General features: G+C 72.6%; 56 protein-coding genes (2 of these 56 running past the window's edge). 11 read left to right on the top strand and 45 right to left on the bottom strand.

The features are described from left to right. Positions 1 to 111: the end of a lipopolysaccharide biosynthesis protein gene (locus tag ACZ5UI_RS03975; protein ID WP_464194447.1), read on the top strand. 1,131 nt of this gene lie to the left of the window's left edge; only the last 111 of its 1,242 coding nucleotides appear in the window; the start codon falls outside the window, past its left edge; it ends in the stop codon at positions 109 to 111. Here the strand turns inward: ACZ5UI_RS03975 and ACZ5UI_RS03970 are convergent. The 12 genes from ACZ5UI_RS03970 to priA form a co-directional block, all read right to left on the bottom strand. Next, positions 94 to 2,637, bottom strand: a complete 2,544-nt coding sequence (locus tag ACZ5UI_RS03970) for an ABC transporter permease (protein ID WP_464194445.1) — start codon at positions 2,635 to 2,637, stop codon at positions 94 to 96. The genes ACZ5UI_RS03975 and ACZ5UI_RS03970 overlap by 18 nt on opposite strands. Next, positions 2,637 to 3,344 (bottom strand): ABC transporter ATP-binding protein, encoded by a 708-nt coding sequence (locus ACZ5UI_RS03965; RefSeq protein WP_464194442.1) that lies wholly within the window; start codon positions 3,342 to 3,344, stop codon positions 2,637 to 2,639. The genes ACZ5UI_RS03970 and ACZ5UI_RS03965 overlap by 1 nt, the downstream gene beginning before the upstream one ends. Positions 3,345 to 3,396: 52 nt before the next feature. After that, a complete protein-coding gene (locus ACZ5UI_RS03960; protein WP_464194440.1) occupies positions 3,397 to 4,041 on the bottom strand; it encodes a response regulator transcription factor in 645 nt (214 codons plus the stop codon). Next, complete coding sequence (locus ACZ5UI_RS03955; RefSeq protein ID WP_464194438.1) at positions 4,026 to 5,774, bottom strand: sensor histidine kinase; 1,749 nt, start codon at positions 5,772 to 5,774, stop codon at positions 4,026 to 4,028. Before ACZ5UI_RS03955 ends, ACZ5UI_RS03960 begins: the two co-directional genes overlap by 16 nt. After that, entirely contained in the window at positions 5,771 to 6,133 is a 363-nt protein-coding gene (locus ACZ5UI_RS03950) for a response regulator (RefSeq protein ID WP_464194436.1), read from the bottom strand. The genes ACZ5UI_RS03955 and ACZ5UI_RS03950 overlap by 4 nt, the downstream gene beginning before the upstream one ends. Positions 6,134 to 6,184: 51 nt before the next feature. Next, positions 6,185 to 6,835 carry a ribulose-phosphate 3-epimerase gene (gene rpe, locus ACZ5UI_RS03945; RefSeq protein ID WP_464194434.1) on the bottom strand — a complete coding sequence of 217 codons (651 nt, stop codon included), beginning with the start codon at positions 6,833 to 6,835 and terminating at the stop codon, positions 6,185 to 6,187. Beyond that, positions 6,832 to 7,044 carry a YfgJ family double zinc ribbon protein gene (locus tag ACZ5UI_RS03940; RefSeq protein WP_464194432.1) on the bottom strand — a complete coding sequence of 71 codons (213 nt, stop codon included), beginning with the start codon at positions 7,042 to 7,044 and terminating at the stop codon, positions 6,832 to 6,834. The genes rpe and ACZ5UI_RS03940 overlap by 4 nt, the downstream gene beginning before the upstream one ends. A 5-nt stretch (positions 7,045 to 7,049) precedes the next feature. Next, the gene (gene rsmB / locus ACZ5UI_RS03935; RefSeq protein ID WP_464194430.1) at positions 7,050 to 8,303 is read right to left on the bottom strand and encodes a 16S rRNA (cytosine(967)-C(5))-methyltransferase RsmB; all 1,254 of its coding nucleotides are present in this window, start codon (positions 8,301 to 8,303) and stop codon (positions 7,050 to 7,052) included. Beyond that, complete coding sequence (locus tag ACZ5UI_RS03930) at positions 8,296 to 8,754, bottom strand: hypothetical protein (RefSeq protein ID WP_464194428.1); 459 nt, start codon at positions 8,752 to 8,754, stop codon at positions 8,296 to 8,298. Before ACZ5UI_RS03930 ends, rsmB begins: the two co-directional genes overlap by 8 nt. Before the next feature lie 151 nt (positions 8,755 to 8,905). Continuing rightward, entirely contained in the window at positions 8,906 to 9,766 is an 861-nt protein-coding gene (locus ACZ5UI_RS03925; RefSeq protein ID WP_464194426.1) for a methionyl-tRNA formyltransferase, read from the bottom strand. Continuing rightward, a complete protein-coding gene (gene def / locus ACZ5UI_RS03920) occupies positions 9,763 to 10,338 on the bottom strand; it encodes a peptide deformylase (RefSeq protein ID WP_464194424.1) in 576 nt (191 codons plus the stop codon). Before def ends, ACZ5UI_RS03925 begins: the two co-directional genes overlap by 4 nt. A gap of 10 nt (positions 10,339 to 10,348) precedes the next feature. Next, the gene (gene priA, locus ACZ5UI_RS03915) at positions 10,349 to 12,364 is read right to left on the bottom strand and encodes a replication restart helicase PriA (RefSeq protein ID WP_464194422.1); all 2,016 of its coding nucleotides are present in this window, start codon (positions 12,362 to 12,364) and stop codon (positions 10,349 to 10,351) included. A 22-nt stretch (positions 12,365 to 12,386) separates the two neighbouring features. Between priA and ACZ5UI_RS03910 the strand changes: the two genes are divergently transcribed. After that, a complete protein-coding gene (locus tag ACZ5UI_RS03910; protein WP_464194420.1) occupies positions 12,387 to 12,785 on the top strand; it encodes a hypothetical protein in 399 nt (132 codons plus the stop codon). Here the strand turns inward: ACZ5UI_RS03910 and metK are convergent. The 7 genes from metK to aroF are packed head-to-tail and all read right to left on the bottom strand — an operon-like array spanning position 12,768 to position 20,715. Then, a complete protein-coding gene (gene metK, locus ACZ5UI_RS03905; RefSeq protein WP_464194418.1) occupies positions 12,768 to 13,970 on the bottom strand; it encodes a methionine adenosyltransferase in 1,203 nt (400 codons plus the stop codon). The genes ACZ5UI_RS03910 and metK overlap by 18 nt on opposite strands. After that, positions 13,967 to 15,502, bottom strand: coding sequence for a DUF3352 domain-containing protein (locus tag ACZ5UI_RS03900; protein WP_464194416.1), 1,536 nt, complete (start codon positions 15,500 to 15,502; stop codon positions 13,967 to 13,969). The genes metK and ACZ5UI_RS03900 overlap by 4 nt, the downstream gene beginning before the upstream one ends. After that, the gene (gene der / locus ACZ5UI_RS03895) at positions 15,483 to 16,799 is read right to left on the bottom strand and encodes a ribosome biogenesis GTPase Der (protein ID WP_464194414.1); all 1,317 of its coding nucleotides are present in this window, start codon (positions 16,797 to 16,799) and stop codon (positions 15,483 to 15,485) included. The genes ACZ5UI_RS03900 and der overlap by 20 nt, the downstream gene beginning before the upstream one ends. Further along, on the bottom strand, positions 16,796 to 17,377 hold the full coding sequence (locus ACZ5UI_RS03890; protein WP_464194412.1) for a (d)CMP kinase: 582 nt from the start codon (positions 17,375 to 17,377) through the stop codon (positions 16,796 to 16,798). The genes der and ACZ5UI_RS03890 overlap by 4 nt, the downstream gene beginning before the upstream one ends. Beyond that, on the bottom strand, positions 17,374 to 18,669 hold the full coding sequence (aroA, locus tag ACZ5UI_RS03885; protein WP_464194410.1) for a 3-phosphoshikimate 1-carboxyvinyltransferase: 1,296 nt from the start codon (positions 18,667 to 18,669) through the stop codon (positions 17,374 to 17,376). Before aroA ends, ACZ5UI_RS03890 begins: the two co-directional genes overlap by 4 nt. Further along, positions 18,659 to 19,690: a prephenate dehydrogenase/arogenate dehydrogenase family protein gene (locus ACZ5UI_RS03880; RefSeq protein WP_464194408.1), complete on the bottom strand. Its 1,032-nt coding sequence runs from the start codon at positions 19,688 to 19,690 to the stop codon at positions 18,659 to 18,661. Before ACZ5UI_RS03880 ends, aroA begins: the two co-directional genes overlap by 11 nt. After that, on the bottom strand, positions 19,687 to 20,715 hold the full coding sequence (gene aroF, locus ACZ5UI_RS03875; protein ID WP_464194406.1) for a 3-deoxy-7-phosphoheptulonate synthase: 1,029 nt from the start codon (positions 20,713 to 20,715) through the stop codon (positions 19,687 to 19,689). The genes ACZ5UI_RS03880 and aroF overlap by 4 nt, the downstream gene beginning before the upstream one ends. Positions 20,716 to 20,895: 180 nt before the next feature. Between aroF and ACZ5UI_RS03870 the strand changes: the two genes are divergently transcribed. Next, entirely contained in the window at positions 20,896 to 22,785 is a 1,890-nt protein-coding gene (locus tag ACZ5UI_RS03870) for a potassium transporter Kup (protein ID WP_464194404.1), read from the top strand. A gap of 16 nt (positions 22,786 to 22,801) precedes the next feature. Here the strand turns inward: ACZ5UI_RS03870 and ACZ5UI_RS03865 are convergent, their stop codons facing one another. The 4 genes from ACZ5UI_RS03865 to aroH all read right to left on the bottom strand — a co-directional run bounded on the left by ACZ5UI_RS03865 (position 22,802) and on the right by aroH (position 25,402). Continuing rightward, on the bottom strand, positions 22,802 to 23,392 hold the full coding sequence (locus ACZ5UI_RS03865; protein ID WP_464194402.1) for a hypothetical protein: 591 nt from the start codon (positions 23,390 to 23,392) through the stop codon (positions 22,802 to 22,804). Then, a complete protein-coding gene (locus tag ACZ5UI_RS03860) occupies positions 23,389 to 23,892 on the bottom strand; it encodes an RNA polymerase sigma factor (protein ID WP_464194400.1) in 504 nt (167 codons plus the stop codon). Before ACZ5UI_RS03860 ends, ACZ5UI_RS03865 begins: the two co-directional genes overlap by 4 nt. A gap of 71 nt (positions 23,893 to 23,963) precedes the next feature. Continuing rightward, on the bottom strand, positions 23,964 to 25,040 hold the full coding sequence (hisC, locus tag ACZ5UI_RS03855; RefSeq protein ID WP_464194398.1) for a histidinol-phosphate transaminase: 1,077 nt from the start codon (positions 25,038 to 25,040) through the stop codon (positions 23,964 to 23,966). Beyond that, positions 25,037 to 25,402, bottom strand: a complete 366-nt coding sequence (aroH, locus tag ACZ5UI_RS03850; protein WP_464194396.1) for a chorismate mutase — start codon at positions 25,400 to 25,402, stop codon at positions 25,037 to 25,039. The genes hisC and aroH overlap by 4 nt, the downstream gene beginning before the upstream one ends. A gap of 28 nt (positions 25,403 to 25,430) precedes the next feature. On the opposite strand from aroH, the gene ACZ5UI_RS03845 reads away from it, so the two are divergent. Beyond that, positions 25,431 to 26,819, top strand: coding sequence for a pyridoxal phosphate-dependent decarboxylase family protein (locus ACZ5UI_RS03845; RefSeq protein ID WP_464194394.1), 1,389 nt, complete (start codon positions 25,431 to 25,433; stop codon positions 26,817 to 26,819). On the opposite strand, the gene ACZ5UI_RS03840 is transcribed toward ACZ5UI_RS03845, so the two are convergent. Beyond that, complete coding sequence (locus ACZ5UI_RS03840) at positions 26,734 to 27,495, bottom strand: pseudouridine synthase (protein WP_464194392.1); 762 nt, start codon at positions 27,493 to 27,495, stop codon at positions 26,734 to 26,736. The genes ACZ5UI_RS03845 and ACZ5UI_RS03840 overlap by 86 nt on opposite strands. Between ACZ5UI_RS03840 and rlmN the strand changes: the two genes are divergently transcribed. Then, positions 27,494 to 28,471: a dual-specificity RNA methyltransferase RlmN gene (gene rlmN / locus ACZ5UI_RS03835; RefSeq protein WP_464194389.1), complete on the top strand. Its 978-nt coding sequence runs from the start codon at positions 27,494 to 27,496 to the stop codon at positions 28,469 to 28,471. The two genes, ACZ5UI_RS03840 and rlmN, sit on opposite strands and share 2 nt — an antisense overlap. Here rlmN and scpB read toward each other — a convergent pair. Both scpB and ACZ5UI_RS03825 read right to left on the bottom strand, forming a co-directional pair. Next, complete coding sequence (gene scpB, locus ACZ5UI_RS03830) at positions 28,461 to 29,042, bottom strand: SMC-Scp complex subunit ScpB (protein WP_464194387.1); 582 nt, start codon at positions 29,040 to 29,042, stop codon at positions 28,461 to 28,463. The genes rlmN and scpB overlap by 11 nt on opposite strands. Continuing rightward, positions 29,039 to 29,776 (bottom strand): segregation and condensation protein A, encoded by a 738-nt coding sequence (locus tag ACZ5UI_RS03825; RefSeq protein WP_464194385.1) that lies wholly within the window; start codon positions 29,774 to 29,776, stop codon positions 29,039 to 29,041. The genes scpB and ACZ5UI_RS03825 overlap by 4 nt, the downstream gene beginning before the upstream one ends. A 39-nt stretch (positions 29,777 to 29,815) precedes the next feature. Here ACZ5UI_RS03825 and ACZ5UI_RS03820 point away from each other — a divergent pair, with 39 nt between their 5' ends. Beyond that, complete coding sequence (locus ACZ5UI_RS03820; protein ID WP_464194383.1) at positions 29,816 to 30,919, top strand: amidase; 1,104 nt, start codon at positions 29,816 to 29,818, stop codon at positions 30,917 to 30,919. On the opposite strand, the gene trpS is transcribed toward ACZ5UI_RS03820, so the two are convergent. Further along, a complete protein-coding gene (gene trpS, locus ACZ5UI_RS03815; RefSeq protein WP_464194381.1) occupies positions 30,909 to 31,910 on the bottom strand; it encodes a tryptophan--tRNA ligase in 1,002 nt (333 codons plus the stop codon). The two genes, ACZ5UI_RS03820 and trpS, sit on opposite strands and share 11 nt — an antisense overlap. Before the next feature lie 194 nt (positions 31,911 to 32,104). On the opposite strand from trpS, the gene ACZ5UI_RS03810 reads away from it, so the two are divergent. Next, positions 32,105 to 32,911, top strand: coding sequence for a SigB/SigF/SigG family RNA polymerase sigma factor (locus ACZ5UI_RS03810; RefSeq protein WP_464194379.1), 807 nt, complete (start codon positions 32,105 to 32,107; stop codon positions 32,909 to 32,911). Here the strand turns inward: ACZ5UI_RS03810 and ACZ5UI_RS03805 are convergent. After that, positions 32,898 to 33,659: a helix-turn-helix domain-containing protein gene (locus ACZ5UI_RS03805; protein WP_464194377.1), complete on the bottom strand. Its 762-nt coding sequence runs from the start codon at positions 33,657 to 33,659 to the stop codon at positions 32,898 to 32,900. The genes ACZ5UI_RS03810 and ACZ5UI_RS03805 overlap by 14 nt on opposite strands. A gap of 66 nt (positions 33,660 to 33,725) precedes the next feature. Between ACZ5UI_RS03805 and ACZ5UI_RS03800 the strand changes: the two genes are divergently transcribed. Beyond that, entirely contained in the window at positions 33,726 to 34,226 is a 501-nt protein-coding gene (locus ACZ5UI_RS03800) for a DUF1360 domain-containing protein (protein ID WP_464194375.1), read from the top strand. On the opposite strand, the gene gcvH is transcribed toward ACZ5UI_RS03800, so the two are convergent. Then, the gene (gene gcvH / locus ACZ5UI_RS03795) at positions 34,156 to 34,542 is read right to left on the bottom strand and encodes a glycine cleavage system protein GcvH (RefSeq protein WP_464194373.1); all 387 of its coding nucleotides are present in this window, start codon (positions 34,540 to 34,542) and stop codon (positions 34,156 to 34,158) included. The two genes, ACZ5UI_RS03800 and gcvH, sit on opposite strands and share 71 nt — an antisense overlap. Here gcvH and ACZ5UI_RS03790 point away from each other — a divergent pair. Continuing rightward, the gene (locus ACZ5UI_RS03790; RefSeq protein ID WP_464194371.1) at positions 34,541 to 35,338 is read left to right on the top strand and encodes a serine hydrolase; all 798 of its coding nucleotides are present in this window, start codon (positions 34,541 to 34,543) and stop codon (positions 35,336 to 35,338) included. The genes gcvH and ACZ5UI_RS03790 overlap by 2 nt on opposite strands. Positions 35,339 to 35,516: 178 nt before the next feature. Here the strand turns inward: ACZ5UI_RS03790 and ftsZ are convergent, their stop codons facing one another. The 3 genes from ftsZ to murC form a co-directional block, all read right to left on the bottom strand. Continuing rightward, positions 35,517 to 36,599, bottom strand: coding sequence for a cell division protein FtsZ (ftsZ, locus tag ACZ5UI_RS03785; RefSeq protein ID WP_464194369.1), 1,083 nt, complete (start codon positions 36,597 to 36,599; stop codon positions 35,517 to 35,519). Between the two features lie 178 nt (positions 36,600 to 36,777). Then, the gene (locus tag ACZ5UI_RS03780; RefSeq protein ID WP_464194367.1) at positions 36,778 to 37,539 is read right to left on the bottom strand and encodes a cell division protein FtsQ/DivIB; all 762 of its coding nucleotides are present in this window, start codon (positions 37,537 to 37,539) and stop codon (positions 36,778 to 36,780) included. 16 nt (positions 37,540 to 37,555) lie between these two features. Further along, on the bottom strand, positions 37,556 to 38,878 hold the full coding sequence (gene murC, locus ACZ5UI_RS03775; protein WP_464194365.1) for a UDP-N-acetylmuramate--L-alanine ligase: 1,323 nt from the start codon (positions 38,876 to 38,878) through the stop codon (positions 37,556 to 37,558). A 15-nt stretch (positions 38,879 to 38,893) separates the two neighbouring features. Here murC and ACZ5UI_RS03770 point away from each other — a divergent pair, with 15 nt between their 5' ends. After that, positions 38,894 to 39,133 (top strand): hypothetical protein, encoded by a 240-nt coding sequence (locus tag ACZ5UI_RS03770; RefSeq protein WP_464194363.1) that lies wholly within the window; start codon positions 38,894 to 38,896, stop codon positions 39,131 to 39,133. A 314-nt stretch (positions 39,134 to 39,447) separates the two neighbouring features. Here ACZ5UI_RS03770 and murG read toward each other — a convergent pair whose 3' ends face one another. The 9 genes from murG to mraZ all read right to left on the bottom strand — a co-directional run bounded on the left by murG (position 39,448) and on the right by mraZ (position 49,349). After that, positions 39,448 to 40,503, bottom strand: coding sequence for an undecaprenyldiphospho-muramoylpentapeptide beta-N-acetylglucosaminyltransferase (gene murG, locus ACZ5UI_RS03765; RefSeq protein ID WP_464194361.1), 1,056 nt, complete (start codon positions 40,501 to 40,503; stop codon positions 39,448 to 39,450). After that, a complete protein-coding gene (gene ftsW, locus ACZ5UI_RS03760) occupies positions 40,415 to 41,656 on the bottom strand; it encodes a putative lipid II flippase FtsW (RefSeq protein ID WP_464194360.1) in 1,242 nt (413 codons plus the stop codon). Before ftsW ends, murG begins: the two co-directional genes overlap by 89 nt. Positions 41,657 to 41,688: 32 nt before the next feature. Further along, positions 41,689 to 42,657 carry a phospho-N-acetylmuramoyl-pentapeptide-transferase gene (gene mraY, locus ACZ5UI_RS03755; protein WP_464194359.1) on the bottom strand — a complete coding sequence of 323 codons (969 nt, stop codon included), beginning with the start codon at positions 42,655 to 42,657 and terminating at the stop codon, positions 41,689 to 41,691. Between the two features lie 2 nt (positions 42,658 to 42,659). Then, a complete protein-coding gene (locus ACZ5UI_RS03750; protein ID WP_464194357.1) occupies positions 42,660 to 43,916 on the bottom strand; it encodes a UDP-N-acetylmuramoyl-tripeptide--D-alanyl-D-alanine ligase in 1,257 nt (418 codons plus the stop codon). Then, entirely contained in the window at positions 43,897 to 45,321 is a 1,425-nt protein-coding gene (locus tag ACZ5UI_RS03745; RefSeq protein WP_464194355.1) for a UDP-N-acetylmuramoyl-L-alanyl-D-glutamate--2,6-diaminopimelate ligase, read from the bottom strand. Before ACZ5UI_RS03745 ends, ACZ5UI_RS03750 begins: the two co-directional genes overlap by 20 nt. An 89-nt stretch (positions 45,322 to 45,410) precedes the next feature. Next, positions 45,411 to 47,072, bottom strand: a complete 1,662-nt coding sequence (locus ACZ5UI_RS03740; RefSeq protein WP_464194353.1) for a peptidoglycan D,D-transpeptidase FtsI family protein — start codon at positions 47,070 to 47,072, stop codon at positions 45,411 to 45,413. Between the two features lie 6 nt (positions 47,073 to 47,078). Then, positions 47,079 to 47,870 (bottom strand): hypothetical protein, encoded by a 792-nt coding sequence (locus ACZ5UI_RS03735; protein WP_464194351.1) that lies wholly within the window; start codon positions 47,868 to 47,870, stop codon positions 47,079 to 47,081. A gap of 92 nt (positions 47,871 to 47,962) precedes the next feature. After that, entirely contained in the window at positions 47,963 to 48,913 is a 951-nt protein-coding gene (gene rsmH / locus ACZ5UI_RS03730) for a 16S rRNA (cytosine(1402)-N(4))-methyltransferase RsmH (RefSeq protein WP_464194349.1), read from the bottom strand. Between the two features lies 1 nt (position 48,914). Further along, positions 48,915 to 49,349 (bottom strand): division/cell wall cluster transcriptional repressor MraZ, encoded by a 435-nt coding sequence (gene mraZ / locus ACZ5UI_RS03725; RefSeq protein WP_464194347.1) that lies wholly within the window; start codon positions 49,347 to 49,349, stop codon positions 48,915 to 48,917. A gap of 351 nt (positions 49,350 to 49,700) precedes the next feature. Here mraZ and ACZ5UI_RS03720 point away from each other — a divergent pair, with 351 nt between their 5' ends. Next, positions 49,701 to 51,263 carry a DUF3352 domain-containing protein gene (locus tag ACZ5UI_RS03720; protein ID WP_464194345.1) on the top strand — a complete coding sequence of 521 codons (1,563 nt, stop codon included), beginning with the start codon at positions 49,701 to 49,703 and terminating at the stop codon, positions 51,261 to 51,263. A gap of 31 nt (positions 51,264 to 51,294) precedes the next feature. On the opposite strand, the gene ACZ5UI_RS03715 is transcribed toward ACZ5UI_RS03720, so the two are convergent. The 4 genes in view from ACZ5UI_RS03715 to ACZ5UI_RS03700 are tightly spaced (at most 38 nt apart) and all read right to left on the bottom strand, a layout consistent with a single transcriptional unit that may run on beyond the window. Further along, entirely contained in the window at positions 51,295 to 52,149 is an 855-nt protein-coding gene (locus ACZ5UI_RS03715; protein WP_464194343.1) for a type II secretion system F family protein, read from the bottom strand. Continuing rightward, positions 52,146 to 53,000 (bottom strand): type II secretion system F family protein, encoded by an 855-nt coding sequence (locus tag ACZ5UI_RS03710; protein ID WP_464194341.1) that lies wholly within the window; start codon positions 52,998 to 53,000, stop codon positions 52,146 to 52,148. The genes ACZ5UI_RS03715 and ACZ5UI_RS03710 overlap by 4 nt, the downstream gene beginning before the upstream one ends. Beyond that, positions 53,000 to 54,184 carry a CpaF family protein gene (locus ACZ5UI_RS03705; RefSeq protein WP_464194339.1) on the bottom strand — a complete coding sequence of 395 codons (1,185 nt, stop codon included), beginning with the start codon at positions 54,182 to 54,184 and terminating at the stop codon, positions 53,000 to 53,002. Before ACZ5UI_RS03705 ends, ACZ5UI_RS03710 begins: the two co-directional genes overlap by 1 nt. Before the next feature lie 38 nt (positions 54,185 to 54,222). Further along, positions 54,223 to 54,303, bottom strand: partial view of a pentapeptide repeat-containing protein gene (locus ACZ5UI_RS03700; RefSeq protein ID WP_464194337.1) — the end only. 2,097 nt of this gene lie beyond the right edge of the window; 81 of the gene's 2,178 nt are visible here — the last part of the coding sequence; its start codon lies beyond the right edge, outside the window; the stop codon is at positions 54,223 to 54,225.

Genomic DNA, 54,303 nt, shown 5'->3' with positions numbered 1-54,303 from the left:
CTCTTCGTCGTGTGGACGCTGCTGCCGATCGTGGACAGCGAGCTGCTGCGCGCCGAGATCGGCTACGCAGCAGCCACCGCCCTGCTCGCCGGTCTACTCGTACGCCAGTGAGTCCAGCACGTTGAGCCGGGCGGCCCGGCGCGCCGGGGCGATCGCCGCCACCACGCCGGCCAGGCCACCGAGGATCAGCAGGATCACCAGCTGGAGGATCGGGATCGACAGCACGAGCCCGTCGTCCTTGAGCGCCTCGGTCACGGCGATGCCGAATATCAGCCCCATGACGATGCCGATGACCGCGCCGATCAGCGAGGTGATCACGGCCTCGAAGCGGATCATCCGCTTGACCTGCGTGCGCGAGGTGCCGATCGCCCGCAGCATCCCCAGCTCGCGGGTGCGCTCGTAGATCGAGAGCACGAGCGTGTTGACGATGCCGAACAGCGAGACGATCACCGACAGCGACAGCAGCACGTAGAACAGGATCACGACCTGGTTGATCTGGCCGGCCTGCTGGTCCTTGAACTCCTGGATGGTCAGCGCCTCGGCGATCGGGAACGTCTTCTCCAGCGCGGCGTCGATCGTCGCCTTGACCTGCTTCTCGTCGTTGGGATCCACGCCGGCGAACACCAGCGCGTCGTTGCGCTCGCCGAAGGCCGACCGGGCCAGCTCGTCGCTGACGGTGACCGGGGCGAACAGGTTGGAGTTGTCGTCGGTGATGCCCTTGACGGTCACGTCGACGCGCTTGCCCGTGGGCGTCAGCATGTCCAGCTGGGCGCCGACCTTGAGGTCGTTGGTGTCGGCGAAGTCCTTGGTCAGGACCGCGCCGCTGGAGCCCAGATCCCGGAACACGGCGTCGTCGCCCTGGTCCCACTGCGTCTGGAAGACGGTGGGCAGGTTCTTCGACACCCCGGTCACCCCGGTCTTGCCCGCGATCCCCTGGATCCGGCTGGTCGAGAAGATCACCGGCGCCGTCGTCTTCACCCCGGGGATCTCCCCGACGCCCTGGCCGACCGCGGGCGGCAGCGGTGAGCCCGAGCCCGTGTTCTGGATGATCAGCGTGCCGGGCCGGGCCGCCGTGTCCACGGCGTCGGAGATCGTCGCCTTCAGGCCCTGGGCGAAGATCGACACGAACGCGACGAGCGTCACGCCGATCATCAGCGCCGCCGCCGTCACCGCGGTCCGTCCGGGCAGACGCACCGCGTTCTCGCGGGCCAGCTGCCCGACGACGCCCGGGAAGGCGCGGCCGATCGTGCCGGCCAGCGGCGGCACCAGCTTGGGGCTGAGCAGGGCCACGCCGATGAAGACGAGCCCGGCGCCCAGGCCGACGAGCGCGACCCCCGCGCCGCCGAACAGGCCGGCGGCCAGCGCCACGAACCCGAGGATGGTCAGCACGGCGCCGCCGGGCGTGATGAAGCGCGCGCCCTTGGACTTGGGCAGGATCGCCCCCTCGCGCAGGGCGGCCACCGGCGGGACGCGCGTGGCCCGGATCGCCGGAGCCAGGCCGCTGAGCACCGTGACCAGCGTGCCGACGACCAGCGAGACCACGATCGTGCGGGTCTCGACGACCGTTCCCTCGGACGGCAGATCGGCGCCGACGGCCTTGAACAGCGCCCGCAGGCCCGGCGCGAGCACGAGGCCGAGCAGCAGCCCCAGGATCGAGCCGAGCAGACCGACGATCAGGCCCTCGAACAGCACCGACCGCATCACCTGGCCGCGCGAGGCGCCCAGCGTGCGCAGCAGCGCGAACTCGCGGATGCGCTGCGCCACCGTGATCGAGAAGGTGTTGAAGATGATGAACGCGCCGACGAACAGCGCGATCCCGCCGAACACGAGCAGCGCGGTGGTCAGGAAGCTGAGCGCCTGGTGGATGTCGTCGGCGTTCTGGTCGGCCTGCTGCTGACCGGTGCGCACGTTGACGGCCACGGGCGCCTGCACCTGGCGCAGCTGGTCGCGCAGCTGCGTCTCGGACACGCCGGGCTTGGCCGCGACGAGGATCTCGTCGTAGGAGTCGGGGGTGCCCGCCAGCTTCTGGGCCTGCTCCAGCGACGTGACGACGAGCACGAACCCGCCGACGCTGGAGACCCCGCCGAACTTGGCCAGGCCGACGACCTTCAGCGGCTCCTTGGGCCCGTCGCCGGCGATGTCGACCGTGTCGCCGAGCTTGATGCCCGCGTCCTCGGCGGTCGACTGCAGCAGCGCGACCTCGCCGGTGTTCTCCGGAGCGTGGCCCTGGGTGTAGGTGAGCGCGTCGAACGGCTTGGGCGTGGCGGACTGCACCGAGGTGGGCGCGCCACCGGCCCGGCCGACGCGCTCGCCGTCGGCCTTGAACAGCGCGACGTCCGACGTCTCCACGGCGCCGGCCGCCGCCTCCACGCCGGGCTGCTTCTGGATGTCGGCCAGGAACGCGGCCGGGATCGTGTTGGACGTCTGGCTGGCGTCGGCGTCGACGGCGTCGCGCGGGGTGATCGAGACGTCGGTCCCCTTGGCCGCCGTCTGGAAGATGTTGTCGAACGACTTGTTGATCGTGTCGGTGAGGATGTAGGTGCCCGAGATCAGGGCCACCCCCAGCGCGACGGCGATCAGCGTCAGCGCGACGCGCATCTTGCGCGCGCCGAAGCTGCGCAGCGAGAGCTTGAGCATCAGGCCACGCCCGCCGCGGCCTGGACGCGCCGGTCCTCGACGATCAGGCCATCGGTCAGCGTCACGATGCGGTCGGCCACGTCGGCGGCCTCCTGGTCGTGGGTGACCATGATCACCGTCTGGCCGAGCTCGTTGACCGACGTGCGCAGCAGGTGCAGCACCTCGGCCGAGGCCTTGGAGTCGAGGTTGCCGGTCGGCTCGTCGGCGAACACCACCGACGGGCGCGAGACGAGCGCGCGGGCCACGGCGACCCGCTGCTGCTGGCCGCCGGAGAGCTGCGAGGGGCGGTGGGTCAGGCGGTCCTTCAGACCGACCGTCTCGACCAGCTGCTCGTACCAGGCCTGGTCGGGCTTGCGTCCGGCGATCGACAGGGGCAGGAGGATGTTCTCCTCCGCGGTCAGGACCGGCAGCAGGTTGAACGACTGGAAGATGAAGCCGATCTTGTCGCGGCGCAGGTTGGTCAGCTGCTTGTCATCGAGCTTGGCGATCTCGACGCCGTCGACGACGACCGAGCCGCTGCTCGGGCGGTCCAGGCCGGCCAGGCAGTGCATCAGCGTCGACTTGCCCGAGCCCGAGGGGCCCATGATGGCGGCGTACTGGCCGGCGGCGAAGCCCACGGTGACGCCGGCCAGCGCGTTCACGGCGGCCTCGCCTTCGCCGTAGCGACGCACGAGGTCGGTTGCGGAGACGATGTCGGCGGAAGTCATGGGGCCAGCTTCGCCGCTCGGAGCCGAGGCTCCAATACGGCTAACCGCACTCTTACGCCCGCAGGTACGTCAGCACGGCCAGCACGCGCCGGTGGTCCTCGGCCGCGGGCGTCAGCCCGAGCTTGCCGAAGATCGAGGTCACGTGCTTCTCGACCGCGCGCTCGGTGACCACCAGCTGCCCGGCGATCGCCCCGTTGGAGCGCCCCTCGGCCATCAGCGCCAGCACCTCGCGCTCGCGGGCGGTGATGTCGGCCAGCGGGTCGTCGCGGCGGCGGCGGCCCAGCAGCGTGGAGACGACCTCGGGGTCCAGCGCGGACCCGCCGTCGGCCACGCGCCGCACCGCCTCGGTGAAGCGGTCGATGTCCGCCACGCGGTCCTTGAGCAGGTAGCCGACGCCTTCGGCGCTGGCCGTCAGCAGCTCCAGCGCCGAGCCCGGCTCGATCACCTGGCTGAGCACCAGCACGGCGGTCTCCGGGAAGCGCTCGCGGATCTCCGCCGCCGCGCGCAGCCCCTCGTCGGTGTGGGTCGGCGGCATGCGCACGTCCACCACGGCCACGTCAGGCCGGTGCGCGCCGACCTTGCGCAGCAGGTCCTCGGCGTCGCCGGCCTGGCCGACCACGTCGAAGCCGTCCTCGGCCAGCAGGCGCACGAGGCCCTCGCGCAGCAGGACGGAGTCGTCGGCTACGACGACGCGCACGGGATGTAGGCGCGCACGATCGTGCCGCCCCCGATCGGGGATTCGATGCGCAGCTGGCCGTCGAGCGCGGCGACGCGATCGGCCAGGCCGCGCAGGCCGCTGCCGCGCGAGGCGTCCGCGCCGCCGATGCCGTCGTCGCGCACCTCGACCACCGCGTGCTCGTTGAGCCGCCGCACGCGCACGCTGGCCTGGTTGGCGTGGGCGTACTTGGCCACGTTGGCCAGCGCCTCGGAGACGACGAAGTAGGCCACCGCCTCGACCTGCCCGGGCAGCGCGTCGTGCCGTCCCGGCATCGCGTCGACCTCGACGGGCACGGGCGAGCGCTCGGCCAACGCGATCACCGCGGGACCCAGGCCCTGGTCGGTGAGGATCGCCGGATGGATGCCGCGGGCCAGCTCGCGCAGCTCGTCCAGGGCCTGGCGCAGCTCGTCGCGGGCGCTGTCCAGCAGCGTCGCGGCGGTCGCGGGGTCGTCCTCCAATTTGGCACGGGCGAGGTTCACTTGCAGGGAGAGTGCCACCAGCCGCTGCTGAGCGCCATCGTGAAGGTCGCGTTCGAGGCGCCGGCGCTCGGCCATGCCGAAGGCGATGATGTTCGCGCGCGACTCCTGCAGCTCGCTGACGCGGGCGCGCAGCTCGGCCTCCAGGCGCTCGTTGTCCAGCGCCAGCGCGGCCGCGTCGGCCACCGCGGTGAGCAGCTCGGGATCGTCCGACAGCGCGGGACGGTGCACGAGCGCGCCGATCACCTCGCCGTCGCGGCGGATGGCCGTCACCTCGCGCCCGTCGGAGAGCTCGATCCGCTGGCCCTGGGCGTCGACCCACTCGTCGCGCTCGCGGCGCTTGAACACGACGACCACGCTGGGATCCCCGAGCGCCTCGGCGATCGCGTCGCGCACCGACTGGCGCTCCTGGGCGGCGTTCAACCCGCCCATCAGCGAGCCCATCATCTGCCCGCGCGACCAGCCCAGGCCGAGCAGGCCGGCCAGGTACGCGTACGGGATGGCCAGCAGGAACAGCAGCGCGAAGCCGCCGAACGTGTTCTCCAGCGCGTCGGAGTTGGCGACGTTGTCGGCCAGCAACGACAGGGCGAGCGTGGCCAGCAGCAGCGCGCCGGTCCACAGCACGGGCGCCATCGCCCGCCGCTGCGGCCGCGGCGACGCCCGCCAGCGGCGCACGAGCAGCACGCTGGCCACCAGGACCAACACCACGCCCAGCAGGGTGACCACGGCGAGGATCGCGTCCGACAGCCCGTGCTGGTCGGAGATCATCAGCAGGTTGGGCGGCGCGTCCGGCTCGTCGGGCAGGTTGGCGTCGAACACCTGGTAGAGGAGCACCCCGACCGTCACGTCGAAGTAGGCGAGCGCGACGCACCGGCGCTCCAGCGTCGTGCGCAGGCGCCCCGACGGATAGGCCAGCAGCAGGTGCACGAGCAGCGCGTAGGGCAGCGCCGCGGCCAGGCTGGCGACGGTGAAGATCAGCGCGACGTCGGTGTTGGCCGCGATGACGATCATCCACGAGAACCCGACGGCGACCATCAGCTTCCCGATGCGGTTGTGCGGTCGCGAGGCCCACGCGTACAGGCCGGTGCCCAGGAAGGACCAGCCGATCAGCAGCGCCGCGGCGATCATGCCGCCGGGCTCGTCGCCGTAGGCGTGGGTGGCCAGGAGGACCGCGACGCCGACGCCGAGCGCGACCCCGGCGATGCCGACGAGCCACAGCAGCCGCCGGGTGCTCATCCCAGCAGCGCGGCCAGTGAGTCGCCGGAGAGGTCGGCCTTGGGGATGAAGCCCCGCGCGCCGCTGTTGGTGACCAGCGAGCCGAAGTCGGACGGATCGCGGCTGGAGATGAGGATCACCGCGGGCGGCACCGTGCCGCCGTTGCGCGCCGTCAGGCGGCTGGCCACCTGGAAGCCGTCCATGTCGGGCAGGTTGACGTCGAGCAGCACGAGGTCGGGGCGCAGCCGGTTGGCCTGCGCGATCGCCTCGTGGCCGTCCTTGGCCTCCCCCACCACGTCGTAGCCCTCCACCTCGAGCAGCAGCCGGGCGGTCGCCCGGAAGCTCGGATGATCATCGACGATGAGGACGGTGACGGCCATGGTCTGTTTGCATGATCGTCAATCTGAACCGCGGTCCGGGTACGGCTACCACTACATCGCGGCGGCGGCGATCTCGTGGAACGCCTGGACCGGATCGGGCGCGTGGAAGATCGCGCTGCCCGCCACGAAGATCTCGGCGCCCGCCTGGGCGCAGCCGCCGACCGTCCGGGCGTCGACGCCGCCGTCGACCTCGATCCGCGCGCGGTCGCCGACCAGCGCCTTGAGCCGGGCGATCTTCTGAAACGAACCGGGCAGGAACTTCTGGCCGCCCCACCCCGGGTTCACGGTCATGCACAGGATCACGTCGACGTCGTCGATCAGCTCGGTGACCGCTTCGACGGGCGTGCCCGGGTTGATCACCACACCGGGCGAACGGCCGGCGTCGCGGATCTGCTTGATGGCGTAGGCGATGTGCGGCGTGGACTCGACCTGGCAGAGGATGCGGTCGGCGCCCGCGTCGACGAACGCGTCCACGTGGCGCTCGGGCCGGTCGACCATCAGGTGCACGTCGAGGATCGCGCCGGCCGCGTGCACCGCCGGCGTGATCGCCTTGGCCACGTCGGCGCCGATCGTGATCGGCGGGACGAACTGGCCGTCCATGACGTCGAAGTGGATCGTGTCGGCGCCCGCGTCGAGCACCAGCTGCACGTCGTCGCCCAGGCGGGCGAAGTTCGCCGACAGGATCGAGGGCGCGACGCTCATATCGGCAGCAGCATGCTGTCACCGCAGGCGTTGCACTGGGTGGTGGCGGTCGAGGACATGCGCACGATCGTCGAGTGCTCGCCGCAGTTGGGGCACACCGACCGCAGCTCGTAGCGGTGCAGGCAGTACACGCAGCGATAGCGGCCCGCGAGGTTCGTCGGGCGCAGCCACGGCTCGTGACAGTTGGGGCACTCAGGACCGAGTTCCATGCGGCTCACAGCCTACGCATGGCGCAGATGAAGAATCCGTCCGTGCCGTCCCGGTGCGGATACGTCGTGCGGGTCGACTCGATCTCCAGGTCCGTGCGCCGGCCCACCTGCATCTCGTTCTCCAGCGCGCTGATCGTGCAGGTCGAGTAGACGACGCGTCCGCCGCGCTTCACCGCGGCGGCCGCGACGTCGAGGATCGCGCGCTGCTCGGCCACGACGGCCTGGATCTGGGCCGGATCGGTGCGCCAGCGCAGGTCGGGCCGGCTGCGCAGCGTGCCCAGCCCGCTGCACGGCGGATCGACGAGCACGCGGTCGAAGACCCCGTCGACCGGCTGGCTGGCGTCGGCCTTGACCACCTCGACGATCGAGGCGTGCAGCTGGGCCGCGGTGTCGCGCAGCTGCTCGGCCCGGGCGGCGTTGCGCTCGACCGCGACGATCGCGCCCTGGTTGCCCATCAGCGCGGCCATGTGCGTGGTCTTGCCGCCCGGCGCGGCGCACAGGTCGAGGATCCGCTCACCCGGCTGCGGATCGACCGCGTGGGCCACGAGCTGGGACGCGCGCGACTGCGGCAGCAGCGCGCCGGCGGCGAACAGCGGCGAGCCGTGCGCGTCGAAGGCCCGGTCGGCCACGACCGCCTCGACCGGCTCGGGCCCCAGGTGCGCGGGCACGGGCAGCGCGGCCAGCAGCTCGGGCGCGGTCAGCACCAGCGTGTTGGCCCGCAGCGCGTGCTCGGCCGGGCGGTTGGACGCGGCCAGCAGCGCCCGCGCGTCCTGCGCCCCGAGCTGCTGGAACCACATCCCGGCCAGCCAGCGGGGCACCGAGTGCGCGATCGCCGCCGCGTCGGGCGTGTCGTCGGGCAGCGCGGCGACCAGCCCGCGGGCCTCCTTGGCGCCGCGCCGCAGGACGGCGTTGACCAGCCCGGTGGCCCTCGGCGCGTCGGCCTTGACCAGCTCGACGGACTCGTCGACCGCGGCATGCGCGGCCACCCCGTCCAGATAGGCGAGCTGGTAGAGCCCCAGGCGGATCGCCGCGATCACCGGCGCATCGAGCTCCTCGGCGGGGCGGCGGGCGAACTGCGTGGCCAGGTGGTCGAGCGTGAGCTTGCGCTGCACCGTCCCGTAGGCCAGCTGCGTGGCGAACGCCCGCTCGCGCGGGTCCAGGCCCTCGGTCACGCGCCGCAGCGCCCGGTCGGCGTAGGCGCCCTGCTCGAACACGCGCCGCACGACCGCATAGGCGGCCTGTCGCGCCGGGCTAGCCACTGCGGGCCTCGCGCAGGATCTGGTCGACCCCACGGATGACCAGGAGGCTGGCCAGCCGGGTCGGTCGCATGTTCAGGAGCTCCGCGGCCCGGGCCAACGCCTTGTAGTGGTCGGCCTTGAGCCGGAAGTTCACCTGACGCTGGCGATGGTCCGGCGGCTCGAGGTGCGGCGTGGGCAGGCCCGGCGGATTCGCGACCGCGTCTGCGGGGACCCGGACCCGCCCGTCGCTGTAGTTGAGCCGGGCTTCCCCAAGGGCCACTCCGAGCCGACCGACTGCCTCGAGCGAACCCGTGAAGCCCGCATGGACCATGCCGTACGTGCTCGGGTGGAACCGCTCCATGACCGTGAGCCAGTGTTCCTCGGGCACGCCGTTGATGTCCACGACCGGGTTGTTGCCCAACCAGCCGCGGATGGGCGGACGCTCGGGATCGAAATCGGATTGATCTGTCAAAACGAGATTCCGCTAGCGGCGGCTAGCACTGGTGCTAGCCGTCGCTAGCGCTTTTCGATTTTGAGACGTCATGCGGAATTCATCGTGGCACCGCGGGTGCTGCGCGGCCCGCGATTGCGCAGTTTCGCGCCGATTCCGACGCAGATCCGGCTCACGTGGGCAGGCCGCGGCCGCGGAGGAAGGACGCCGCGTCCATCGGGCGGCCGCCGGGCGGCTGGACCTCGAGGAGCTCGAGGGCACCCGCGGCGGTGCCGAGCAGGAGGCGGTCGCCGTCGCGCGAGAGGCCGGCGGGTGCCTCCACGTCGGGCAGCGGGCGGGCGCGTTGGACGCCGATCCCGGACTCCAGGCGCGCGCCGATGTGCGGGTGCAGTGCACGCACGACGCGATCGAGCTCGACGGCGGACCGCGTGGGATCGAGCGTGCGGTCGGCCGGGCCGATCTTCTCGGCGTAGACGATCCCGACGGTCGGCTGCTCCACGAACACCGGATGCGCCTCCAGGCCGACGAGGAGCTCCGCCGCGACGTCGACGAGCTGGCGCGAGAGCGTGGCGAAGTCGTCGGTGGCGCTGATCGGCTCACGCTGGACGGCGCACACCGGGCCTTCGTCGAAGCCCGCGGTCGGGCGCATGATCGCCACCCCGGTCTCCTCGTCGCCGGCCATGATCGCGCGCTCGATCGGCGCGGCGCCACGCCAGCGCGGCAGCAGCGACGGGTGCACGTTCAGGAGCCCCGGCTCGCTGAGCAACGGCTCCTTGAGCAGCGCGCCGTAGGCGCAGACCACGATTTGGTCCAGCCCCTGGATCGGCGCGAAGCCGTTGACGTCGTCCGGCTGGGCCAGCTCCAGACCCAGCTCGCGGGCCACGTCGGCCACGGGCGGCGAGGACAGCTTGCGGCCGCGGCCCTTGGGGCGGTCGGGACGGGTGACGACGAGCGCGGGGGCCCGGCCGGCCTGGACCAGCCGCCGCAGCAGGTCGGCGGCGAACTCCGAGGTGCCCAGGTAGGCGATGCTCACGCGACGCGCTCGCGGAGCGCGCGCACGGCGTTCTTGCGCTGCTCGCGCGAGGTCCGGTCGAGGATCAGCACGCCGTCGAGGTGGTCCATCTCGTGCTGGATGACCCGCGCTTCCAGGCCCGATGCCTCGATCAGCGTCGTCTCGCCGTACTCGTCCTGGGCGCGCACGCGGACGTGCAGCGGCCGATCGACCTCGACGACCACGCCGGGCAGCGAGAGGCAGCCCTCCTCGCCGGTCTCGTCCTCCTTGGAGGACCACTCGATCACCGGGTTGATGAGCGCGATGATCGGGCTGTCGTGCTCGACGCGGTAGACCAGCAGGCGGCGCAGGCGGCCGACCTGGGTCGAGGCCAGGCCGATCCCGATCGCGTCGGTCATCAGATGGCCCATGCGGTCGACCTCGCGGCGCAGCTCGTCGTCGAAGAGCTCGATGGGCAGCGCCTTGGCGCGCAGGACCGGGTCGCCGTACTGGACGATCTGGGCCAGCGCGGCGGCGCGCCGCTCGCGGGTCTCCTCGTCCATCTCGTAGGGCTCGGGAGCCTCCTCGATGGGCTCCTGTTCGTGCTCGGCCACGGTCTCGATGCTATTGCGGATCGACATCGACGCTGATCGCGATGTCGCGCCGGTGCTCGGCGTCGACGGCCGCGCCGACGGCCGCCACCGCGCGCTCGCGGTGGGTCGCCTTGATGACCACCTGGGCGCGCTCGCGGCCGCGCAGGCGGAACAGCGGCGCCGGTCCCAGCGAGGTGGGCAGCCGCTTCTGCACGGCTGCGGCGACCTCGAGGGCCAGGCCCGGCTTCTCCGACGAGCAGACGACCCGGATCAGCGTCGAGTACGGCGGGTAGCGCAGCGCCTCGCGGCGGCGCAGCTCGCCGGCCAGGAAGCCGTCGCTGTCGTGGCGGGCGGCGGCGCGGATCGCCTCGGCGTCGGGCGCGATCGTCTGCACGATCACCCGGCCCCCGCCGGGCCCGCGGCCCGCGCGGCCGGCCAGCTGGGCGACGAGCGCGAACGTGCGCTCCTCGGCGCGGAAGTCGGGGAAGCGCAGCGTCGCGTCGGCGTCGAGCACCACGCCGAGCGTCACGTCGGGGAAGTCGTGCCCCTTGGCCACGACCTGCGTGCCCACCAGCACGGCGCGGTCGGCGCGCTCGAAGGCGGCCAGCACCTCGCCCGCGCGACCCACGTCGGCGTCCAGGCGCATCGTGCGCAGGCCCGTGTTGGCCAGCTCGTCGGCCAGCTGCTCGGTGCCGGCGCCGTGGCGGGTGACGGACACCGAGCCGCAGTCCGGGCAGCGGGTGGGCACGCCCTCGCGGTGGCCGCAGTGGTGGCAGGCCAGGTAGCTGCCGGCCCGGTGCAGGACGAGCGTGACGTCGCACTGCGGGCACTCCCAGGCGCGCCCGCAGGTGCGGCAGGTCAGGAAGTTCGACCAGCCGCGGCGGTTGAGCAGCACGATCGCCTTGGGCGCGTCCAGCAGCGCCTGGTAGGTCGTCGGGTGCAGGGCGCCGCGCTGCTCGCGCATGTCGACGATCTGGACCGGCGGCAGCCGCTGGCCGTCGACGCGTTTGGGCAGGACGATGCGGCGCATCGTGGCGAAGCTCTCGGGCCGGGGCGTGGCGCTGCCGGCCACGACGAGCGCGCCGCGCTGCTCGGCGACCAGGCGGGCGTCGTAGCGCGGGTCGCCCTCGTGCTTGTAGGACGGGTCGTGCTCCTCGTCGATGACGATCAGGCCGAGCCGGGAGATCGGCGCGAACACGGCAGACCGTGGGCCGACGCACACGCGCGCCTGGCCCCGGCGCAGGCGCAGCCACTCGTCGAAGCGCTCGCCGTCGCTGAGCGCCGAGTGCAGGACGGCGACGGTGTCGCCGAAGCGCTCGACGAAGCGCGAGACGATCTGCGGGGTGAGCGCGATCTCGGGCACGAGCACGATCGCCCCCTCTCCGCGGTCCAGGCATCCACCCACGGCACGCAGGTACACCTCGGTCTTGCCTGAGCCGGTGACGCCGTGCAGCAACAGGCGCTCGTCGGGCCCCGCCGCCTCGATCCGGGCCAGGGCGGCGGCCTGATCGGCGGTCAGCGGCGGCTGGGGCTTGTGGGCGCCGACGGTCGTGTGCGTGGGGGCGCGGCGCTGCGCGCGGGGCGTGAGCGTCACGAAGCCCCGGCGTTCCAATCTCCGCAGGGCGGCCAGGTCCGGGCCGGCCAGCCGCGGCAGCGAGTCCAGCAGCGCCCGCTGGGCCTCGGTCAGCCGGCCTTCGACATCGGCGCGCTCGGCCCACAGCGACGTCTTCTCACGCACCCGGGACGGGGGCAGCATCAGCCCGACGGCGCGCGCGAAGGTGGAGCAGTACTCCTGGGCCATCCAGTAGGCCAGGTCGACCAGCTCGGGGGGCAGCGACTGCGGCAGGACCCGCCGCGGGCGCACGAGCTTCTCGGCCGGCACCTCGGTGTGGTCGGCCAGCCCGACGACCATCCCCAGCACCTCGCGCCGGCCGAAGGGCACCTGCAGCAGCGATCCGACGCCGATGTCCTCCGGCGCGAGATAGTCGAACGGGCCGCGCAGCGCGCGGGCCGTCGTGAGCGGCTCGACGCGGGCGATCCTCGGCACCCCACGAGCGTACGATGCCGCCATGATGCGTTCGCTGCTGTTGGGAATCCTCGTCGCCCTCGTCGTGCCCGCCGTTGCCCAGGCGGGATCGACGCAGTTCGTCGGCGACCCCGTCACCTACATCGTCCAGGGCAAGCCCGCGACGACGGTCAACGTCGTCTTCCGGGTCAACCAGCCGATCAGCGGCCTGACCGCATCGGTGAACCAGTCCGGCGGCTCCACCCTCGACACGGCCACGCCGAAGTCGATCGGCACGACCGGCCTCTGCTACCAGGCGGTCTTCCAGATGCCCTACGCGGTCAGCAGCGGCTCGATCCTGGACTTCGTGCTCGGCTCGCTGCAGCCCAACTCCGAGCTCGTGCGCCTGTACAGCGCCGGCAAGGTCCGGACGCCGACGAAGCTCCTAGGCGGCACCTGCTAGCGCCTGCGCACGGTCGGTGCGCTCCCAGGTGAAGTCCGCGTCGTCACGGCCGAAGTGGCCGTACGCCGCGGTCTTCTGATAGATCGGCCGATGCAGATCGAGGTACTCACGGAACGCGCCCGGACGCAGGTCGAAATGCTCGTTGACCAACTCCGCGATCCGGCCCCGGCCGATCTTCTCCGTCCCGAACGTCTCCACCATCACCGACACGGGATGCGCGACACCGATCGCGTAGGCCACCTGCACCTCCGCCCGATCGGCCAACCCCGCGGCCACGATGTTCTTGGCCACATACCGCGCCGCATACGCCGCCGAGCGATCGACCTTGCTCGGGTCCTTGCCCGAGAACGCGCCACCGCCGTGGCGGGCCATCCCGCCGTAGGTGTCCACGATGATCTTCCGCCCGGTCAGGCCGCAGTCACCGACCGGGCCGCCGATCACGAACCGGCCCGTCGGATTGACCAGGAACTCCTTGGCCAACGCGTTCTCATCGAACAGATCCGCCGGCAGCACCGGCAGGACGACCTGCTCCCACAGGTCCTTGCGGATCTGCTCGTTCGTCGCACTGTCGGCGTGCTGCGTGCTGATCAACAGCTTCTCGATCGCCACCGGCCGGCCGTCGGCGTAGCGCACCGACACCTGCGTCTTGCCGTCCGGGCGCAGGTAGCCCACCGAGCCGTCCTTGCGCACGGCGGCCAGGCGCGCCGCGAGCTTGTGGGCCAGCGAGATCGGGAGCGGCATGAGCTCGTCCGTCTCGTTCGTCGCGTAGCCGAACATCATCCCCTGGTCGCCCGCGCCGGCGATGTCCAACTCGCCCGAATCGCCGCCCTCACGCGTCTCCAGCGCCGCATCCACACCCTGCGCGATGTCGGCAGACTGCTTGTCGATCGCGTTGATCACCGCGCACGAATCCGCGCTGAACCCCAGATCCGCGTCGATGTAGCCGATGTTGCGAATCGTGCTGCGGGCGATGTCCTGGACGTCCACGTAGGTGGAGGTCGAGATCTCGCCCGAGACGATGACCAGCCCGGTGTTGACCAGCGTCTCGCAGGCCACGCGACCGGTGGGATCGGCCTTCAGGACGGCATCCAGGACGCCGTCGGAGATCTGGTCGGCGACCTTGTCGGGATGGCCCTCGGTGACGGACTCAGACGTGAACAGGTACTCGTTGTCGGCGTAGCTCATGGGATCTGGAACCGGATCTCCGAGGTCGTGTCCTCCCCAGCGCCGCTCGAGCTGACGCCCACGGCCTGCAGCTTGCGGAGGTCGTTCTTGACCGCCAGATAGGCGCGCGAGTCGTTGAGTCCTGTCTGCTCGGCCAACGAGAGAAGCTGGCTGAAGTCCAGGAAGACTACCGAGGTGACGGGATTCTTCGTGTTCGTCACGGCCGCCTTGAAGTGGTCGTTGTCGCCGATGCCGCCGTCGGGGTCGCGGGCGGCCGCGATGCCCTTCATCGACGTCGCGGCGACGAGCTTGTCGTCGATCACGGCCAGGTCGAACTCGGCCTGGCTGGACTTGATCTGCGTGACGCCGTCGGTCTCGGTGACCTTCGCGCCCTTGAGGACCTTGGGCAGCGTGGCGGTCAGGCGGTCCAGCGCGGCGCGGGTCGCGTCGGGGTTGGACGCCTTGGCGATGATCAGCGCGGTCGGCGCGGGCACGTCGGGCAGCAGCGCGACGGCGCTCTCGTTGGAGAGCAGGTCCAGCAGGTCCTTGCGCACCGCGTCCACGCCGTCGGCGCCCAGCGCGGACGTGGCCTGCGAGAGCAGGTCGGCCAGGCTCTGGGTTCCGGCCGCGCTGAGCAGGCGGGTGATGTTCTGGTCCAGGCCGCGGGTGCCGTAGTAGGCCATCGCGCTCTTGGGCACCGCGTCCAGCAGCGACGGCGTGAACTCCTGGGCCTTGCGGCCGGGCACGTCGGAGCGCACGACGACCTCGGCCCCGGGCGCGTCCGCGCTGACCGAGGCGGCCACGCCCTTCAGGCCGGGACGGTCGAACAGCACGCCGACGATCCCCAGGGCGCCGCCGGCGGGCACCAGCAGGCGCCCGAGCCCGTCGGAGGTCGCGTAGGCGTCGGCCACCCGGTCGGCCGGCAGCCCGTCGGTCGTCTTGCGGTAGGTCAGGTCGGCGGCCAGCGCGGTGCCCTTGCCCTGCTGGAGGTCGATCGCCGCCTGCAGCGTCTCGGCCTGGCCGAGCGCCACGAAGTCGCCGATGAAGGCCGCGTACACGGCGCCGTAGCGGGCCAGCTGGACGCCCTTGTACTCCTTGCCCGGGCCGCTCTTGCGCGCGCCCTCGGCGATGAACGCCTTGGCCTTGTCCGCGTCACCGACCGACAGCAGCACGAGCGAGCCCGCCGTTCCGCTGGACCCGCCGGTCAGCGCCAGCGCGACCTCGTCGCCCAGCCACGGGCGGATGTCGTCGTCGCTGCCCGCCACCGCCAGGCGACTGAGCACGGTGTCGCGCAACCGCTCGTAGGAGGGGAAGCCGTCGCCCAGCTGCTGGGCGTCCTTGACCGCCGCGCGATCGGTGTCGGTCGACACATGCACGTAGACCAGCGCGTCGGCCGGCACGAGCGCGGCCGCCCGGTCGGAGATCGCCGGTCCCGCGCCGCCACCGGTGGCCGCGACGACGCCGGCCACCAGCGCCAGGACGGCGAACACGATCACCACGCCGGCGATCAGCCGGCGGCGGCGGATCAGGCCATCAGGTGCGGCCGCCGCCACGGCGCTCCTTGCGCTCGTTGAAGTCGATGATCAGCGGCACGCCGTCGAAGCCGTAGCGGGCGCGCATCCGGTTCTCGATGAAGTACGCGTAGTCGCGGGTGACCCGATTGCGCGAGTTGACCTGGATGGCGAAGCGCGGCGGACGGGTCTGGGTCTGGGCGCCGTAGATGAGCTTCAGCCGGTGGCCCTGCTTGGCCGGCGGCTGGCGCACCTGCACGACCTCGGCCAGGAAGCGGTTGAAGTCCGGGGTGGGCACGCGCGTGCGCATCTTGTCACCGAGCGCGAGCGCCTCCGTCATCACCCGGGCCAGGTGGCGGCCGGTGAGCGCGGACACGGTCAGGATCTTCGGGCGCTGGCGCAGCTTCTGGGCGATCCGCTCGCGCTCGATCTCCAGGTCGAACTCGTCGTTGATGTCCCACTTGTTCAGGATGATCGCCGTCGCGCACTTGGCCTCCATCCCCAGCTCGGCGATGCGCAGGTCCTGGGCGGTGATGCCCTCCGAGGCGTCGCACACCACGAGCACGACGTCCGCCCGTTCGGCCGCTCGCTGGGAGCGCAGCGCCGTGTAGTACTCGACCGACTCCGACACGCGGGCCTGGCGGCGCATGCCCGCCGTGTCGATCAGGATCACCCGCCGGCCCTCGATCTCCAGCTCCATGTCGATCGAGTCGCGCGTGGTGCCGGCCACGTCGGAGACGATCACCCGCTGGTCGCCCATGATGCGGTTGACCAGCGAGGACTTGCCGACGTTCGGGCGCCCGATCACGGCCAGACGCAGGACGTCCTCGTCGTCGTTGACCACCGCGTCCTCGGGCAGCAGCTCGACGATGCGGTCCAGCAGGTCGCCGGTGCCCAGACCCTGGGTGGCCGAGACCGGCATCGGCTCGCCCAGTCCCAGGCTCCAGAACTCGGCGGCCAGCGACATCGAGCGCACGCTGTCGACCTTGTTGGCGGCGAGCACCACGGGCTTGCCCGAGCGCCGCAGCAGGTCGGCGATCTCCTGGTCGCCGGGGCGCACACCACCCTGGGCGTCGACCACGAACAGCGCGACCTCCGCGTCGGCCAGCGCCGCCTGGACCTGCTCGCGGATCGAGCCGGCCAGCGGATCGAGGTCCTCGAAGTCCACGCCGCCGGTGTCGATCAGGTCGAACAGGCGCCCGTTCCACTCGGCTGCGACCTCGTTGCGGTCGCGGGTGATGCCGGCGCGCTCGTGCACGACCGCCGTGCGGGTGCCCGACAGCCGGTTGACCAGCGAGGACTTGCCGACGTTGGGGTAGCCGACGACCGCGACCTTCATCGGGCCAGCTCAGCGATCCGGGCGACGACCTCGTCGATGGTCAGCGCCGTCGTGTCGAGCTGCACGGCATCGGGCGCGGCGACCAGCGGGCTGTCGGTGCGCGTGCGGTCGCGCTCGTCTCGCAGCGTCTGGTCGCGCAGGACTGCGTCGACGTCCATGCCCAGCTCCTCGGCCCGGCGACGGGCCCGTTCGATCGGATCGGCGGTCAGGAAGATCTTGACCTCGGCGTCGGGCGCCACGACGGTGCCGATGTCGCGCCCCTCGGCCACCCAGTCGCCCCCGGCGGTGAGCATGGCCCGCTGCTTGGCCACCATCGCGGCGCGCACCTCGGGCCGCGCGGCGACCACGGAGGCGCCCTCGCCGGCCTGCGGCGTGCGGATCGCCTCGGTCACGTCCTCGCCGTCCAGCGAGATGCGTCCGTCGGCGAGCTGGATGTCGGCGCGCACGGGGTCGGCGGCGAGCCCGGCGGCGCGGTACATGGCGCCGGTGTCGAGGTACTGGAAGCCGAGCGCGCGGGCGGTCGCGCGCGCCACGGTGGACTTGCCGGCCCCGGCGGGGCCGTCTATGGCGACGATCATCGGGCGCTGAGGGTACGCAGATCGGCGGTGAAGCCGGGATAGGAGACCGCTGCGGCCTCCATGTTGGCGACCTCGACGCCGTCGCGCGACGCCAACCCGGCGATCGCGCCGAGCATCGCGATGCGGTGGTCGCCGCCGGAGTCGATCGCCCCGCCGCGCAGGCCGCCGGTGCCGCGCACCACGAAGCCGTCCTCGGTGGCCTCGGCGTCGCCGCCCAGCGCGTTCAGCGCGGTGACCACGGAGGCGATCCGGTCGGACTCCTTCACGCGCAGCTCCTGGGCGCCCGTGACGATCGTCTCGCCCTCGGCGAAGCAGCCCAGCAGGCCCACCAGCGGGAGCTCGTCGATGGCCAGCGGCACCTCGTCGGCCTCCACCACGACACCGCGCAGCGCCGCGCCGTGGCGGACGGACAGGTCGGCGACCGGCTCGCTGGTGGGCACGCCGATCGGATCGGGCTCCTCCAGCGCCCCACCGACCTGGACGCCCATGCGCTGCAGGATCCGCATGAAGCCCACGCGGGTCCAGTTCGTGCCGGTGTTGCGCACGACGACCTCGCTGCCGGGCACGATCGCCGCCGCGGCCAGCCAGAACGCGGCGCTGGACGGGTCGCCGGGCACGTGCACGTGCTCGAGCTCGAACTCGTCGCCCGGATGCACGGTCACGTGGCGGCCGTGGCGCTCGACCTGGATGCCCGCGCCGGCCAGCATCCGCTCGGTGTGGTCGCGGCTGGGGGCCGGCTCGGTCACCGTGGTCGCGCCGTCGGCGCTCAACCCGGCCAGCAGCACGCACGACTTCACCTGGGCGCTGGCCATCGGCAGCTCGTAGTGGATCGCCCGCAGGCGCGTGCCGTGCACCACGAACGGCGGGAAGCGCCCGTCGGTCGCCTCGAGGATCCCGCCCATGCGGGCCAGCGGCTCGGCGATGCGGTCGACCGGGCGCTTGCGGATCGAGCTGTCGCCGTCCAGCGTCCACGAGCGGCCCTGCTGCCCCGCCAGCCAGCCCGGCAGCAGGCGCATCAGCGTGCCGGCGTTGCCCACGTCGATCGGGCGGTCGCTGGAGCGCGCCTCGCGCAGCCCGCTGCCCCGGATGACGATCTCGTCGGGCTTGACCTCGACGAGCGCGCCGAGCTGCTGCACGGCGGCCAGCGTCGAGTTCGTGTCGGCCGCGTCGAGGTAGCCGGTCACGCGCACGGGCTCGGAGGCCATCGCGCCGATCAGCGCGGCGCGGTGGGAGATCGACTTGTCCGGCGGGGCGATCACGGCGCCCCGGATGGTCAGCGGGTCAAAGCGCATCGAGGAGCTCGCGGGCGCGGGTTTCTTCTTTGGTCGGGATCCAGATCGTGACCTCGCCCTGATGGGCATCCAGCGGCGACAACGTCATGTCGGAGATGTTGATGCCTGCACGCCCCAGGTCCAGCGCCAGCTTGGCAATCACCCCCGGACGGTTGGGCACCATCACCCGCAGCTCGCTTTGCGGCCCCTCGCCCAGCTGCGCCTCCAGCAGCGCCTGCCGCTCGCTGGCCGCCTCGCTCTGCAACGCCAGCAACCGAGCCCGATCGCCGTCGACCAACGCGTGGCGGGCCTCGCCCAGCCGAGCCACGGCGTCGTCGAGCTGGACCACCGTCGCCTCACGGTTGGCCAGCAGGATGTCCGCCCACAGCGGGGGATTGGCGCCGGCGATCCGCGTGGCGTCGCGAAATCCGGGCCCGGTCGCGGGCAGCGTCTCGCCGTCGTCCAGCGCCCGGAAGGCCTGGGCCACGAGCACGTTGGCGATCACGTGCGGCAGATGCGAGACCGCGGCCATCAGCCGGTCGTGCACGTCGGGGTCGATCGCCGTCGGCCGCGCGCCGATGCCGATCAGCGCCCGGTGCAGCCGCTCGTAGAGGATCCCGGTGGTCTGGGGGCCGGGCGTCAGGTACCAGACCGCGCCGTCGAACAGGTCCGCCCGCGCGTGCTCGATCCCGGCCGCCTCGCCTCCGGCCAGCGGGTGGCCGCCGACGAACCGCGGGTCGGCGTGGGCGGCCACGACGCCGGTCTTGGTCGAGCCGACGTCGGTCACGGCGCAGTCGGCCGAGGCGGCGGCCAGCACCGCGCCGACGGACGCCTCCAGCACGCCCAGCGGCGTGGCCACGAACGCGATCTCCGCGCCGTCCAGGGCCTCCTCGATCGACGCGCAGGCCACGTCCAGCGCGCCGCGCTCGACCGCCCGTGGCGCCTCCGGCCCGCTGCCGCGGACCTCGGCGCCGAGGTGCTGACGGGCGGCCATGCCGACCGACCCGCCGATCAGCCCGGTGCCGATGACCGCGATCCTCACGCCGTGACGGTGCTGACCTTGCCGGCCAGCTCGGCGGCGCGCGCCACTTTCTGCGCGTACTCCGCGAACCCGTCGGTCGGCAGCTGCTGGGGCCCGTCGCAGATCGCGTTGTCGGGATCGGGATGCGTCTCGACGATGATCCCGTCCGCGCCCGCCGCGGCGGCGGCCAGCGACAGCGACTCCACCCAGTCGCGCCGGCCGGGCGCGTGGCTGGGGTCGACGATCACCGGCAGGTGCGACAGCTCCTGCAGGACGGGGATCGCCGTGATGTCCAGCGTGAAGCGGTAGGCGGTCTCGAACGTGCGGATGCCGCGCTCGCAGAGCATCACGTTCTCGTTGCCCTCCTTGAGCACGTACTCGGCGCTCATCAGCAGCTCCTCGAGCGTCGAGGACAGGCCGCGCTTGATCATCACCGGCAGACCCGAGCGGCCGACCTCGGTCAGCAGCGGGTAGTTCTGCATGTTGCGCGCGCCGATCTGCACGACGTCGGCGACCTCGGCCAGCGGCTCGATGTCGCGGGCGTCCATCAGCTCGGTGACGATCGGCAGCCCGGTTCGCTCCTTGGCCTCCTTGAGCAGGCGCAGGCCCTCTTGACCGAGCCCCTGGAACGAGTACGGCGAGGTGCGCGGCTTGTAGGCGCCGCCGCGCAGCATCGTCGCGCCGGCCGCGTTGACGGCGTCGGCGGCGGTCATCAGCTGCTCGCGCGACTCGACGGTGCAGGGCCCCGCGATCAGCGCGAAGTGGTCGCCGCCGACCTTGCGCCCGGCGATGTCCAATGTCGAGCGCCCGCCCTGGCGCAGCTGCGAGGAGGCGAGCTTGTACGGCTTGAGGATGGGCACGACCTGGGAGACGCCGGCGTGGCCCTCCAGCCCGAGCCGGGCGACGTGGTCGCGGTCACCGATGGCGCCGATCAGCGTCAGCTCTTCGCCGGCGCTGACGTGCGCCTGGGCTCCGACGCTCTCGATGCGCTCCACCACTGCGGCGACCTGGTCCTCGGTCGCGCCCGCCTTCATGACGATCAACATGTCTGGTCTTCTCTACCTGGTCGAGGGGGATGTCTCACATGCGGGCGCCCGGTGAGCCACAGCGCGAACGCAGGGCAAGGTAGGACCGAACGCCTAGAGAAATCGCCAGGAATACGCGTAGCCAAGGAAGCCGGGGGTGGCGAGCGGGCTACGCATGTCGTTTGCAAGAGTAGCGCACCGATGCGAGCCCGCACCACCCTGATCCTGGGCGCCCTGGGCATCGTCTTCGGCGACATCGGGACGAGCCCGCTGTACGCGGTCCAGACGGTCTTCAACCCCGACGACCCCCACCCGGTGGTGGTCACCCACGAGGCGCTGTACGGCATCGCCTCGCTGATCTTCTGGTCGGTGACGCTCGTGGTGACGCTCACCTACGTGACGCTGGTCATGCGAGCCGACAACCACGGCGAGGGCGGGATCATGGCCCTGATCACGCTGGTCAGCAGCCGCGCGGTGTCCGGCCGGCCGCGGACCAAGCTGGTGCTGGCCGGGCTGGGCATCTTCGGCGCGTCGCTGTTCCTGGGCGACAGCATGATCACGCCGGCGATGTCGGTGCTGTCGGCGGTCGAGGGCCTGAAGGTGGCCGAGCCGTCGCTGGAGAACCTCGTGGTGCCGATCGCCGCGGGCATCCTGGTGATGCTGTTCGTGCTGCAGCGGCTGGGCACGGCGCGCATCGGCCGCCTGTTCGGCCCGGTGATGGTCGTGTGGTTCCTGACCATCGCGATCTTCGGGATCAACGGGATCGCGCAGCGGCCCGAGGTGCTGGAGGCCCTGTCGCCGACCTACGCCGTGCAGTTCATGGTCGACCACTTCGGCGTCGCGTTCTTCTCGCTGGCCGCCGTCGTCCTGGCCTTCACGGGCGCCGAGGCGCTGTACGCCGACATGGGCCACTTCGGGCGCCGCCCGATCACCTGCGCGTGGGTGCTGCTCGTCTTCCCGGCGGTGATGCTCAGCTACCTCGGGCAGGCGGCCACGATCCTCGACGACCCGCGGTCGATCTCCAACCCGTTCTTCCTGCTCGCGCCGGGCTGGAGCCACTGGCCGCTGGTCTTCCTGGCCACGCTGGCCACGTTGATCGCCTCCCAATCGGTCATCACCGGCGCCTTCTCGGTGGCCAAGCAGGCGGCCCAGCTGGGCTACCTGCCGCGCTTGCGCGTCGTGCACACCTCCGAGCAGATCGAGGGCCAGATCTACGTCCCCTGGATCAACTGGCTGCTGGCCGTGTCGGTGCTGACGCTCGTCTTCACCTTCGAGAGCTCGGCCGCGCTGGCCTTCGCCTACGGCGTCGCGGTGACCGGCACGATCACCATCACCACGCTGCTGTTCTTCTACATCGCCCGCCACGAGTTCGGCTGGGGACGCTGGATCGTGCTGCTCGGCGGCGGCGCGCTGCTGACCGTCGACCTGTTCTTCCTGGCCGCCAACCTGACCAAGCTGTTCCACGGCGCCTGGCTGCCGCTGGGGATCGGCGTGATCGCCTTCACCGTGCTGACCACCTGGCAGCGCGGGCGGGTGATCGTCACCCAGCGCCGCGAGGAGGCCGAGGGCAGCCTGCCCGAGCTGATCGACGAGCTGCACGACCACGCCCGGCCGGTCGTCCGCACCCCCGGCACCGCCGTCTACCTCAACCGCAACCCGCAGACCGTCCCGCTGGCCATGCGGGCGACGATCGAGCACCTGCAGGTGCTCCACGAGCACGTCGTGATCCTCTCACTCGACATCCGCCCCGTCCCCCACGTCGCCGAGGACCAGCGGCTGAGCGTCGACGACCTCGGCTACACCGACGACGGCATCGTCCGGGCCGGCGCCGCCTTCGGCTATCAGGACGCCCTCGACGTCCCGACGATCGTGCAGCGCCTGGCCCGCGAGCCGATCGAGTGCACCCTCGAGCCAGACGGCGCCTCCTACTTCCTCTCCACGATCGAGCTCACGCCCAGCAAGGCGCCCGGCCTGTCGCGCTGGCGCAAGCGCCTGTTCCTGGCCACCGCCCACATCGCCAGCGACCCGGTCGAGTACTTCGGCCTCCCCCGCGACCGGACGGTCGTCATGGGGTCGCGGATCGAGGTCTGACGATCCGCAGCCGACGCTAGGACCAGTCGACCAGCGCTTCGAGCTGCTTGGCGCTGGCCATCTTCGTGGCCAGGATGCAGGTGTGGCCGTCGCGCTCCCAGCTGGCGGTCAGCGTGTCGCCGTCGCGCTTCAGCGCCACCGGCGTCCCCTTCACGTCGACGACGGTGGCGCCGTCCGGCCTGGGCAGCGGGTCTCCGTCGACGATCGTGTAGTGCACGCCCGTGTCGTCCTTGGCGTAGATGACGGTCAGCGCGTCGCGGCCGTCGACCGTGTCGCGACGGGCGCCGATCGCCTTCCAGCCCCAGTCGGCCTCGTAGTCGGGGAAGTGGATGCCGGCGATCTGGGCGTCGACGTAGTGCCCGTCGCCGGCGGGCGCGGGCTGGGTGGGCGCGTTGAGCGCCGCCTGCGCGACGTCCTGCACCGACGGGCCGCCGCCGAGCGAGAGCACGACGACGATCACCGCGGCGGCGATCGCGCCGCCGCCCAGGGCGAACACCCAGCGCACGCCGCGGCGGCGCGGCGGGCGGTCGAGCGACTCGCGCAGCGAGTGCGGCGCGCGCACGGTCTGTGACGCCTCACGGATCGCGTCGCCGATCGGATCGGTCATGACGCCTCCTCGCGGGCCGGCTCCATCGCCCGGGCCACGCGCCGGCGGGCCCGGTGCAGCCGCGTGGTCACGGTCGCCTCCTTGACGTCGAGCGCGTCGGCGGCCTCGCGGTAGCTGAGGCCGACCACGTCCACGGCCACGATCACCTCGCGGGCGTCGTCGGGCAGCGCCGCGATCACCGCGAACAGCTCCCCGACCTCGTAGGCCACCTCGGGACGCCGCGTGTCGTAGGCCAGCTCGGGCAGGTCGTCCTCCAGCTCGGCCTGCTGGGGCCGTCGGCCGGCCCGTCGCAGGCGGCTGATGTGCGTGTTGCGCAGGGCGCGCAGGAGATATCCGAGGTCGTCGTCATGTCGAACAAACCGCGGCCGGGACAGCACCTTGGCGTACGTCTCCTGCACGAGGTCCTCGCCGTCGTGCGGGTTGCCGCACATCGCCCAGGCAGCGCGATAGAGCCGGTCGATGTGGTCGCCCAGCCGATCGGGATCCAGCCGTCGCGGCACCTCGTGGAGGCTAATGATCGTGGCCACTCAGTCCGAAGGACGCCGCGCGGCGCGGATCCTTCCCAAGCGGGCTACAGGAGCGTCGCCAGCTCGGACAGGAAGCGGTCGTTCTCGTGCGGCTGGCCGTAGGTCACCCGCAGGAAGCCCTCCTCGCCCAGGGCGGTGCCCGAGCGCACGAGCACGCCGCGCCGGGCCAGCTCGCTGACGATCTCGACCTCCCCGTCGCCCACCTCGAACCACGAGAAGTTCGCTTGCGACTCGCGCGGCACGATGCCCAGGCGACGCAGCCCGGAGTCCAGCTGCAGGCGCGCCGCGATGGCCCGCTCGACGCGTTGGGCCACGGCGTCCTGGTGCTTGAGCGCCTCGACCGCGGCCGCCTGGGCCACGGCGTTGACGCTGAACGGCTGACGCACCGCGTAGAAGGCCTGGCACAGCTCGGCCGACCCGCACAGGACGAACCCGACCCGCAGGCCGCACAGCCCGTAGACCTTGCTGAACGTCCGCAGCAGCGCGACGTTGGGATAGCGCTTGAGCAGCTCCAGCGACGCGTCCGGATCCTCGACCAGCGAGTACTCGATGTAGGCCTCGTCGAGGATCACCCACACGTAGGACGGCACGCGCTGGATGAACGCCTCCAGGACGGCCAGCGGGTGCGCGGTCGACGTCGGGTTGTTCGGGTTGCAGACGACGATCAGCTGCGTGGCGGCGGTGATCTCGCCGAGGATCCCATCGAGGTCGATGAAGTCGTCCTTGAGCGGCACGCGGACCTCGGTCGCGCCCGCCGCCTGGCCCATGTGCGGGTACATCGAGAACGACGGCCAGCCGTAGATGACCTCGGCGCCGGGCTCCAGCAGCGCGTCACCGGCGGCGATGAGCAGGTCGCTCCCGCCGTTGCCGATGGCGATCCGGTCGACCGGCACGCCGTAGCGGTCCGACAGCGACTCGCGCAGCGCGCCGCCCGTCGGATCGGGATAGCGGTTGAGGTCGGCCAGCGCGGTCTGCGCGGCCGCCAGCACCTGCGGCAGCGGCGGATCGGGCGACTCGTTGGAGGCCAACCGGGCGATGTCGCCCTTCCAGGCGTAGCCGGGGGCCGCGGGGTACTTGGGCAGCCGCTCGACGCGGCCGGAGAAGCGGGCTCGACCGCTCATTGGGCCGCCTCCAGGTCGGTGCGCAGGACGCGGGCCTCGTGCAGGTAGACGTGGCGCTGGCCGTGGCCCTCGTCGGCGTAGTAGTGCATCAGCACGCGGATGACCAGCGGCAGCGAGCCGGGCACCGGGATCTCGCGGGCGTTCAGCAGTGGCACGCGCTCGAAGCCCATGTTGCGGGCGGCGGTGGCGGGGAAGGCGGCGTCGAGGTCGTCGGTCACCGTGAAGATGCACGACACGACCGCGTCGGGGGTCAGCTCGTTGCGCGCCATCAGCTCGCGCATCAGCTCGGCCGAGCCCTCGAGGATCAGGTCGGCCTGGTTGGCATCGACGGTGGTGGCTCCTCGAAGGGCGAACAGACGCATGGCGCGCGCATTGTGCCAACCTGGCGGCGTGACGTCGCTGCGACTGGAGGATCGCGAGGCGGCGCTGGCCACCCTGGAGCGCCTCCTGCTGGAGAGCTGGCGCGGCTTCGATCAGGCGCGCGAGGGCCAGCCACCGCTGTCGGACGAGCTGCGCGAGCGGCTCGGCCAGCCGCTGCCCGCGCAGGGGATCGACGCGATCGCCGGCCTGGACATCGCCAGCGCGATCCTCGATGCCTCGATCGCCCAGCCCCGCCCGCGCTACCTGGCCTACGTCGGGTCCAGCGGCCTGGAGATCGGCGTGATGGGCGACGCGCTGATGGCCTGCCACGACGTCAACGTCGCGGTCACCGCCGGTGGCGCCGACCTGATCGAGCGCCAGGTGCTGCGCTGGGTGACCGAGTTCGTCGGGTTCGGCGCGGGCGGCGGCGGCGTGACGACCAGCGGCGGGACGATCGCCAACCTGACCGCGCTGACCGCCGCGCGCGAGCACGCCGCGCCCGGCGTGCGCCGCACGGGCATGGGCGACCGGCGGCTCGCCCTGTACTGCTCGGGCGAGGCGCACTACTCCGTGGTCCGGGCCGCGGAGGTGCTGGGGCTGGGCGCCGACGCCGTGCGGCCGATCCCGATCGGCGCGCACCGCGCGATGGACGCCGCCGCCTGTGCCGCGGCGATCGACGCCGACCGGGCCGCGGGCGTCACGCCGATGGCCGTCGTGGCCACGGCGGGCACCACGCTGACCGGCGCCGTCGATCCGCTGGCCGAGCTGGTGGAGATCTGCGCCCAGCGCGGCGTGTGGCTGCACGTCGACGGCGCCTACGGGCTCCCCGCCGCCGCGACCGCCACCGCGGGTCCCCTGTTCGCCGCGCTGGATCGCGTCGACTCGGCCACCGTCGACGCGCACAAGTGGCTGTTCGTGCCCAAGGCGTGCTCCGTGCTGCTCGTGCGCGACCCGCTGGCCCTGCAGGCGGCCTTCGCCCACCAGGAGGCCTACATCCCCCACGTCGAGGACGAGGAGCCGCACGCGGTCGATCAGACGCTGGAGTACTCGCGTCCGCTGCGCGCGCTGAAGCTGTGGCTGGCCTTCACCGTCCACGGTGCCGACGCGATACGCGCCGCCATCGAGCGCAACCTGGCCGAGGCGCGGCTGCTGGCCGAGCTGGTGGCCGCCGACGACGCGCTCGAGCTCGTCACCGAGCCGGTCCTGTCCGCGGTCTGCTTCCGCCACCGCCGCGTCGACAACCGCCGCCTGGTCACGGCGCTGCAGGAGGACGCGCGGGTGTTCCTGGCCGGCGCCAGCGTGGACGGCGTCGACTGCCTGCGGGCCTGCTTCGTCAACTTCCGGACGACCGAGGACGACGTCCGCGCGACGGTGCGGATCGTCCGGGATGTGGCTTCCCGGCTGAGCTCGGCGCCTTGAGCTGGGCCACCTCGCCCTTGTTGAGCTGACGGAAGGCGCCCTCGGCCAGATCGAGGCGCAGCGGGCCGAACTGCACGCGCTGCAGCGACTTGACCGGATGACCGACCGCGTCGAGCATCCGCCGCACCTGGCGCTTGCGCCCCTCGCGGATGACCAGCTCGATCTGGTTGGGCGCCAGGCGGCGGGCCTGCGCGGGCGCCGTGCGGCCGTCGTCGAGCTCGACCCCCTGGCGCAGGCGCTCGAGCGTCTCCTCCTTGACCGGCGCGTGGGCGACGATCGCCCGGTAGGTCTTGGGCACCCCGAAGCGCGGATGCGTGAGCTTGTTGGCCAGCTCGCCGTCGTCGGTCAACAGGATCAGCCCGGTGGTGTCCGCGTCGAGGCGCCCCACCGGGTACAGGCGCCGGCGCGCGCCGACCAGCTCGACCACGGTCGGCCGCCCGTGCGTGTCGCGCGCGGTGGACACGACGCCCTTGGGCTTGTTCAGCGCGATCACCACCGAGTCGCTCAGCTCGTGCACCTGCTTGCCGTCGAAGGCCACCCCGCTGTGCTCGTCGACGTCGTGGGCCGGATCGGTCATCACCTGTCCGGCCACCGTCACGCGACCGGCCCGGATCAGCTCTTCGGCGCCGCGACGCGAGGAGATGCCGGAGTGAGCGAGGTACCGTGAGAGGCGCATGGACCTCGAACTCTTGCAGCACGAGCTCGAAGACCAGCCGTCCTATCGCGCCCGCCAGGTGTGGGAGTGGGCCGCCCGCGGCGCCGCGTCCTACGACGAGATGAGCAACCTGCCCGTGGCGCTGCGCGAACGGCTGCGCGACCGCGTGCCGTTCTCCTCCCTCCAGGTGGTCGACGAGGCGCACTCCCGCGACGGCACGATCAAGGTCCTCTTCCACACCCACGACGGCCGCCCGGTCGAGGCCGTGTTGATGCGCTACCAGGACGGCCGCCGCTCGATCTGCGTGTCCTCGCAGTCCGGCTGCCCGCTGACCTGCACGTTCTGCGCCACCGGCAAGATGAAGTTCGGGCGCAACCTGACGGCCAGCGAGATCCTCGACCAGGTCCTGCACTTCCGCCGTATCGAGCCCGTCAACCATCTGGTGTTCATGGGGATGGGCGAGCCGCTGCTGAACGTCGATCACGTGCTGGCCGCGGCGGCCAAGCTGCCCGACATCGGCATCACCCACCGGCGCACGACGGTCTCGACGGTCGGGTGGCTGCCGGGGATCGCGCGCATCACCGACTGCGGGATGCCGCTGCGCCTGGCCTTCTCGCTGCACGCACCCGACGACACGCTGCGCTCGCAGATCATGCCGATCAACGAGCGCTTCGCGCTGACCGACGTGCTCGACGCCTGCCGGGCCCATCACGCGGCCACCAACCGCGCCGTGTTCATCGAGTACGTGATGCTGGCCGGCGTCAACGACCGCTACGAGCAGGCGCTGCAGCTGGCCCAGCTGCTCGGTCCGGGCTTCACGTTCAAGGTCAACCTGATCCCGTACAACCCGACCGACTCGGTCTACGACGGCAGCTCGCCCGAGGCGATCGACGCGTTCCGCGCCGTGCTGGAGGAGCACGGCGTCCGGGCCACGGTGCGGCTCACGCGCGGCCGCGACATCGCCGCCGCCTGCGGCCAGCTGGCCGCTACTCGCTAGTCACGCCGGCGCGTTGCTCGCCGGCGCGCAGCAGACGATCGCGCAGGTCCTTCTCTTCCTCGGGGGTCGGATCCCAGGTCGAGGCGTCCGGCAGATCGTCCAGCGAGTGCAGGCCGAACAGCTTGAGGAAGAGCGGGGTCGTGCGGTACAGGACCGCGCCGAACTGGGAGCGGCCGGACTCCTCGATCAGCCCGCGCTCGACCAGCGTCGTGGTGGCGCTGTCGGACGACACGCCGCGGATGCGGGCCATCTCGGGCCGGGAGACCGGCTGCAGGTAGGCGACGATGGCCAGCGCCTCGGCCTGGGCCGGGGTCAGCGGCGGCGTGCGCGGCTTGGCCAGCAGCTTGCGCGCGGCGGCCTCGGCGTTGGGATCGGTGGCCAGCGTGTAGCCGCCGGCCACCTGCTTGAGGATCAGCCCGCGCTGGCCCGGGGCGTATGCCTGTTCCAGCTCGGTCAGCGCGGTGGCGATCTCGTCGTCCCACGCGTCGGTGGCGGCGGCCAGGTCCTCCAGCGAGACGGGCTCGTTGGACAAGAACAGCAGCGCTTCGAGGATCTTGGCCAGCTCGCTCATGCCGCTTGCGCCACCCGCGCGTTCACCTGGATGTCGCCGAACGGCTCATCCTGCTCCCAGGTCGCCTCGCCGCGCTTGTAGAGCTCCAGGAGCGCCCAGATCGTGACGGCCACCGTCACCCGATCCGCTCCCTTGACCGCTTCGTCGAAGGAGACCGAACCGCGTCGCAGCAGACCGCGCAGGACCTTCAACCGCTCCTCGACGGTGACCAGGTGGATGGTCACGTGGCTGAGCGAGACCTCGACCGGCGGCTTGAGCAACGCGGCCAGCGCGGCGCCCAGCTTGGCCGGGTCGTAGACCGCTTCGAGCTCGGTCAGGTCCGGTCGCTTCAGCCACGGCGGGGCCGCAGCGGACCGATAGCGGATGCCCTCCTCGCGGTCCAGCCGGGCCTTGATGTCGTCGGCCGCCGCCCGGTAGCGCTTGGCCTCGAGCATCCGGGCCAGCAGCTCCTCGGCCGCCTCGCCCGGGTCGAGATCCAGCAGCTCCTCCTCCTCGCGCGGCAGCATCAGCCGCGACTTCAGCTCCAGCAGCGCAGCGACCAGCACGAGGAACTCGGTGGCCTGCTCGAGGTCGAGCTCGCCGCGCGCCTCGAGGTGGTCGAGGTAGGCGAGCACGACGTCGGCCAGCGGCACCTCGAGCAGGTCCAGCTCCTCGCGCAGCACGAGCGCGAGCAGCAGGTCGAACGGCCCCGTGAAGACGTCCAGGTCGAGCTCGAGATCCGTGGCGACGGACATGGCGACACCGTAGCGACGGGGTCGGTCATCCTGTCGCTCGTGACCGACCTGGGGTGCTTTCTCTACACCGATCCGCAACCGGCCGCCGGAACGCCTCGCGTGATCGTCAAGGACATCATCGACGTGGCCGGCATGCCCACCACCGCGGGCGCGAAGAACTGGTCGCGCGTGGCCACCGGCGATGCCGCCTGCGTGCGCTCGATCCGGGCCGCGGGCGCCACGATCATCGGCAAGGGCCACACGAACGAGTGGGCCTTCGGCGTCGACGGCCGCAACCCCTGGTTCCCCGAGTGCCGCAACCCGCACGACCCCGAGCGTCTGCCCGGCGGTTCGTCGTCGGGACCGGCGGTCGCCGTGGCCGCCGGGTTGGCCGACGCCGGGATCGGCACCGACACCAGCGGCTCGCTGCGGGTTCCCGCCGCCCTGTGCGGCGTCGTCGCGCTGCGCCCCACCCCCGGGCGCATCTCCCTGGACGGCATCCAGGCCCTGTCCCCGACCACCGACGTCGTCGGCCCGATCGCCCGCACCGCGGGCGCGGCGGCCGCGCTGTTCAGCGCGATGGCCGGTCCGGCGCCCGAGGTGGTCAGCGCCCCGGCCCAGCCGCGGATCGCGCTGATCGACACGTTGATCGACCACGCCACCCCCGACGTCGCCGCCCGCGTGCGCGCGCTGGGCGACGGCGGCGACGCGATCGGGATGGACCTCCTCGGCCTGAGCGCGCTGGAGACCCACCGGGTCATCCAGCACTACGAGGCCGCGCGCGTGTACGCCGCCCGCGGGCTGCCGATCGACGACCTGGCCCCGGACGTCGCCGCGCGCATCGGCGCCGGCCTGCAGATCACCGACGCCCAGTACGTCGCCGGCCTGCGCGAACGCGCCGCGATCGCCGCGGCGATCCTGGCCGCGCTGGAGCGCTACGACGTCCTGATCGCGCCGACGGTCCCCGACGTCGCCCCGCGCCGCGACGACGACTCCGACATCCGCACGCTGCTGCTCTCCTGCGTGGTGCCGCTGACCCAGGCGCCGGTGCCGATCGTGGCCATCCCGCTGCCCGGACCCGGGCTCCCGGTGGGCGCTCAGCTGGTCGGCCGGCCCGGGACCGACGAGGCGCTGCTGGACCTGGCCGCGCGCCTCAGCGGCTGACGGGCCCGACGCCCATCGCGGCGCGCACGTCGTCCAGCACGGGCGCGGTCATCGCGCGGGCCTTCTCGGCGCCCATGGCCAGGATCGCCTCCAGGCGGTCGGTGTCCAGGCGCAGCTCGGTGTAGCGCTCGCGCACGGGCTCGAGCAGCTCGATGACCGCGCTGGCGGTCTCCTTCTTCAGATCGCCGTAGCCGCGCGCGTCGGCCAGCATCGCCTCGGCCTGCGCGATGGTCAGGCCGCGCGCGGCGGCCAGGATCTCCAGGAGGTTGGTCACGCCCGGCTTGTCGGCGCCCGCGCGGATCACCGGCGGATCCTCGGAGTCGGTCACCGCGCGCTTGAACTTGCGCTCGATGTCCTTGGCCTCGTCGAGCACGTAGACGCGGCCCTGCTCGCTGCCGGCGGTGGTGGACATCTTCCGCGTCGGCTCCTGCAGGTCCATGATCCGCGCGCCCACGGTGGGATAGGTCCCCTGGGGCACGACGAGCGTCTCGCCGTAGCGGGCGTTGAAGCGCTCCGCGATGTCGCGCATGAGCTCGATGTGCTGGCGCTGGTCGTCGCCGACCGGCACGTGCGTGGCCCGGTAGGCGAGCACGTCGGCGGCCATCAGCACCGGGTAGGAGAACAGGCCCGCGGAGGCCAGCTCGCGCTGGCTGCCGGACTTCTCCTTGAACTGGTGCATGCGGTTGAGGTCGCCCCACGAGGTGACCGACGACAGCAGCCAGGCCAGCTCGGGATGCGCGAGCACGTCGGACTGGCGGAACAGGACGGAGCGCTCGGGATCCAGGCCCGCGGCGATCAGCGTCGCGATCGTGTCGTACACGCGCTCGCGCAGCTCGGCCGGGTCGTAGGCCACCGTGACCGCGTGCAGGTCGACGACGCAGTAGATCGACTCGCCGGCCTCGTCCTGCCCCTCGACGTAGCGCCGGATCGCCCCGATGTAGTTGCCCAGGTGCTTGCGCCCGGTGGGCTGGATGCCGCTGAAGATCCGCATGCGGGGGCGGAGTGTAATTCCACGCATGCCGCTCCCCAATCCCGGGTACGGCAAACATCAGGTCAGCTCTCGGACCATGCGACGCACGGTACGCGGGGTGACCTCCACGCAGCATCCGCCAGAAGGACGGACCGCGTCACGCGCGAGGTCTCGGACTCCAGACGGCTCACGTTCCGTTGAGCAAGGGGGTTCGAATGTCGCCCGTTTCCACGCAGGTCTCCGAGCAGTGGCTGCTCGAGCGCTACCGCCGCCACAACGATCTGGCCGCCCGTGAGGAGCTCATGCGCCGCATGGCGCCGCTCGTTCGCCGCGTGGCCACCGCCTACAACGCCCGCGGTCACGAGGACGATCTGCACCAGGTCGCGTGGCTGGGCCTGACCAAGGCCGTCGACCGCTTCGATCCGAGCTTCGGCGTCCCGCTGCGCACCTACGCGATCCCGACCATGTACGGCGAGGTCCGCCGGTACCTGCGCGACCACTCCTGGGCCATGCGCGTGCCGCGCCCGCTGCAGGAGCGCGTGCTGACCGTCACCAAGACCGTCGACCGGCTGATCGCCCGCGACGGCCGGTCCCCCACCCCGCAACAGATCGCCACCGAGCTCGAGCTGGAGCTCGAGGAGGTTCTGGAGGCGCTGCAGGCCGGCTCGGCCTACGCCGTCACCTCGCTGGAGGCCCCCGCCGGGCGCCTGGACGACGGGGAGCGCACCGTGGCCGACACCGTCGGCTTCACCGACGAGCGACTGGACCTCGCCGAGGAGGTCGCCGACCTGCGCGAGCTGCGCGACGTGCTCGACGAGCGCGACCGCAAGGTCCTCTACCTGCGCTTCGTGCGCGACCTGACCCAGACCGAGATCGCCGACCAGATCGGCTGCTCGCAGATGCAGGTCTCGCGGATCCTGCGCAAGGCGCTGACCCGCCTGGGCGAGAAGGCCAACCGCCTGGCCGAGGCGCCGGCCCCGGTGCCCTACGCCGAGCGCGAGCGCATGCTCATGGCGGCCTGACCGTCGCGCCGGCGGTGCCGTCGCGCGCGGCCAGGTACTCGGCCATGTGCTCCTCGGCCTCGCGGTGCAGCAGCCATCCGCTGTCGCGCCGCTCGATCAACCCGCCCTCGGCCAGCCGGCCGAGGGCGCTGGTGACCGACGGGCGGCGCGCCGCGACCAGCGCGGCCAGCGTCTCGTGGGTCAGCCGCAGCGGGACGTGGATCCCGTCGGGCGTCACCCGCCCCCAGCGCTCGGCCAGCCGCCAGAACAGCAGCAGCAGCCGGCCCTCGATGCGGGGCACCTGCCCGAGCGCGAGCTGCAGCCCCAGCGACCGCGACCGGCGCACCGCGCGCTGGGCGATCTCCTCGAGGATCGTCGGCCAGCGCGCGGCGGCGGCCACGAAGCGGCGGTCGAGGATGGCCAGGCGGGTGGGCGCGTGCACCGACCAGGTGACCAGCAGCGAGACGCCCGGCGGCGACTCCTCGGCGTCCCACGGGCGCAGCAGGTCGCCGGTGCCCAGCAGCTCGCCCGTGGTCCGCCCCTCCAGGGTGATCGCGCGGGTCAGCAGCCCGTCGACGACGAGGATGCCCAGCGCCCGGGCACCGTCCGAGCGCGCGTCGGGCGACCAGCTCCCGACCGGCAGATCGAACCCGGGCGCGACGAGGCGCCTGCTCGCGGCCTCTCGTTCCAGCGGCGGGAGGCCCTCGGCGAGATCCGGGTCGACGTCGATGACCGCCACGGCCCCCACGGTGAGGATGATGCCTTTCACTCGGAATCTATGTCGCAGTCACCTCCTGCCCCGCGTGAACGGCCCGAAACCGGGTACGCGAAGCGGATGCGTCCCGTCCAGGAGACCCCGACCAAGCCCATCGACTACGCGACGCTGAGCGCCACCTACGGGTCGCTGCTGGGCACGGTCGTGCTGGCCGCCCGCCAGTCGGGGGCCCGCCCGATCTCCGGCGGTGAGCTGCCCGCGCTCGGGCTGGCCGCGTTCGCGTTGTCCAAGCTCGTGGCCAAGGAGAAGGTCGAGACGTGGGTGCGCGAGCCGTTCGTCGACGAGACCTCGCGCAAGCCCAAGGGCCGGCGGATGCGCTACGCCGTGGGCGAGCTGTTGACCTGCACGCGCTGCCTGGGCGCGTGGAGCTCGCTGGGGCTGATCGCGTTGCGGGTCGCGCGCCCCGATGAGGCGCGCGTCGTCACCGCGGTGCTGGCCACCTCCGCGCTCAACGACTTCCTGCAGGCCGGCTTCAGCGCCGTGTGCGCGGCTAGCTCAGAGACGACACGTACGCCGACTGCTCCAGCAGAGCCGCCTGCTCGCTGGCGTCAGACAGCTTGACCTTGACCAGCCAGCCGTCGCCGTACGGGTCGTCGTTGATCGCGTCGGGCGTGTCCGACAGCCCGCTGTTGACCTCGACGATCTCACCCGACAGCGGGGCGATCACGTCGGAGACGGCCTTGACCGACTCGACCTCGGCGTAGGGCTCGTCCTTGGTCACGGAGGTGCCGACCTGGGGCGGATCGAAGAACACGACCTCGCCCAGCGCGTCCTGCGCGTACCAGGTGATGCCGAAGACGGCGGTGTCGCCCTCGAGCTTCACCCAGTCGTGCTCGGGGTGGTAGAGAAGGTCGGTGGGGTATGAAGCCTCGGCCATGCGCGGGACGCTAGCAGTCGCGGCGGTGCTGGCGGCGGTCGTCGCCGCGGCGCCCGCGCAGGCCTCGATCGCGGCCGCGCGCACGTGGGCGGGCGACCGCGCCGGGAGCGTGGCCTTCGCCGTGCGCCACGACGACGGGCGCATCACCGGCCTGCACGCCGACACCGTGCGCCCGTCGGCCAGCGTGGTCAAGGCGATGCTGCTGGTGGCCGCGCTGCGCGCCGCCGCCGATCGTCCGCTGACCGCGGCCGAGCGCGCGCACCTGGGCCCGATGATCCGCGTCTCCGACAACGACGCCGGCCGCTGGGTCCATGCCCGCGTGGGCAGTGGCGGGCTGCTGGCGCTCGGGCGCGCGGCCGGCATGCGCGACCTGGTCGTCGCGCCGGGTGTGCTGTACGGCACCGGCATCACCGCGGCCGATCAGGTGCGGCTGTTCAGCCGCCTGGAGCGGCTCGTGCCCGGCCGGCATCTGGTCTACGCCGAGCAGCTGCTCGGCGGGGTCGTGCGCTGCCAGTCGTGGGGCATCCCGGCGGTGCTGCGACCGCAGGGCTGGACCGTCCTGTTCAAGGGCGGGTGGCGCTCAAGCCTGGTCAACCAGGTCGGGCTGGCCCGGCGCGGCGACCAGCGGCTCGCGCTGGCGGTGCTGACCTGGGGCAGCCCGTCGAAGTCCTACGCGGCGCAGACGATCGCGGGGATCGCCCGGCGCGTCACGCGTTCTGGACGGCCTTCGTCGGATACGAATGGACCAGCAGGTCGGTCAGAAGCTCGTCGAGGTCCTGTTCCTTGCTGGCCTTGAGGGCGCGGAGGTGCTCGGCGAGCTCCCGGGGCGTCATCGTCTTCATGATCTATCTATCGGACCAGACCCGGTCCGCCTGTCGCAACTCGGACGAATGTCCAGTTGGGTTTCCGTGGCCTGAGACAGGGTAGTCCCGCCTGTTGCGCGCCCCGAAGCTGGCGCCTTGACGCTCCTAGGGTCAGCGCAGGAACGGCGGGATGTCGATGTCGTCGTCGCTGATCTCCAGCGAGCTGCGCTGACGGTCATCCATCCGCACGTCCCGATCGCGACGGCGGGTGCGGGTCTCCTCGCGGGCGGACGACGGGCGGGCCCGCCCATGGTCGAACCCCGTGGCGATCACGGTCACGCGGACCTCGTCGCTCATGGCCGGGTCGATGACCGCGCCGAAGATGATGTTCGCACCGGGGTCGGAGGCCTGGTTGACGATCTCGGCGGCCTCGTTGACCTCGAACAGACCGAGGTCGTTGCCGCCGGTGATGTTCAGCAGGATGCCGGTGGCGCCCTCGACGGACTCCTCCAGCAGCGGGCTGGAGATGGCCATCTTGGCCGCCTCGGCCGCCCGGTTCTCGCCCGCGGCGGCGCCGATGCCCATCAGGGCCGAGCCGGCGTCGTGCATGATCGTGCGCACGTCGGCGAAGTCGAGGTTGATCAGGCCCGGGATGGTGATCAGGTCGGTGATGCCCTGGACGCCCTGGCGCAGGACGTTGTCGGCCTCACGGAAGGCGTCGAGGATCGACGTGCGGCGCTCGATGACGCTCAGCAGCTTCTCGTTGGGGATGACGATCAGCGTGTCGACGACCTCGCGCAGACGCTGGATGCCGTCCTCGGCCTGACGCGTGCGCTGCGTGCCCTCGAACTCGAACGGCTTGGTGACCACGCCGACGGTCAGCGCGCCGATCTCGTTCTTGGCGATGTCGGCGATCACCGGCGCGGCGCCCGTGCCCGTGCCGCCACCCTCGCCCGCGGTCACGAAGACCATGTCCGCGCCCTTGAGCGCTTCCTTGATCTCGTCACGCGACTCGGCCGCCGCCCCGTAGCCGACGTCGGGGTTCGCCCCGGCGCCCAGGCCCTTGGTCAGCTCGTGACCGATGTTGAGCTTGATGTCGGCCTCGGTCATCTGGAGCGCCTGCGAGTCGGTGTTCGCCGAAACGAACTCCACCCCGCGCAGGCCAGCGTCGACCATGCGGCTGACGGCGTTGGTTCCGCCGCCACCGACACCGACGACCTTGATGACGGCCAGGTAGCTGCCGCTGCTCTCCATGAAAAGGTGTCCGACTCTCTAGGTAGCGTTGAGGGTTTCCGCGCGGTTTCCGGGGAAATCGCAGAAACCACGGTATGCACGGGCTTTCGGAAAAGTCAACGCGGATCGTAGCGACGCAAGACGTATTGCAGAACGACGAACCCTCGACGGGCGGCCGAGAGTCGCGCTCGACACGAGGTTACCCTCCAGTCGAGCTTGAGAGTTGGTCGAGGGTCTCGAACCCACCGGCCGCCGGGCGCTCCGGCAGCCGTACGTCGATGTAGGTCGCGCCCGACGCGCTGTCGTCCCCGAGGACGCGCGCGGCGGCCACCCACTTGGCGTGCGGCCGGGCCGCGTCGCCCAGCACGATGCGCGGTCCGGCGTTGCGCAGCACGGCCACCAGCTCGGTGCGATCGATCTCGACGCGCTCGACGTGGCGGCGCATCGGCTCCGGTGCGCCGGCCAGCACCGCGAGCAGGCGCAGCTGCGTCGCGTCGGTCACCGTGGCGCCCGCGGGGAGCGCCGACGTCTGGATCGCCGGGAGGTCCGCGCTGGACACGCGGCCGCGCAGCAAGGTGCCGTCCGCGGCCACCGGGATGCGCTGGCCGCCGGCGTTCAGCGCGGCGACCGGCTGGCGCTCGACGACGTCGATGCGCAGCTCGTGCAGCGGCTTGGCCTGCACCCGCAGGTCCTTGACCTGGGGGTAGACGGCGACGGCGCGGCGCAGGCGCTGCTCGTCGACGTGCAGCGTGGTCATCTCGCGCGCGGTCTGGTCCAGGGCGCGGCGGATGTCGGCCGCCTGCGGGCCGGTGATCCCGACGATCTGCACCTGGTCGACCTTGGCCAGGCCGGAGTCGCGCAGCCAGAACCAGCCGCCGATCAGCGCGGCGGCGAGCAGGACGACGATCAGGCCCCACACCCGAGGGCGGACGTGGGTCAGGCGGGCGACGCGAGCGGCCATCGCAGGGGGTGTTCGACTAGCGGGCGGTCAAGTCCTGCGCCAGCGTGCGCACGTCGCCCGCGCCCATGACCAGGACGACGTCCTGCGGACCGACGTCCAGCGCCTGGGTGACCGCGGCGAACGACGGTAGCGAGCCGATCCGGTCGGGGCGCAGCCGCGCGATCGTCGCCCCCGAGACACCGGGGAAGTCGACCTGACGCTCGCGCGCCGGATACACGTCGAGCACGTAGGCGGCGTCGGCCGCGGCCAGCGCGTCGGCGAACTCGGCGGCCAGCTCCTGCGTGCGGGAGTACAGGTGCGGCTGGAACACGGCGACGATCCGGTCGACGTCGGCCAACGTGCGCGCGGCGGCGATCGTGGCGGCCACCTCGGTCGGGTGATGGGCGTAGTCGTCGATCACCAGCGCGCCGGTGGGCGTGCGGCCCAGGCGCTCGAAGCGACGGCCGGCGCCGGAGAAGCTGGCGATCGCCGCGGCCGCGGCGGCGGGGTCGGCGCCGGCCAGCGCGGCCGCCTCCAGCGCCGCGGTGGCGTTGCGCGCGTTGTGGATGCCGGGCACGGTCAGCCGCACGTCGTGTCCGCGCCAGCGGAAGGTGCAGCCCCCGTCGCCCAGGACGACGTCGGTGGGCTCGTAGGCGACCAGCGGGCGGTCGCCGCGCAGCTCGGTCAGCTCGGGTCGGTCCCAGACCACCGCGTGGGGCGGCGCGGCCAGGAACCGGCGGAACGCGTCGCGCAGCTCGGCCAGCGAGCCCCAGCGCGCATGGTGGTCGAGCTCGACGTTCGTCACCACCGCCACCTCGACGGCGAGCTCGAGGAACGAGCCGTCGGACTCGTCGGCCTCGACGACCAGCCACTCGCCCGTGCCCCACGCCGCGTTGGCGCCGGTGCTGCGCAGCACGCCGCCGATCAGGTAGCCGGGATCCAGCCCGCAACCCAGCAGCACGTGGGCGACCATCGAGGACGTCGTCGTCTTGCCGTGCGCGCCGGCCACGGCGATCGTCCGCCGCATCGCGGTCAGCTGGGCCAGCAACTGCGCGCGGTTGAGCACCGGGATGTCGCGCGCCCGGGCCGCGACGATCTCCGGGTTGGTGTCCGGGATCGCCGTCGAGGCGACGACCTCCACCCCGGCGCCGGCGGGCAGGTTGGCCGGGTCGTGGCCGATCGTCACGGCGATGCCTGCCTCGCGGACCGCCTGCGCGTAGGGCGAGTCGGCCTGGTCGGCGCCCGAGACGGTCGCGCCGAGCGCGGCGGAGGCGAGGGCGTACGCGCTCATTCCCGCTCCGCCGATGCCCAGCACGTGCAGGCGCCGGCCGCTCCAGGGTTGATCGGTCACGGTCGGCATCGTACGGTCGCGGAGATGCAGCCACTGGTGCTCATCGGGGTCGGGACGTTCGTCGTGCTGCTGGTCCTCGTGCTCGCGCTCTCCACCCCGCGCCCGTACAAGGGCTTCGCCAGCGAGCGCGACCACGGCGCCGACGCCGAGATCGAGGCCGACGACATCGAGCAGATGATCGAGGCCCGCAACGCGATCCGCCGCCGGCGCGGGCTGCCCGAGATCGGCGACGAGCTGGCCGAGCAGCTCCGGCGCGGGCTGTAGGCGGGCGGCCGCTCTCTTCCCGGCGGCGGCGTCGGCGGGTTCAGACGGGTACGACGGGCAGCGAAGGCGCCCGGGCCGGCTCGGCGACCCGGACGGGCGCGGGTTCTGGCACGTCGCCGCTCTCCAAGGCGCGCGTTGTCAGGTTCGCGTCGCTATGCGACGACGAGACGACAATGACCGCGATTGGGGAGCGGCGCGGGTTCTGGCACGTCGCCGCTCTCCGAGCCGCTCGTTGTCAGGTTCGCGTCGCTATGCGACGGCGAGACGACAATGACCGCGATTGGGAGCGCGAACGTGCCAGCCGTAGCGGGGAGCTAGGCCGCGGCGGCGCGGACCTCGGCGGCGATCGCTCGCGCGGCGTCCGGGCGGGCCAGGCCGCGGGAGGCGGCGGCCATCTCGGCCAGGCGGCCGGGCGCGCCGAGCAGCGCGTCGACCTCGGCGCGCAGCCGCTGCGGGGTCAGCTCGGCGTCGGCCACCACGACCGCGGCGCCCGCGTCGGCCATCCAGCGCGCGTTGGACGTCTGGTGGTCGGCGGCGGCGTGCGGGTAGGGCACGAGGATCGCCGGCAGGCCGTGGGCGGCGACCTCGAAGATCGAGCCGCCCGAGCGCGCGACGGCCAGGTCGGCGGCGGCCAGCGCCTCGCCGAACGGGGAGATGTAGGGCTCCAGCACGTAGTGCTCGGCTGGCACGAGCGCGGCCAGCGCGTCGTGGTCGCGCACCCCGGAGGCGTGCAGCACCCAGAAGTCGCCGCCGCCCAGCCCCTCGGCCGCGGCGAAGTTGATCGTCTTGGCCCCCAGCGAGCCGCCGAACACCACGACCACGGCGGCGTCCGCGGGCAGCCCGAAGCGGGCGCGCGCCGCCGCGCGGTCGGTGAACGGCGCCGGCACGGGACGCCCGGTGACCAGGTAGCGCGGCGCCTGGCGGCCGGCCAGCGGAAAGGCCAGGCAGACCCGGCGCGCCCAGCGGGCCAGCAGCCGGTTGGTCAGGCCCAGGTGCGAGTCGGCCTCGGTCAGCACGATCGGCACGCGCCGGGACACCGCGGCCGCGCCCACCGGACCGGCCACGTAGCCGCCGCCCCCGAGCACCACGTCGGGCCGCTCGCGCTTGATCAACGCGCGCGCGGCGAAGAACGCGCGGACCGACTGCAGCGCCGCGCGCAGCGCCTTCAGCGGGTTGGAGCGCGACAGGCCGCTGACCTCGATGCGCTCCATCCGCAGGCCGGCGGCCGGGACCAGGTCGGCCTCCGCTCGTGCGCCGCCGACCCAGAGGACGTCGGCGCCGTCAGCTTGCAACGCGTCGGCGACCGCCAGCGCGGGCACCACGTGGCCCGCTGTTCCGCCGGCCGCGATCAGGACTTTGACCTTCGTCATAGGAGTCGGAGTCTCCAACAACACCGCGCACGGCCGTCGCGCGCCCCGAGGCCACGTTCAGCAGCAGGCCCATGCCGGCCAGCATCACGATCAGCGACGAGGAGCCCGAGGAGATGAACGGCAGCGGCACGCCGGTCAGCGGCGCCAGGCCCAGCACGGTGAACACGTTCAGCAGCGCCTGGGACAGGATCAGCGCGGTCACGCCGGTGGCCAGCAGCTTCGCGTAGGAGGTGCGCGCCGCCTTGGCCGCGCGCAGGCCGCCGTAGGCGATCAGCCCGTACAGGAACAGCAGCGCCCAGACGCCGATCACGCCCAGCTCCTCGCCGATCACCGCGAGGATGAAGTCGGTGTGGGCCTCGGGCAGGAAGAAGATCTTCTGGACCGACTCGCCCAGGCCACGCCCGACCAGGCCACCCGAGCCCATCGCGATCTGGCCCTGGACCGACTGGAAGCCGATCGACTGGGCGTGCGCCCACGGGTCGATGAACGAGATCAGGCGGTCGCGGCGGTAGGGCTCGACGATCGCGAACAGCGTGATCAGGCCGGCGCCGATCACCACGCCGCGGCCGAGCAGCCGGATCGGCATGCCCGCGGCGACCAGCAGCGCGGTCATCGAGAAGCAGATGACCAGCGCGGTGCCCAGGTCGGGCTGGGAGGCGATCAGCAGGACGGCGGCGCCGGTCACGGCCAGCAGCGGGCTGCGCAGGCCCTTGAAGGTCTGCACGGTCGACGGCTTGTCGGTCAGCAGCCGCACCGCGTAGAGCACCAGCGCGATCTTCATCAGCTCCGAGGGCTGGAACTGCAGCGGGCCGACGCCGACCCAGCGCGTCGCGCCGTTGACCTCGACGCCGAAGCCGGGCACCTTGACCAGCACGACGAGCAGGAACGACGCGCCCAGGATGGCCGGCGTCAGGTCGCGGATCGCCCGCAGGTCCATCCGGGCCACCAGCGTCATCACGCCGACGCCCACCACGCCGTACATCAGGTACTTGACCAGGTAGGCGGTTCCGTCGCCCTGGCCCTCCAGCAGCGTGCGGGCCGACGAGGCGCTGTAGACCATCACCGCGCCCGCGGCGAGCAGGCACAACGTTGCGGTGAGCAGGATCCGGTGCTCCAGAGGCTGCTCGCGGGCGGCGGCGCGAGGACGGTCCATCAGACGCCTGTTCGGCGTCGGCGGCTCGTCTCCTACGCGATGGACTGCTGATAGATCGTGAAGCCGATGGCCGAGCAGACCGCGGCGACGATCCAGAAGCGCAGGATGATCTTCGTCTCCGACCAGGCCATCATCTCGAAGTGATGGTGGATCGGGGCCATCAGGAAGACCCGCTTGCGGAAGGTCTGGAACGAGAAGACCTGGATCAGCACCGAGAGCGCCTCGATCACGAAGATCCCGCCGAGCAGGATCAGCAGCACCTCGGTCTTCGTCATGATCGCCAGCCCGGCGACCGCGCCGCCCAGGCCGAGCGAGCCGGTGTCCCCCATGAAGATCGTCGCCGGGAACGCGTTGAACCACAGGAAGCCGACGCAGGCGCCGACCAGGCACCCGCACAGCAGCGCCAGGTCGTGCTGGCCCTGGGTGATGAACGTGATGCCGATGTAGGCCAGCACGACGATCGCCGTGCAGCCGGCGGCCAGGCCGTCGAGGCCGTCGGTCAGGTTGACCGCGCTCGTGGTCCCGGCCAGCACCAGGTAGATCAGCGGCAGGTACAGGATCCCCAGGTCGATCTGGTAGTCGACGAAGCGCAGGCGCAGCGTGGACGGCAGCCCCGCCTTCTGGGTGGCGATGTACCAGAGCAGGACCGAGATGAGGATCGTCGCGCCGAGCTTCGTGCGGGCCCGCAGGCCCAGCGAACGGCGCCGGATGATCTTCGTGTAGTCGTCGGCGAAGCCGATCAGCGCGCACAGGATGGCCGTCACGAACACGCCGACCGAGCGCCAGTCGTAGTCGCTGAGGATCAGGAACGGGGCCGAGACGGCCAGGAAGATGATGATCCCGCCCATCGTCGGCGTGCCCGCCTTGGAGTGATGGCCGGCCGGCCCCTCCTCGCGGATGTTCTGGCCGAACTCCCGGACGCGCAGAAACTCGATGAACCGCGGGGACAGGAACACGCAGATGAGCAGCGCCGCCGTGCCGGCGATCAGGACCTCACCCACGGCTACAGCGCCTCGGCCACCGCTTCGAGGCCCACGCCGCGCGAGCCCTTGACCAGGATCGTGTCGCCCGGGCGGATCAGGTCGCGCACGATGTCGACCGCCGCGGCGGCGGTGACCGCCTCGTGGTCGCCGCCCATCAGCGCCGCCAGCGGCCCGACGGTCACGACGACGTCGGCTGACGCCCGGGCGTGGGCGCCGACCTCCTCGTGGTAGCGCGGCGCCTCGGGACCGAGCTCGAGCATGTCGCCGAGCACGGCGACACGGCGGCCCGGGGCACGCGAGAGCTCGTCGAGGGCGGCGCGCATCGACATCGGGGAGGCGTTGTAGCAGTCGTTGACGACGACAGCCCCGCTGGGCAGCTCGATCCGCTGGCCCCGCCGGGCCGACAGCTCGACGTCGATCTCACCGGCCGGCTGCACCCCGATCGCCCGGGCCGCGGCCAGCGCGGCCAGCGCGTTGTGGTGCATGTGGCGGCTGTCGAAGGGAATCCGCACGTCGCCCAGCTCGGACACCTCGCCGCCGGGGCCGAAGGTCGTCCAGGTGACGTCGTGGCGGTGGTGGGGATCGAGCAACGGCTGATCGGAGGGCACGATCGCGGTGCCGCCGGGCTTCAGACCCGCGATCAGCTCGGCCTTGGCGGCGGCGATCGCGTGGATCGAGCCGAGCAGCTCGAGGTGCACCGGGCCGATGTTGACGATCACGCCGACGTCGGGCTGGGCGATCTCGGCGAGCTCGGCGATCTGGCCCAGGCCGCGCATGGCCATCTCCAGCACGAGCACCTCGGTGTCGCCGGGCGCCGAGAGGATCGTCAGCGGCAGCCCGATCTCCGTGTTGAGGTTCTGCGGCGTGGCCACCGTGCGCCGGTGCGGACGCAGCATCCCGAACAGCAGGTCCTTGGTCGACGTCTTCCCGGTCGAGCCGGTCACCCCGATCACCTGCGCGCCGAGCGCCGTGCGCCAGGCGGTGGCCAGCGACTGCAGCGCGGCCAGCGGATCGTCGGCCTCGAGCACCACCCCGGCGGCCGGCAGCTCCTGCGCGTGCTCGGGCGTGGTCAGCGTTCCCCAGGCGCCCGCTTCCAGTGCGGCGGCGGCGAAGCGACCGCCGTCGTGGCGCTCGCCCGACAGCCCGACGAACAGGTCGCCGGGACCGACGTCGCGCGAGTCGATCGTCACCCGCCGCGGGCCGGCGTCGGCGGTGGAGGCGGTCAGCAGCCGGGCCCCCGCGCCGGCGGCGACCTGCTCAGGCGACCAGTCGTGCACGCAAAGCCTCCCGGGCGACGCTGACGTCGTCGAAAGGCAGCTTGCGCCCGCCCTCGAACTCCTGGCCCTGCTCGTGACCCTTGCCGGCGATGACCACGACGTCGCCGTCCTGCGCGGCCTGCACGGCCAGCGCGATCGCGCGGGCGCGGTCGACCTCGACCAACGCGTCCTCACGCCCGACCCCGGCCAGGACCTGGGCGACGATCGCCTCGGGGTCCTCGGAGCGCGGGTTGTCGGAGGTGACGATCACCAGGTCGGCGCCGTCGCCCGCGGCGCGGCCCATCAGCGGCCGCTTGGCCGTGTCGCGGTCGCCGCCGGCGCCGAAGGTGACGATCACCTTGCCCCGCGCGATCTCCCGTGCGGCGCGCAGGACGTTGTCGAGCGAGTCGGGCGTGTGGGCGTAGTCGACGAGCACGGCGAAGGCCTGCCCCTCGTCGACCGGCTCGAAGCGGCCGGGCACGCGGCCGGCGGTGGTCAGCGCGCCGACGATCGTCTCGTCGTCGACGCCCAGCGCGCGGGCCACGGCGATCGCGCCCAGCACGTTGGCCACGTTGAAGCGGCCGGGCAGCGGGGTGCGCACCTCGACGCCGTCCAGGCGGAAGGTCGAGCCGGTCAGCGTCGAGCGCAGGTCGGTCGCGCGCAGGTGGGCGTCGGTGTCGATGGCGAACGTGATGGCGTCGGGGAACTCCTGGGCCAGCCGGCGGCCGTAGGGGTCGTCGACGTTGACCACCCGCACGCCCTCGGCGACCTCGAAGAGCCGCCGCTTGGCCAGGAAGTAGTCCTCCATCGTCGGGTGGAAGTCGAGGTGATCCTGGGTCAAGTTGGTGAACAGCGCCGCGGCCCAGTGGATCGCGTCGACGCGGTGCAGCTCCAGCGCGTGCGAGCTGACCTCCATCGCGCAGGCCTGGTCGCCGGCGTCGCGCATGCGCGCGAAGGCGGCCTGCAGCTCGATCGCCTCGGGCGTCGTGCGGGCCAGCGTCGCCTCGGCGCCGCCGATCACCGACTTGACCGTGCCCAGCAGCGCGGTCGGCACGCGCCCGGCCTCCAGCAGCTCGCGGATCAGGAAGCACGAGGTGGTCTTGCCGTTCGTGCCGGTGACGCCGACGACGGCCAGCGCGGCGGTCGGGTCGCCGTGGAAGCGGGCGGCCACCGGGGCCATCGCGGCGCGGGCGTCGGGGACCTCGATCTGCGGCACCAGCAGCTCCAGCGGGCGCTCGACCACGATCGCGCAGGCGCCCCGCTCCACCGCGTCGGGCGCGAAGTCGTGGCCGTCGGTGGTGAACCCGGGAACGGCGAAGAACAGGGTCCCCGGACCGGCCTCGCGGTTGTCGAAGGCGAGGTTGGTGATCTCGACCGCCGCCGCTTCGGGAGCGAGAGGCGTATCGACGAGGTCTCCCAGCCGCATACGCCGAAACCCTATTGGGGGCCCGCCTCCGGCGGCAGGGACTCCATGCCCACCCTGCGCCGTCGGGGCCGCCGTCGCCACCCCATGCCCTACTTGGGAGCGATGCGCAGGTATGGAAGGGCGAAGGCCATGATCTGACCGAACGCCGGTGCGGCGACGGCGCCACCGTAGATGTCGCCGTGGGGCTCGTCGACCATGATCGCGCACAGCAGCTTGGGATCGTCGGCGGGCGCGAAGCCCACGAACGAGGCGATGTAGTTCTCCTTGGAGTACTCACCGGTCTCGGGATCGACCTTGTTGGCCGTGCCGGTCTTGCCCGCCAGCTGGTAGCCGGGGACCGACACCTCCGAGGCGGTGCCGTCGGGGCTGAGCACGCCCTGCAGCATCTGGCGGATCTCGGTGGCCGTGTGCGCGGAGATGATCCGCTTGCCGCGCGGCTCGGCCACGTCCTGGCCGCCGACCGACTTGACGATCCGCGGCTGGCGCAGGATGCCGCCGTTGGCGATCGCCGAGTAGGCCGTGGCGATCTGCATCGGCGTGACCGCCAGGCCCTGGCCGATCGGCAGGTTGCCCATCGAGGAGCCCGAGTACTGCTCGGGCGTGGGCACGATGCCGCGCTCCTCGCCCGGGAGCTGGACGCCGGTGGGCTGGCCGAAGCCGAACTCGCGCACCCAGTGGTCGAAGCGGGTCTTGCCCTCGCGCAGGCCGATCGTGACCGCGCCGACGTTGCTGGACTGGGCCAGGATCTGGGCCGTGGTCATCGTCGCGTAGCCGCGGTCGTGGGACTCGCCGATCGTCCGGTCGGCCACCTGGATGGTCGGCGGGAGGTTGAACGAGGTCTCTGGCGTGACCTTGCCGTCCTCGATCGCGCCGGCCACCGTGAAGGCCTTGAAGGTCGAGCCCGGCTCGTAGGTCACGCCGGTCGCCGTGTTCTGCTGGGCGTAGTCGGGCGCGCCGGACGGGTCGTTGGCGTCCACGCGCGGCCAGTTGGCCAGCGCCAGCACCTCGCCCGTCTCGGGGTTCATGACGATCGCCGACGCGCGCTTGGGCTGGTAGACCTGCCCGACGCCGCCCAGGACCGCCTCGGCCTTGGACTGGATCGCGGCGTCGATGGTCAGCTTCAGCGTGCGCCCGGGGCGCGCCTCGACCTCGTCCTGGACGCCGATCGGCTGCCCGATCGCGTCCTTGGTCAGGCGGCGCTTGCCGTCGTAGCCGCGCAGGACGTCGTTCTCCTCGTACTCCAGCCCCGACAGGCCGGTGCCGTCGATGCCGACCGAGCCGAGCACCTGCGAGGCCAGCCAGGAGCGCGGGTAGGTGCGGCGGCTGGTGGAGATGAAGTCGATGCCCGCGAGGTCCAGCTTCTGGACCTTGGCCGCGATGTCGGCCGGCACGCCGCGGTCGATGTAGACGAACCCGGTGTCCTTGCGCGAGAGCTTGTCGAGCAGCTCGCCGCGGTCGATCCCGAGGATCTTGGAGATCTGCTCGGCCGCCTTGGAGGGGTCCTCGACCAGGTACGGCGTCGCGGAGATGTCGTCGGCCGGCTCGGACACCGCCAGTTGGACGTTGTCGCGATCGACGATGCCGCCGCGACGCGCGGGCACCGTGACGGTCTGCACCTGCTGGGTCGCGGCCGCGTGCTTGAGGCCGCTGGCCTTGACGGTGCCCAGGAACGCGGAGCGCAGCCCGGCCAGCGCGAGGAGGCCGAGGAAGACCGCGAAGAGCAGCCCGATGCGCCGGTCCGTCAGGCCCATGTCGAATCAACCCCCCGGGGTGACCCCTCCGACGGTCGCCGCACCGGTGGCGGCCGTCGTCGGAGCGGCTGCGGCGGCGGCGGGCGGCGTGGTCGTCTGGGTCGCGGCGACGGCGCCCGTCGTGGCGGCGGCGGTCGTGTCGGCCACCACCGGCGCGGGGGTCGCGGCCGCGGCGGCCGCGGCGGCGGCCGCTTGCTGCGCGGCGGCGTCGACCTGGGCCTGGGCAGCGGCCTGCGCGGCGTTGGGGACGCTGGAGGTGGTCTGCGGCGCGGCCGCCGTCGTGCCCGTGGTGTCGGTCGTCGGAGCCGTGACGCCGTCCGGGGTCGACGTGGCCGGAAGCGTGGGCAGCAGCGCGGTCGACGCCTCGCCCTGGGAGGGCATCGCCGCCGCAGCGGCGCCGCCGATGCGCTTGCCGTCGTTGCCCAGGTAGCGGACGTTGTCGGACGGCGGCAGCACCATGCCGCTCTCCAGCGCCTTCTGCTGGATGCGGTCGTTGGACTCGAGCTTGGAGACCTCGGCCTGCATCATCGCGTTGCCGCGCTCCAGCGCGGCGGACCGCTCGACGTCGGCGCCCATGCCCGCGTTGAGCTTGAGCAGCGAGACCTGCATGAAGACCAGGCCGATCAGCAGGATGCCCAGCAGCGCGATCCAGCCGCGGCTGCGCAGCAGGCGGTCCAGCGACCGCGACTCGGAGATCGCGCCCAGGCGGTGCGCGAGCGGGGTGTGCGAGGGCGCCGGAAGCGCGATCGCGCCGCCCTGCATGCGCTGCGGCCGCGTCGGGCGTGCGGGACCGGACACGCGCCGGGGGCCGCGCGGGGAGATGCCCCGGCGCGTGGGCGTGCGCGCATGTCCGGTCGAACGGGCGTGGCTCGTGGAAGCACTTGGCGGAGTCATGCCCGCTCCTCAGGTCGCAGCTTGCGGGCGGCCCGCAGACGCGCCGAGGCGGCCCGCGGGTTGTCGGCGATCTCGTCGGCGCCGGGCACCACGGAGCGACGCGTCAACAGCGCCGCCTCGGCGGTCTGCCCGCAGGCACACACCGGGAGATCGGGCGGGCAGATGCACCCCCGCGCGCGCTCGGCCAGGAAGCGCTTCACGCGGCGGTCTTCGAGAGAGTGGAAGGAGATCCCTGCAAACCGGCCGTTTTCGGCCAGCAGCGCCCAGGCGGCCGGGAGCGCACGGTCGATCTGCTCGAGCTCGCCGTTGACCGCGATGCGGATGGCCTGGAAGGAGCGCTTGGCGGGATGGCCGCCGGCGAAGCGGGCGGGCGCGGGCACGGCGGCCTTGATCACCTCGACGAGCTCGTGGGTCGTCTCCAGCGGGGCCTGCTCGCGCGCCCGCACGATGCGCCGGGCGATCTGGCCGGCGTAGCGCTCCTCGCCGAACTCGCGCAGCACGGCCTTCAGCCGCCGCTCGTCCCACGTGTTGACCACCTCGCGCGCGTCCAGCTCCTGGCTGGTGTCCATCCGCATGTCCAGCGGCGCGTCGTAGGAGTAGGAGAAGCCGCGCTCCCAGGTGTCGACCTGCATCGAGGAGACGCCGAGGTCGAGCAGGACGCAGTCGGCCCGTACGCCCTCGGCGACCAGGTCCTCCAGCGCGGTGGCGAAGTCGGCGCGCACGAAGCGGGTCTGGCAGGCGACCTCGTCGGCCAGCTCGTCGAAGCGCTCCTGCGCGGTCGGGTCGCGATCGATGGCGATCAGCGTGCCCTCGGCGCCGAGGCGCTGGGCCAGGGCGCGCGAGTGGCCGCCGGCCCCGAACGTCGCGTCGACGACCGTGTCCCCGGCGCGCGGCGCCAGGTACTCCAGCGCCTCGTGCAGCAGGACGGGGATGTGCGGTGCGGCCATCTCAGCCAGCATCGCCAAGGCGCGAGGTGATGTCGGCCACGGATTGCGTGAGCTGCTCGTTGTAGGCCTGCCAAGCAGCCCGGTCCCAGACTTCCAGGCAGCGACCGGCGCCGGTGACGACGACCTCTTTGCCCAGTCCGGCGTGCTCGAGGAGGAACGCGGGGAGTCCGATGCGGCCGGCGGCGTCCAGCTCGGTGTCGTGGGAGTTGGCCGAGAAGAAGCGCTCGAGCTGCTCCGCCTCGGGCGACATGGGATGGAAGCGCTCGAGCGCGGCTTGCATGTACGCGTCGTAGTCATCTGGACGCCACACCGCCACGCAGCCCGCGACGCGCTTGGCCAGCACGGTCCCGTCGCTCAACGCCGCCCGGAAGCGCGCCGGCACGGTGAGCCGGTTCTTCGCATCCAGCGAGTAGTCGAAGGTGCCGCGGAAGGTCAAGGGTCAAAGCGCTCATCGGCGAAGGAAGGAATTCCGGGCCGGGCTGCAGGAGTGGGAGGAGCTCCTGCAGCCCGGTCCGCTGACGGCGTTGTATCCCACTTTCCTCCACTCCGCAACTCATCTTGCCCACATTCCCCCACTCAGGTTCCCCCATCACCCCCCGGGGCGGACAAAACGCCGATGTGCGCTGGGGATTCCGCGGTGGGTCGGAGTGGGAGGCCGATACGAGAAATCCGGCAACGGCGCGTGCAGAACGAGCGGCTGCACGGCGGGTTGCAGTTCGACCGGTGTTCCGTCCGGCCGATGCGCTTTAGAGTTGTCGCGGCACACCCTCAGGAGGAAAGACTTCACATGCCCACCCTCACCCGCGCGCGCGGCAGGCGCGCGCTGGCGCTGACCGCCGGTATCGGCGCGCTCAGCCTTGGCCTCGTCGCCTGCGGCAGCAGCAGCGACAAGGACCCCGATCCCGCCCAGGCCGTCCCGGCCAGCGCTCCGATCTACGCCCAGGTGACCGTCGCTCCCGACGGCGACCTCAAGGCCAACACCGAAGCGGTGTTGAAGAAGCTCGGCGTCAACGACCCGGCCGCCGACATCGACAAGTTCCTGAAGTCGAGCACCACGCGCGACGAGAACGTCGACAAGATCAAGGAGTGGATCGGCTCGCGCGCCGGCGTCTTCGTGACCTCGTTCACGGGCGAGCCGGACGCCGCGCTGGTGATGTCGACCACCGATCCCGGCAAGGCGCTGGACTCGCTGGACAAGGACGGCAAGAAGAAGGGGTCCTACAAGGACGTCGACTACTGGTTCGACGACGGCGGCAGCGTCGACGGCGTCGTCGGCGACTACGCCGTCTCGGGCACCGAGCGCGCGTTCCGCACCGTCGTCGACACCGTCAAGGGCGACGACGTCGAGACGATCGCCGACAACGCGGACTACCAGAAGGGCCTGGACACGATCAACGCCGACGACGCGCTGGCCACGGCCTACGTCTCGACGGAGGGTGTGCTCAACGCGCTGGGCCGCTCGGGCGGGATCCCGGCGGCGCAGCTGGGCCAGATCCGTCAGCAGCTGTCGCAGTACGGCGGCAAGTCGACCGTGCTCAAGCTCAGCCCCGGCCAGGACAAGATCACCGTCCAGGTCGCGACGACGGGCCTGCCCGAGGGCAGCGGCACCGACGACGGAGCGGCCAACACGGCGCTGACCGCGCTGCCCGGTGACGCGTGGCTGGGCATCGGGCTCCCCCGCATCGGCGAGACCCTGCGCACCGCGATGACCCAGGGCCTGTCGGCCGCGTCGGTCTCGGGCCAGGACGTCGAGGGGCAGATCCAGGCCGCCGAGCAGGCGCTGGGGATCGACATCGAGGACGACCTGTTGAGCTGGATGGGCAACGGCGGCCTGTTCGCCCGCGGCACGACGATCACCGACATCGGCGGCGCGCTCGTGGTGCAGACGACGGATCCGGCCAAGACGAAGCAGGCGCTGACGAAGCTGTCCGGCCTGCTCCCGCAGATCACCACCGGCCTGAAGGTCAGCCCGCTGTCCGGCGTGGCCGGGGCCGACGACGGCTTCCAGATCGAGTCGCCGAGCCTGCCGTTCCCGATCATCGCCGCCGTCGGCGGCGACAAGTTCGTGCTGGGGATCGGCGCCCAGACGGTCGAGGCGGCGCTCTCGCCCTCCTCGACGCTGGGCGACAGCGCGGCCTACAAGACCGCCGCGGCCGCCCTGGGCGAGACCAAGCCGGCGTTCTTCCTGGACGTCGGGGCGGTCAGCGCGCTGATCGGCGGCCTCGTGCCCACCGACGACCCGAACGTCCGTCAGGTCGTCGCGGCCCTCAACAAGATCTCGACGATCGCCTCGGGCACCACGCGCGAGGGCTCGACGCAGCTCACGACCCTGGTGGTCACCCTGAAGTAACGGTGGCGGGGGCCGTGCCACGCGCGGCCCCCTACCCCACCCCGGTCTCGCGGAGCACGACCGCTCCGACGAGCAGCAGCACCGCGGGCACCAGCAGCAGCGCCACCGTCAGTTGGATCTTCGGCGCCGCCCGCGCCGAGCCCTCGGCCAGCGCGCGGGCGTGCTCGGAGCGCGCGTCGGCGGCCAGCGCCGTCAGCGCCGGGGCCAGCGGCGCGCCGTGCCGCTCGCTGCGCCCGATCGCCGCGACCAACGCGCCGACCGCCGGCGTCGGCGCGGCCGCGGCCAGTTGCGCCAGCGCGTCCGCCCGCGGGACGCCCAGGTCGCTGAGCGCGGCGACGCGCCGCAGCTCGTCGGCCAGCACGCCGCCGTGACGGACCCCGACCTCGCGCGCGGCGCGCGACACCGACAGCCCCGCCTCGACGCACACCCGCAGCAGATCGAGCACGCCGGCCAGCTCGCCCTCGATCGCCCGCACGCGCGCGCGGGTGCGCCGCCGCAACCACAGGTCCGGCGTCAGGTACCCGCCGGCCAGCGCGGCCGCGGCGACGACGACGGCCAGGCGGGCCGGCAGCGCGGTCAGGATCGGGAGCATCAGCGCCAGCGCCGCCACGGCCGCGCCGCCCTTGATCGCCATCAGCTCGGTCGGCTCCAGCCCCAGTGGCCGACCGGCCGCGGCCAGGCGCGCGGACAGGTCCTCGGGCGCGGGCAGCACGCCGAGCCGGCGGCCCACGCCGGCCAGCAGCCGGATCAGCGGCCGCCGGCGCGCCTGGGGCCCGCGCCGGGCGCGTCGCTGCGCCGATGCCTCGCCGGCCCAGGCCAGCACGTCCCGCGCGGCGAGCACCGCGACCGGCACCGCCGCGAGCGCCAGCAGCATCGCCCGGCTCATCGCGTCACCCGCGACAGCCGGCGGATGGTCAGCAGCCCAGCGGCCTGCAGCACCATCGCCGCGACCACCATCACCGCGGTGATCGGGGCGCTCAGCAGGGCGACCAGCGAACCAGGGTCGGCCAGCTCGCCCAGGGCCAGCGCCCCGAGCGGCAGCCCCGCGACGAGCATCCCGGTGAAGCGGGCCTGCGCCGTCGCCGTGCGCGCGTCGCGGGCCGCCCGGGCCGCGCCCTCCAGCGCGCCCGCGATCTCGCGCAGCAGCCCGGCCAGGTCGCCGCCGGCCTCCCGCTGCAGCAGCACCGCGGCGATCAGCAGGTCGTAGGCCGGCGAGCGCACGCGCTGGCGGAGCCGCTCCAGCGCCACATCGGTGTCCTGGCCCAGGTCCATCGCGTGGACGGTGGCCAGCAGCTCGCGTCCGGCGGGCGCGGGCACCCCGCCCCCACGCGCCGCCTCGGCGATCGCGCCCCGGATCGAATGGCCGCCCGACAGGGCGTCGCCCACCGCCCGCGCGACGAGCGGCGCCTGGTCCGACAGCCGTGCCCGCCAGCGCGCGCGCCGCATCCGCACCAGCCCGCCCGCGGCCAGCGGCCCGGCCGCGCCGAGCACCAGGGCAAACACCGGTCCGGCGACCAGCCACCCGGCGGCGCACAGGCAGCCGGCCGCGACCACCGCCAGCCGGCGCCGCTCGCCCGCGGTCGGGGCGAGGCCCAGAGCGCCCGCCCGGCGCAGCGGGCCCAACAGGCGCCCGACCCACCGGCTGCCGCTGCCGTCGGCCAGGACGCCGACCAGCTCCCACCCGGCGAACACGCCGGCGGCGCCCGCCGCCGCAGCCAGGAGCACCGCGCGGCTCATCAGGCCGCCGCCTCCAGCCGCGACGCCAACGCGTCGCTCAACGCCCCGCGCCACACCGGCCGCCCCTCGCGCACGGCGTACAGCTCGCGGGTCGCCGGGCCCGACGCCACCCGCACCACCTCGCACACCGACACCACGCGCCGGGAGCCGTCGCGCTGGCGGGCCTGGTGGACGACGAGGTCCACGGCGGCGGCGATCTGCTCGCGGATCGCCGCAAGCGGGAGACCGAGCTCGGCCATCAGCGCCAGCGTCTCCACGCGCCGCAGCGCCTCCTCGGCCGAGCCCGCGTGCACCGTCGACAGCGAGCCGTCGTGGCCGGAGGCCATCGCCTGGAGCATGTCCAGCGCCTCCGGCCCGCGCACCTCGCCGACCACGATCCGGTCGGGCCGCATCCGCAACGCGTTGCGGACCAGACGGCGGATCGTCACCTCGCCCCGCCCCTCGACGCCCGCCGGCCGGGCCTCGAGGCGCACGACGTGCGGCTGCTGCAGGCGCAGCTCGGCCGCGTCTTCGATCGTCACCACGCGCTCGTCGGCGCCGATGAAGGACGACAGCGCGTTGAGCGTCGTCGTCTTGCCCGAGCCGGTCCCGCCGCTGACCAGCACGTTGCAGCGCGCACCGACGGCACGCTCGAGCACGTCGTGCAGGGGCGCTGTCCACGTGCCCAGCTGCACGAGCTCGTCCGGCGTGAACCCGCGGCGGCGAAACCGCCGGATGGTCAGCACCGGCCCTTCCAGCGCGAGCGGCGCGATCACCACGTTGACCCGCGATCCGTCGGGCAGCCGCGCGTCGCACAGCGGCTCGGCCTCGTCGACCCGCCGGCCCAACGGCGCCAGGATCCGCTCGATCGCGTGACGCAGCTCGGCCACGCCGTCGAAGCGCACGTCCGTGGGCTCGATCCGCCCGCGCCGCTCGACCCACACCGAGACGTCCCCACCCACCCCGTTGACCATCACCTCGTCCACCGAGGGATCGGCCAACAGCGGCTCCAACGGACCCAGCCCGAACGAGCGCTCGGCCACCAGCGCCACCAGCCGTTCGCGCGCATCGGCGTCCAACAGCGCCGCCTCGGTCTCCACCAGCGCCCGGATGCGCGCGTGCAGGTCCTCGCCGGCGCCGCCGCCGGCCGACCGGATCAGCCGCTCGCGCAGCCGATCGGCCAATCGCAGAAGTGGGTCGTCCATGCCCGCACTAGGCGGGCGTCACCGGAAACTCGCCCCCCTCAGCGGGGGCAGTCGCGATCGCCGCTGATGCCCGTCGGGCTCTCGGGCATCTGCGTCTCGCACAGCGTCGACCACATCCA

The sequence above is a fragment of the Conexibacter sp. JCM 18997 genome, from assembly GCF_055391915.1.
This window is presented reverse-complemented; position numbering and strand designations above follow the sequence as displayed.

Excerpts from the sequence above, each read along its gene's own strand:
- ACZ5UI_RS03715 (WP_464194343.1), bottom strand. The coding sequence starts at position 52,149 with ATGAGCCGGGCGATGCTGCTGGCGCTCGCGGCGGTGCCGGTCGCGGTG.
- ACZ5UI_RS03800 (WP_464194375.1), top strand. The coding sequence starts at position 33,726 with ATGCGTCCCGTCCAGGAGACCCCGACCAAGCCCATCGACTACGCGACG.
- ACZ5UI_RS03890 (WP_464194412.1), bottom strand. The coding sequence starts at position 17,377 with ATGATCGTCGCCATAGACGGCCCCGCCGGGGCCGGCAAGTCCACCGTG.
- ACZ5UI_RS03965 (WP_464194442.1), bottom strand. The coding sequence starts at position 3,344 with ATGACTTCCGCCGACATCGTCTCCGCAACCGACCTCGTGCGTCGCTAC.
- rlmN (WP_464194389.1), top strand. The coding sequence starts at position 27,494 with ATGGACCTCGAACTCTTGCAGCACGAGCTCGAAGACCAGCCGTCCTAT.
- ACZ5UI_RS03790 (WP_464194371.1), top strand. The coding sequence starts at position 34,541 with ATGCGCGGGACGCTAGCAGTCGCGGCGGTGCTGGCGGCGGTCGTCGCC.
- der (WP_464194414.1), bottom strand. The coding sequence starts at position 16,799 with ATGAAGGTCGCGGTCGTCGGCTACCCCAACGTCGGCAAGTCCTCGCTG.
- ACZ5UI_RS03720 (WP_464194345.1), top strand. The coding sequence starts at position 49,701 with ATGCCCACCCTCACCCGCGCGCGCGGCAGGCGCGCGCTGGCGCTGACC.
- ACZ5UI_RS03705 (WP_464194339.1), bottom strand. The coding sequence starts at position 54,184 with ATGGACGACCCACTTCTGCGATTGGCCGATCGGCTGCGCGAGCGGCTG.
- ACZ5UI_RS03950 (WP_464194436.1), bottom strand. The coding sequence starts at position 6,133 with ATGGCCGTCACCGTCCTCATCGTCGATGATCATCCGAGCTTCCGGGCG.
- ACZ5UI_RS03780 (WP_464194367.1), bottom strand. The coding sequence starts at position 37,539 with ATGGCCGCTCGCGTCGCCCGCCTGACCCACGTCCGCCCTCGGGTGTGG.
- murC (WP_464194365.1), bottom strand. The coding sequence starts at position 38,878 with ATGCCGACCGTGACCGATCAACCCTGGAGCGGCCGGCGCCTGCACGTG.
- scpB (WP_464194387.1), bottom strand. The coding sequence starts at position 29,042 with ATGAGCGAGCTGGCCAAGATCCTCGAAGCGCTGCTGTTCTTGTCCAAC.
- hisC (WP_464194398.1), bottom strand. The coding sequence starts at position 25,040 with ATGAGCGGTCGAGCCCGCTTCTCCGGCCGCGTCGAGCGGCTGCCCAAG.
- ACZ5UI_RS03840 (WP_464194392.1), bottom strand. The coding sequence starts at position 27,495 with ATGCGCCTCTCACGGTACCTCGCTCACTCCGGCATCTCCTCGCGTCGC.
- ftsW (WP_464194360.1), bottom strand. The coding sequence starts at position 41,656 with ATGGACCGTCCTCGCGCCGCCGCCCGCGAGCAGCCTCTGGAGCACCGG.
- ACZ5UI_RS03740 (WP_464194353.1), bottom strand. The coding sequence starts at position 47,072 with ATGGGCCTGACGGACCGGCGCATCGGGCTGCTCTTCGCGGTCTTCCTC.
- ACZ5UI_RS03870 (WP_464194404.1), top strand. The coding sequence starts at position 20,896 with ATGCGAGCCCGCACCACCCTGATCCTGGGCGCCCTGGGCATCGTCTTC.
- ACZ5UI_RS03810 (WP_464194379.1), top strand. The coding sequence starts at position 32,105 with ATGTCGCCCGTTTCCACGCAGGTCTCCGAGCAGTGGCTGCTCGAGCGC.
- ACZ5UI_RS03970 (WP_464194445.1), bottom strand. The coding sequence starts at position 2,637 with ATGCTCAAGCTCTCGCTGCGCAGCTTCGGCGCGCGCAAGATGCGCGTC.
- ACZ5UI_RS03940 (WP_464194432.1), bottom strand. The coding sequence starts at position 7,044 with ATGGAACTCGGTCCTGAGTGCCCCAACTGTCACGAGCCGTGGCTGCGC.
- ftsZ (WP_464194369.1), bottom strand. The coding sequence starts at position 36,599 with ATGGAGAGCAGCGGCAGCTACCTGGCCGTCATCAAGGTCGTCGGTGTC.
- ACZ5UI_RS03955 (WP_464194438.1), bottom strand. The coding sequence starts at position 5,774 with ATGAGCACCCGGCGGCTGCTGTGGCTCGTCGGCATCGCCGGGGTCGCG.
- aroA (WP_464194410.1), bottom strand. The coding sequence starts at position 18,669 with ATGCGCTTTGACCCGCTGACCATCCGGGGCGCCGTGATCGCCCCGCCG.
- ACZ5UI_RS03745 (WP_464194355.1), bottom strand. The coding sequence starts at position 45,321 with ATGCGGCTGGGAGACCTCGTCGATACGCCTCTCGCTCCCGAAGCGGCG.
- ACZ5UI_RS03910 (WP_464194420.1), top strand. The coding sequence starts at position 12,387 with ATGATGCGTTCGCTGCTGTTGGGAATCCTCGTCGCCCTCGTCGTGCCC.
- murG (WP_464194361.1), bottom strand. The coding sequence starts at position 40,503 with ATGACGAAGGTCAAAGTCCTGATCGCGGCCGGCGGAACAGCGGGCCAC.
- ACZ5UI_RS03710 (WP_464194341.1), bottom strand. The coding sequence starts at position 53,000 with ATGAGCCGCGCGGTGCTCCTGGCTGCGGCGGCGGGCGCCGCCGGCGTG.
- gcvH (WP_464194373.1), bottom strand. The coding sequence starts at position 34,542 with ATGGCCGAGGCTTCATACCCCACCGACCTTCTCTACCACCCCGAGCAC.
- ACZ5UI_RS03770 (WP_464194363.1), top strand. The coding sequence starts at position 38,894 with ATGCAGCCACTGGTGCTCATCGGGGTCGGGACGTTCGTCGTGCTGCTG.
- rsmH (WP_464194349.1), bottom strand. The coding sequence starts at position 48,913 with ATGGCCGCACCGCACATCCCCGTCCTGCTGCACGAGGCGCTGGAGTAC.
- aroF (WP_464194406.1), bottom strand. The coding sequence starts at position 20,715 with ATGTTGATCGTCATGAAGGCGGGCGCGACCGAGGACCAGGTCGCCGCA.
- aroH (WP_464194396.1), bottom strand. The coding sequence starts at position 25,402 with ATGCGTCTGTTCGCCCTTCGAGGAGCCACCACCGTCGATGCCAACCAG.
- ACZ5UI_RS03865 (WP_464194402.1), bottom strand. The coding sequence starts at position 23,392 with ATGACCGATCCGATCGGCGACGCGATCCGTGAGGCGTCACAGACCGTG.
- metK (WP_464194418.1), bottom strand. The coding sequence starts at position 13,970 with ATGAGCTACGCCGACAACGAGTACCTGTTCACGTCTGAGTCCGTCACC.
- ACZ5UI_RS03825 (WP_464194385.1), bottom strand. The coding sequence starts at position 29,776 with ATGTCCGTCGCCACGGATCTCGAGCTCGACCTGGACGTCTTCACGGGG.
- trpS (WP_464194381.1), bottom strand. The coding sequence starts at position 31,910 with ATGCGGATCTTCAGCGGCATCCAGCCCACCGGGCGCAAGCACCTGGGC.
- rpe (WP_464194434.1), bottom strand. The coding sequence starts at position 6,835 with ATGAGCGTCGCGCCCTCGATCCTGTCGGCGAACTTCGCCCGCCTGGGC.